Below are 57,671 nucleotides of genomic sequence, written 5' to 3' on the forward strand. Positions count from 1 at the left end.
TTCATAACCTACTGATTTACTGACGATTGCAAACTCGCTTTTCATACGTATTTTTCGCCTTTACCAGAGGAACTTTACCCGAAATATTGTAATGATTTTTCAAACCTATTTCAGCGTTTTCCCCCTTCTCTGAAGGGGGATGCGTGATGGATGATTGCTGCAGTTGGTTTGATGCCAGTCAGTTTCTGTCAGTCATTATATCTCTTTTTGCTTTCAAAAGGCATTTTCGTCTTTCTTTTTCAGTTGCACAGTGTGTTGTTTTCTATCAATAAGTAAAGAGAAAACGCTCATTTGAAAGACAGAAATCCATCAAGGGTTATTTTCAAGATTTACCTTAAGATGAGAATAAATACGCTAATGCTTCCTATTACTATTGGTTAAAAATTATTATTATCCGACATTCTTCATCCTTTAATAACTGTCATTGTTGTTTGGAAGGTGGTTTTAATGTGCTGTAAAACAATTTGTTGTTGGGTTAATGGTTTGTTTTTGATGCGAAAAAGACAGACATAAAAAATGTTTATAGTTTATGCAATCTTCTATAAAAAAAAATGTATCTTTGCAAAAGACAGTACTGTCCCTGAACAAAATAAAAGATCTTTTACTAAATTCGCTCTAACCCGTTATGACTATGCAGCATTATAAGCACAACCCAAATAAAACGTTGATATATAACCATAGTTATCATAGGAACTATGTACGTTGTCACTTGCCATCAGGTCTGCTGATAGTATTCATTACGTCTTTTTCCCTCCTTGTTTCGTGTGAAAAGAAATGCGTCACTTTTACTGCTGAAGAACGCAAGGCAGCAGACAGTGTCGTGAAATCTGTTGCTGGCGTTGACTCTCTTTCTCTGTTGCAGAAACGTCTGGAGAAGAAAGGGGACAAACTTGGAAGCATCGTTGCGCTTAGGGAATGGGGTAAGTTGCTGCGGGGTGAAAGCAGGTTTGAAGAAGCTCTGAGCGTGCACAGTAAGGGGCAGCAGCAGGCGGAAGCAATAGGCGATACGCTGGAATTGGTGATGGCACTGAACAATATCGGTACGGATTACCGGCGGATGGGTGTGCTTGACTTGGCACAGGATTATCATTACCGGGCATGGATGCTCTGTAAAGAATGTACTGATACGTCGTATGTTGCACGGAAAAACCGTGTCGTGTCGCTCAATGGATTGGGCAATGTCTATATGACATTAGGTAATTTTGAACGTGCTGACAGTGTGTTGCGTCTGGCTTTGGCTGGCGAGCAGCGTTTGAACAGTGCAGTGGGACAAGCCATCAACTATGCCAATCTCGGTTCTATCTTTGAGCGTCATGGAAAGACTGACTCTGCGTGGGCATATTATCGTAAGTCGATGGCACTCAACACAGAGGCTGAGAACGAACTCGGTATTGCACTCTGTCATACAAACTTTGGCTCGCTCTATGAGAAAGCACGGCAATACGACAAGGCAACCAAAGAGTATGAAGCAGCCTATCAGTTGATGAAAGCCTCTAAAGATGAATGGCATGCGCTGAATACACTTATAGCCCTTGCCGGCATCTATCATGTCACTGGGAACAATGCAAAGAAGATGGAATATCTCAGTAATGCGAAGGCTATGGCAGAGCGTATCAAGTCGCCGGAGCATCTGGCAGATATTCATACCTTGTATTATAAGCATTATATGCAGACTGGTGACTACCGTTCGGCACTGGCTTCCTATGAGAAAGCTACGGTGTTGCAGGATAGTGTGCTCAATATTGAGAAGGTGAACCGTATTCAGAATACGAGTCTGAACATCGAACGGAACCGCCAGATGAGGGAAATGGATGTGGCAAAGCAGACGTTAGAGGAAGAACGTGCGGCAAGAAATGTGGGCTTTGCAATCTTGGGCTTTGCCTTGCTGATTCTGATAGGAGCACTGGTAATCTTCCTTTACCTCCAGCGCATCCATCGTCGGAATCACTTGGAACTGAAGAAGATGGCTGCAATGCGTGAGAACTTCTTTACCAATATCACACATGAGTTCCGTACCCCGCTTACAGTGATACTCGGCTTGAGTCGTGATTTGCAGGAGGTTGATTCGGTTGAGACAAAGGAGAAGGCGCAGGTTATCGAACGGCAGGGAAAGGGCTTGCTGGCACTTATCAACCAGCTCTTGGATATATCAAAGGTTAAGTCGGCTGTGGGCAGGCCTGACTGGAAGAATGGAAACATTGTTGCTTTCCTCACAATGATAGTCGAAGGTTATCATGATTATGCCCGTAGTCATAACATCGACTTGCAGATGTTTGCGGAAGGTGAAATCGTGATGGACTTTATACCAGACTATGTGGTTAAGGTAATGAACAATCTTTTGTCCAATTCCTTTAAGTTTACACCAGCCTACGGAAAGATAAGAATATTGGTGAAACGTGTTGATGAGCAGCTTCACATTGCCGTGTCTGATACGGGTAAAGGTATCAGTAAGGAGACGCTTCTGCATGTTTTTGAACCTTTCTATCAGGATGAGAGTAATACACAGCATGTCGGGTCGGGTGTAGGTCTGGCACTTGTTGAGCAGATAATAAGAGCTGTTAACGGAAGTATTACCGTCGACAGTGAGCTTGGCAAGGGTACGACTTTCCACATCAGTCTGCCTGTCAGCAACCGTTGCCAGCAGAAGGTAAGCCTTGAAGCAGAGAAGAATACGCCAGTTCTGCCAGAGACAGCGGTAGAACTGACTGACAGTAGCAGTGAGGACAACGACTGCCGTCTGCTAATCATAGAGGACAATCGTGACATTGCCGCCTATATTGGTTCACAGTTTGCCGGCAGTTATGCTGTTTCCTATGCCGAGAATGGGAAAGATGGACTGGAGAAAGCCCTGGAGCTTGTGCCTGATCTTATCATCACGGACTTGATGATGCCGGGAATGGATGGCTTGGAAGTGTGCAGGCAGGTCCGTGCTAACGAAATCATCAACCATATCCCAATCATCATTGTTACGGCGAAGATTACTGAAGAAGAACGTATCAGAGGTATAGAAGCGGGTGCAGATGCCTATCTTTCCAAGCCTTTCAATGCAGACGAATTGCGTACGAGAGTAGAGAAACTGCTGGAAGGACGCAAGTTGTTGCAGGCAAAGTTCGCCACACTCCCTGCCGAACTCAAGAAGGCAGAAGAGCAGGAAGACAATGCTCCCAAGGATGTTGACCTGCGCTTCCTGGCAAGGCTTTCAAGTATAGTATATATGTTGCTCAGCAGTAACAAGGATGTGGATGTCACGAACATTGCATCACACATGTGCATGAGCTCGCGGCAGTTCTATCGTAAGGTCAATGCGCTGACGGGTTATACACCATCAGCCTATATCCTGCGGCTCAGAATCAAGAGAGCTAAGACCTTGCTTGCCAACAGTCCTCAGTTAAGTCTGGGTGAGGTGGCTGATAAGTGCGGTTTCACTGACTATTCCAACTTTGTGCGTGCCTTCAAGAATGTCTGCGGTGTAATACCTACGGATTATCGGAGGGAACATTGCCCATGATGTTGGGTGAGGAAATTGACATAATAAGTGAGTCCATTGTCTTGTAAGTCCAATCCGTTTGTCAGGCTATGGAATGAAGAATTATCAAAATGCAGTCCGTTTATTTATAACAGAAATGGTGAAGTAATATGTAGAATACAAGGAATATCATGACGTGTTTGTATGGAACTCAGTTTCAAATAACACGAAAGCAAATCCTCATACACTTCTCACCATGCCATAAAAATCTTGTGTTATGAGTATCTTAGGTAAGAAAATAGGGATTGCCCTATCAGGTGGAGGCTATAGAGCAGCTGCGTACCACATCGGAACATTGCGTGCTCTTCATCGTCTCGGAGTGTTAGACAAAGTAGATGTCATATCTTCAGTCTCAGGTGGTTCGATAACATCAGCATACTATGCGCTGAATAAAGACAACTACGAAGAGTTTGAGAAGGGCTTTATCAGCAGCCTTTCAAAAGGTGTTCTGTGGTCATCTTTCTTGTATCTTGGCATTGCAGGCATCGTCATGCTTGCCTTGTCGGTTGGGATGGGACATCTGGCGGGTTTTGTTTCGGCTGTATTTTTCCCTCATCATCCCATTGTTTCGGGTATTTGTGCAGCCTTGGGAGGTGTCATCATGCTTTTCCTCTTGCTCATTCTTTTTCTGAAGTATTCATTTGTCACGCTGCCGACAAGCAAGTTCATCTCTCGCTTATACGATAAGGTGTTCTTCAAGGAGAAGACGCTTGGTGACCTGCCCGACCGCCCTTCATTGTGTATCAATTCCACAAACATTGCTACACAGCTGCCTTTCTACTTCTCAAAATCGGCAATGGGAGAGTATGCCTACCGTGTTGAAAAGAAGTCTATCTTTAATGCAACCGACTTTCCTATATCAAGTGCGGTCATGGCATCATCATGCGTTCCTTATGGTTTCACGCCGATTACCATTGACAGGAAGTATTTGGTGGAGGAGTATGAGAACTGCCCGACTAAGCCTGAAGCTCCCAAACTGATAGACGGAGGAGTTTACGACAATCAGGGAGCGCATAAGCTCAGCCATGATAAGAGCCGTTTCCATACGGATTACATCATTGTGAGCGATGCCGGTAACAGTTCTGTCTCTGCAGCAAGGACAACAAACTTCTTCAATCTGGCTATGACAACTATCAGTCTTATGATGGACAGGGTGAAGAAGATGCAAAGAGCTGATAATCTGTATGAGACGTATGTCGGCAAAGAACATTTTGCGTATGTTCCATTAGAGTGGGAGTGCAGCGAACGACTTATCCATGGTTTTGCGAAGAACCTGAAAGAGGGAAATATCCATCCTGATGTATGGCAGGCTCACGCTATAACGGAAGAGGAGGTCTCCAGACTGAAAGGAGCGGATGAACAGTCTGCAACTAAAGCCATTATTGAGAAAGTAAAGAAGGCTATCAAATGGTCTGAGCTGGAAAAGAAAATACCCCGACAGGAAACAGAAAACATAGCACGAAGTGTTGGGACCAGTCTGACTTCCCTTTCCTTGCAGGAAATCGAGAGTCTGGCAGCGCATTCTGCCTGGCTGACAGAGATGCAAGTCCGCCTTTACTTGCCAATGCTGGTTGCAGAAAGGGAATGAAAGTTCCACGCAGGAACGTTCGTTTTGTGAACACTGTCAGTGCATTATGTCTTTTTGCTTTCTCTTTTGTCGCATAGTTACCGTGCTCTTTTGGTAGGAGAACAGCAACAGTTTGTCGAGAAGGTAATATGCTGAACCAGTCTGTAAGGAATGTCTTTTAGAACATAGAATAACATATCGCCCTTCCCTTGAAGGATAGGGGAGGGGTGATGTGAATTTGTTTTTAATGCTGTCGGGTAAACAGGTTTCGTATAAGTTAGTCATTGTTGTCTTTGTATTATAATGACCATAATGAACCACCTTTCCCATATTTTACCGATGTGCTGCAGCACATCACGTATGGTGTTGTTGGTAAACACCAATGGTGTTGTGCACTAAACACCTTGCAATATGTTGTCGGGATGCGAGTGGCTTGTTGTCAGGAAAGGCTTGCACTACCAATAATAAACAAGACTTGTCCGGTTAATGGGCTTATTTTTCCAAAGCTAATACAGTGTTATCTGTTAACCTCAAATCTCTTATCGGACAGTAATTGCTTATTTAGAATATGTTTCTGTAATTGGTAAGTGATCTCTGTTCTTTTGCCTCTTGTGGCTTATTCTCAGACGGCAAGGGGCAATATTCTCATTGTTTGAGAGGAAAAGTCTGATATTAATTAGTAACTTTGCATGGATTTTAAAGATTATTTAGATGTTTCATTTGCGCCTTGACAGGCGGAAGCTGTATGTGGGAGGCGGCATCTTGGCAGTTCTCCTATTGGTATATCTCATCTTTCGCAGTCTGCCTCCTTCACAGCAGGATGTGGACAAGAGTGCCGTAACCGTCAGTCAGGAGTCATATTACACGTTGGAAGCTGACGGAAAGCCTGTGGCTTACTTTGCTGATTATGCCGACTCGCTCTTTACAGGCGGATCGGTCAATAAGGATTCCATCCATACACGCCATGTTGGTCAGCATGGCTATTGGGTAAACCGTCTGCCAGTTGTTCCCTCTTGCTTCGGGCGTGTTGTCATAAAGTGGGATTGCAGACCGTCAACGGTTGTCAATCTCAAGACCAGCGGCGTGCAGAATCTTCTTCATCGCCTTTTCATTCAGATGGATGCGGAACTGGGCGGATTGCAGACCAAGCGCAACGAGCTGGGCTATTATCTTCGTGTACACAGTGTGCAGGACTACGGTTACAACAAGATTGCCGACTACCATGCAGAGGTGTTGCATCAGATGGATTCGCTCCGCAAAGTGATGAAGGTGGTGCACAAGGCGGCATTCTCTACCTCCCGGCTCCGCATCCGTCAGCAGAACCGCTATTCCATCGTGTCATCTTCCAACAAGAAAAAGCAGATTGTCTGCAACCGTCTGGCGATATATAAGGACAGTGGCGCAGTACTCCTGCAGACCGCAAGTGGCACTACTCCCCTGCGCGTTACCACCCGTCTGGGGACTGACAGGGCTATAGCTGAAGCGAACAAGTACTACCGTCAGCACCCTTCAGTCGTCAATGTGCAGCCGGCTGGCATCCGATTTGATGGCGGACGGTATGAGGGTGAAATGCGTAAAAGGGTCCCTAACGGCTACGGGAAGTATTATGGTGACAACGGTAGTTTCTACGACGGACACTGGAAGGACGGCAAGCGCAACGGATTTGGCATTTATGTTGCTCCGTATGAGTATCTGCAGGTGGGTGAATGGAAGGAGGATGTGTTCAAGGGAGAGCGTCTCACCTACACAGCTGACCGTATTTATGGCATCGACCTGTCAAGGCATCAGCACGAGAAGAACAACAAGGTCTATCACATCTACTGGGATAAGCTGCGCATCACCGACCTCGGTACGCTGAGCAGCAAGACCATCAAGGGCAAGGTGGACTATCCTGTATCGTTCGCTTATGTGAAGTCTACGGAAGGGTGTACGGTGTTGAATGCCTATTACCAGGCTGATTATGCCGCAGCACGGAGCCATGGCATCCGTACAGGAACTTACCATTTCTTCTCGACGACATCGGCTGGAGCGGCACAGGCTGACTACTTTCTCAAGTGCAGCAGGTTCAGCAAGGGCGACTTGCCGCCGGTTCTGGACGTTGAACCGACGGATGCGCAGATTGCAGCGATGGGCGGTGCTGAGGTGATGTTCCGCCATATTCGTGCCTGGATGAGCCGTGTGCAGAAGCAGACGGGTAGGCGTCCCATCCTCTATATAAGTCAGATGTTTGCCAATACCTATATGCCACTGGCACCCGATTTAGGCGATAACTACCACGTATGGATAGCCCGCTACGGCGAGTATAAGCCCAACTTCAAGCTGGCTTACTGGCAGTTGAGCCCCGACGGTAAGGTGCGTGGCATCCACGGAGATGTTGATATCAACGTTTTCAACGGCTATCGCAACCAATATGAGGATTTCCTGAAGCGTCATTGTTTCTGAATGGGGAGTAAATAATCGGTAGGAGAGTGGTTGATGATTGAAGTATAAACAACATAAAAAAAGATTCATCCGTTAAATGCGTGGACACTTTTCGTATAGCTTTAACGGATGAACCGAAGTTATTTGTTAAATAAAAACATAGCCAAGACCGCCTTGTCTACCTGTTTTATTATCATCTTCTGATGCAGAAAACCTTTCCATATCAAGACTTTGAAAATCGCAGGCAACAGTTTGAAAAATCATGACATAATTTCGGATAAAATACCTACAGATAAAGGCAAAAACACGTGTAAAAAGCAAGTTTGCAACCAGCAGTAAATCAGTTGGTTATAAAGCAGTGCAAGAAAAGGTGCTTAATTGGACTTCAAAAGGGCGTTAGTTAGACCTCAAAAGGGCATCTATTGCAAGTCAATTGGGCGTCTTTTGGAAGCCAAGAGACCATGTATTGGTTTTGAATAGTATGAAAATAGTTTACAAGCGTTGGGTGATATGGGAATAAGTTGTTTGTAGAAGACGGAAAGACATAGTATCTGTTTACCTTTTCTGCATTTATTATCTTGTGCTTTATCCTTTTTGTAAGACCATCTGATTTTGGACAGTCATACCATGCAGGTGTATAAGCCTTTATTCTGTTTCCAATCTACGCATTTAACGGAAGAGCCATAAAAGCAGGTGCTGGAGGGTGCTTTTGGCAGACTCTCTCTCTTTCAGTGTGTTCTTAGCACCTGCTGTAATTGATTTGTGATGCTGTTCTCTCTTAACCCTTGCAACCCACTGACACTTGCTTCCTGTCCCATTACCACCTGTATTCAATCTTATTACCGCTTACTCCCTCTCCTGTCAGCACCTACTTTCAATTCAATTAACGCCCTTTTGCAATGCAATCAGGCACCTTTTCCTGCATGGGTTTATAATCATTTGATAATCTGCAGGATATAAACCTGTTGGGGAAGCGTTGTTTTTGATGTCTTATTGTCCGGGAAAACTTAAACAGCATACGCTCCTATGCGGAACTATTGTTGTTGTCAGAATAGTCCTGAAAGCCCCTGTGATAGTGGACTTCGAGGCTGTTAAGGAGAGTATAGTATGCTGATGGTGATTGATTCTGACAAATGTTTGGTTAATAGATGCAGTGTTGTAATTTTTATATAATTATTGTATAATTCTGTTGTTTTGTAAATAAATGAGATGAATATATGAAAAAAAGTAAGAAAAAGGTTGTTCTTTTGTGAATTATACTTATCTTTGCACATGTGTCTGAAAACTGAAATATTCGGTGGAGTGTTTGCCGCGGGGACTGTCTCGTGGTATGGTTGATGGAGTAGGGCACTGTCAATGAAGGGAAGTTTTTGTATTCAATATATGGTAATCAATAAACAGGTATATATATGAAGCAGGTTTACTACTTTCTTTTCTTAGTGCTGCTGACGTTGTCGTCAGTAAGTGCAAAGGCTGATACACCAGTAAAAATCAAGGTGGATGATGTCAGCAGAGTTACTGTAAAGGTCAATTATGCCCCTGTTGCCGGTCTTGTCAACGGTGTGAACACGGTGAACGTTCCCCAATATGGGTCTTTGATGGTTGAGGCAAAGCAGGGATTCTATCTGAAGAGCGTCATGAAGACGACAGCTTCGGGCGACAACGTGGCGCAGAGCATTACGAATCTTACCAGTTGCAACATCTATGTCTCAGAGTCGGACAAGAATGTACTTTACACCGTTAAGAGTGGCGACCTTGCCGCTGTCCGCACGGGTTCGTGCACGGTGAAGGTCGACAATGCTGTGAAGGTGAAGTTAGTACGCTATGAGTCGCAGTCTGTAGTTGACCTGCAAAACGGTGAGAATACTGTGAAATGGATTCCTAATACTGAGAAAACACTTGTTATCAGCAATGCTAATTATGGTGATGCACCTATTTACAAGGTGACACTTGACGGTCAGGAGGTGGCTGCTTCAGGCGGTCAGTACTTCGTTATGCCTGTAGAGGGCAGCATGGTTGTTGTTGCAGCCGATTATCCTGATGTGTCCTGTGCGGTGAAGTTCAACTTCTCTGATGAGGCGGCAAAGGGTGTTCTGTCGAAGGTGATGGCTGACGGAGTGGAGGTGCAGGGCTACAGCGATGCCGGTTTCACGCTGAAGGCAGGGGCGAAGTTGTCGTTGAAGTTCGACCAGACCAACTATTCCTTAGACGCTTTCAAGGTCAATGGCGATGCTGTAAGCATCTATGGTACTTATGAATGTTATGTGAAAGGCGAGACAGTCTTTGATATCCAGGCGCATAAGTATGCCACGGTGAAAGGCTTGCTGACGGTTGACAAGGCAGCAAATATCACCGTTTATGAGGGGCAGAGCTATAATAATAAGGTGATAACACTGCATGATGGCGAGAATAGCATTGAAGTGGGTGAGAAGAACAATCTCATCCAGGTGAAGCCTAACAGCGGTTGCAAGATTGAGTCGTTGAAGGTCAACGGCAATGGCTTGTCTGCCAATTACGAAGGTGCTTACGAGGTAAGACTGGCTGAGGGAATGAAGATAGAGATTACTACTTCTGCCATTGTGCGCGACCAGAAGACAACGGTTTTCATTGATGATATAAGCCTTGCCAACTATGGATTTAACTTCTATCGTTCCGACCGTTCCACAGTACAGATGCAGACAGGTGAAAATACGCTTATGTTCTCAGCGGATGATAATCACTTCATGCTTGGTGCATACGGGAATGATATGAGTAAGATGGTGGTGAAGCTGAATGGAAAGAAGCTCGAGCCTGCTTACCCCGGCGGTACAAGTTTTGAGTTCGAATTGCGGAATAATGACCGTCTGGATGTTCTGCTCAAGGGAGAAACGGATGGTATAGGCACTGTGCAACAGGCAAGGAATGGCAAGACTGTGGTCTATCGTCTTGACGGAACACGTGTGGAAGGAACCAGTCTGCCTGATGGAATGTATATTATTAATGGTAAAAAGGTTATAGTAAACAAGCGATGAGAAAGATTCTACTCACGGTATTTGGTTCATGTATGATAGGAATGGCTTTCGGTCAGACAAAGCTCGACTTGCAAAGTCAGATGGAACTGTTCAAGCTCCGCAACACGTCCATTCCTACCTACAACAGTCGTACACGTTCGTTTGAGCGTCCTAAGAATGTCCCGGAGAACACGATGGCAATGATTGAATTCAAGGATGGTGACGGTCGTGCCGAGTTGGAGGAACAGGGAGTAAAGGTTCTTCGGGTGCGTGGCAATATTGCTTTTGTCGTTGTTCCTCTGGCTGATGTTGAGCGTGTTGCAGCACTGAAATGCGTCCGTCGTATGGAACTTCCGCGTCGTATGTACCAGAAGATGGATGTCGTACGCAAGGAAATCGGTGTCGACAAAATTCATCAGGGTATCGACCTTCCTCAGGCTTACACAGGGAAAGGCGTTGTGACGGGTATCGTTGACGGTGGTATTGACCCTAACCACATCAACTTCCTCAAGCCCGATGGTACGACCCGTTTCGGTTATATCAGTAAGATTACGGTTGACCAGAGCAACAAGGACGGCTATCTTTATAACAACTATTATCCCCGTGCCGTGCTTGATACGATGTCCCAGCGTGACAACACCTATGCCATAGAGGACTTTACGACCGACAGTTACACCACCTTTCACGGTACACATACGACGGGAATCATGGCTGGCGGCTATAAGGGAAACATCACTTACGGCAAGAGCGATGATGACGATACGTCTTATCCTGTGTCGGCTTCCAATCCGTTCTATGGTTGCGCCACAGAGTCGGAGCTTGTTGCTTCATGCGGTGATTTGCGTGATATGTATATTGCCTTCGGTGTCGATGATGTTGTCCAGTATGCGCTGAAGTCGGGGAAGTCGCCCAAGCCGTGTGTCATAAACCTTTCCTTGGGAAGCAATATCGGGGTACACGACTCGACGAGTGTGATGAATAAGTTTCTTGCTGAGGAAGGTAAGCATGCCATCATCTGTGTGGCAGCAGGCAATGAGGCGGATATGGCGGTCGCACTGAAGAAGACCTTTGACAACGCCGATGAGACAGTCAAGACCTTTATCACACCGATGCAGCCTGGTGCATTGAAGTCGGGCACGAAGACTTACTTCAATCTCCGCAACGGACAGATAGCAGTTTACAGTAATGACTCTACTGAGTTCGAGTTCCAGGTTGTTGTTACCAATACGAAGCGTGAGAACCGTGCCGCTGTGCGTATTCCTGTTTTGAAGAATACAAACGGACAGGCTGTCACCTATGCTTCGGGCGGTGACTATTCCATGAGCGGTGCGGTCATCAATCAGACCTTTGCCAAGGCTTTCGACGGTTACGTCACTGTGGCTTCTGCCATAGATGCCGAGACAGGTCGCTATTATGCCATGGCTGAGATTATGACCAGCGATAACCAGAAGACCAACCAAGATGGCAACTATAAGCTGTCGTTGGAGATAAAGAGCAAGAAAGCCGGACAGCGTGTGGAAGTCTATGGTGATGCACAGCATGTCTACTTTGATGACAATAAACAGACTGGCTTCGTGAGCGGTTCCCGTAATGGTTCTATCAGCGATATGGCTTGTGCTGCAAATATCGTTACTGTCGGCAGCTACAATGTGCGTAATCACTGGGCATCGCTTGACGGCTATGTCTATGGTTATAACAAGAAAGGTGATGGGGACGACTACCCGACAGGTGAAGTCTCACGTTTCTCGTCTTTCGGCACGCTGGCTGATGGTAGAGACCTGCCGACTGTCTGTGCACCAGGCGCATCCATTATCTCTTCGGTGAATACTTATGCTGTGGAGAATCCTGATTTAGGCTATTCGGACATGGCATTGCAGGGTAAACTGAAGAAAGACAAGAAGACTTATTACTGGCACCAGTCGCTTGGTACGTCAATGGCTACACCTGTAGTAGCAGGATCTATCGCTTTATGGCTGGAAGCTAACCCTGCTTTGACCTGCAAGGATGTTGTGCGTATTATCAAGGAGACTGCCCGTAAGGATGATTTTGTGAAGAATACGGGTGACCCTGTACAGTGGGGCGCGGGCAAGTTTGATGCCTATGCCGGTCTGAAGCAGGTGTTGCGTGAGAAACAGACCGATGGAATCAACGGCGTGCGAACGACCGAAAACAAGGAAGTCCCTGTCATTACGATGACGGGTGAGCGTTCGTTTACAGCCTTCCTTGCTGGTGCAAAGCAGCTCGCGGTACGTGTCTATTCGCTTGGTGGTCAGCTGGTTCATTCCCTTTCGGCACAGGGTGACGAGCTTAATGTCAATGCATCGTCCTGGGGAAAGGGTGTCTACCTTATCCAGGTGAATGGAAGCAAGGCACAGCGTATTGTCATTTACTAAGTTATTTGTCTCTGTCAGCAAAGTTACTAACGGTAGGTAACAGTATTACAAACCGTTAGTAACAGCTTTACAAAGGCTTTGTAACCCGATTACTAAGCACAAGGAGCAGAATGGAGACAAACGATAGGATGCACACTTTGTGTGTTCTTCGATAACACTTGATGACAGGATGTATCAGAATGGAACGTATCAACAATGTAGGACAGTATAGTCTATGCATCCGTAAACGATGTCAGTTAGTGTCTGCGCTGGGTTTGTGTCTTTTGCAGACTATTGTTGAAAGTCGTTCCAAGACGGTTTCCTATGTTTTTCTTCTGGTACTCCTTTCTCTTAACCAGCTGCTTGCAGGATGCCTGTCGGCAGATTGTACTCAAAAAATAAGTTAGTGTTGTCTCGTAAACATTTCATGCATAAGTAAGTCTTTTGGGTCTTGTTAAGTATAATACGTTATAATGATGGCTCTCTCTTTCCATCTTCAACCGATGTGTTGTTGCCCATCACATGTTGTGTTGTTGGTAAACACCAATGGTGTTGAGGGCTAACCACGTTGGAATATGTAGCTGTGTTGGAAGCAACTTGTCGTTAGAGGAGAGTTGTACTACCAAAGGCAAACAAAACATATTTGATTAAAAGGAACTAATTTTCCCCTCCCCCCATACGATATTAACCATTTAAATCAGACTCCGCATTGGAGCGCATGCTATTTAAGTTTTATCGGACAGCAATTAAAAGAATACAGTACTCATTTTTATTTACTATTTAATATGAAGCATAAGTTTACTTTCCTGCCATCCTTTCTTCTGTTGATGATGGCTATGTTGTGGAGCTCGCTCGCTGTTCATGCACAGGAAGAGCAGATTATCAGGTTCCATACCAATGTTCCTGCAAAAGCAAAGAACAGTGGTACAGCTGCACAGGTCTCCTTTGTGCTGGGTGCAGCGGATGAGGACATGACGGTCAGCATTGACTGTGGCGCAGGTGATACCGAGTTCGATGTGAAGAAAGCCAAGGTGGAGAACGACAATGGCGAACAGACCATCAAAGGCTCGCTTTTCACGGGTGTCGTGTCTGACGAAGGCTGGGTGACGATTACCGGCGACCCGGACAATCTCTATTTCTTCAATGCTTCAGGCAATGAAATCGACCAGATTGAGTTCAGTGAGAACCTGAAACTCAGAGTTCTGAACCTGGAACATAATGTGCTGAACGCCTTGAATATTGACAAGCTACAGCATCTGAATGTCATCTATCTGCAGGATAATCCGTTCACAGCAGCCACACCGCTGATGATTGGCAGTATGCCTGAACTCGTAGTTCTGGAGGTGCCACAGATAGGACATATCTCACAGAACTTCACCCTTCGCAACTTTCCTAAGCTCCGTTCGTTCGATGCTTATCATACATTGGGACTGAAGTCCGTTGATCCGACGGGCTGTCCTAACCTGCAGCGTCTGAGTCTTGACATGACAAATGTTGAGTCAGTTGACCTCTCACAGAATCCCTTGCTGCAGATTCTGAATGTCAGCGACTCTCGTGTGAAGAGTCTCGACCTCAGTCATAATCCGAAAATCGTACAGCTTTATATCTCGCATTCTTCCGGCACAGTGAATACGGATGTGAAGTTCGACAATATCGACATAACGAATTGTCCGGAACTTTACTACTTCTATTGTGGCGGCAATAACCTGTATACGCTCGATTTGAGCAAGAACCCGAAACTCTTTACTCTCTCATGCGACCGCAACCTACTGAAAAGTCTTGACGTTAGCAACAACCCCGACCTCTATAGTGTCAACGTGCGTTACAACTACATGGACTTCGCTACGTTGCCTTGGCCGGGCAACTGGTTCGAGTATTACCATGAGCAGAATCCGTTGGAGCTGGATGATACCTATAAGGTAGGGGATGTCATCGACCTCGGCAGACGTGTGCTCCGTGCAAAGACTACCACCCAGGCGAAGCTCTATCGTGTGCCTAAGGCTGATCCGACAAAGCCTGTTGAGCTGGACGAGTCGTACTATTCCTATGCAGACGGTAAGGTAACATTGAAGAAGGCATTGGATGAAGAGGTGTTTGTTCAGTTCACTAACAGTGTTCTCAAGGACTATCCCATCCGCACCGAGAACTTCCGTGTGAAGACTGTTGCCGAGTTCGGTAAGGATGTGAAGGCTATCGAACTGGCAAGTCTCGGTTCTGAAGGTTCGCCTGTTAAGATGTCTGTGGGCATTCTCGATGCTACGGAGGCTAACCCCGTAACGGTGAAGGTTGACCTTGGTGATGGAAATACTACCCCGTTCCAGGTTACATCTGACCGTCCTGCAACAGCCAACATCAATACCGTCCGCACGGGTTCAGGCAATATAATTGTCTATGTTCCGCAGGACAGGTATGTGACAACTTTGGAGTCTGATGGTCAGTATATTGACAATATTGACCTCTCCGCACTCACCGAACTCCGTACACTCTCGCTGAAGAATGCAGGTCTGACAATCATCGATCTTGCCTACAACAACAAGCTCGAGAAACTTGATCTTTCCGGCAACAGTCTCAAGCGTGTCGACCTCCGTGGTCCGTCGACTTACTTCTACAAGAGTAAACTTTCCGACATCAACGTAAGCAGAAACCAGTTGGATTCACTTCTCTTCAATGACCTCTATGCTGTCCGCAAGCTCAATGTCAGCCATAACAATCTGAACAATCTGGATGTTTCTGACGCTGACAACCTGCGTGTACTTGATATTTCTTACAACAAGTTCACACGCCTTTTGCTTAATCACAGTGAACTCGTTGAGGAAATCAATGCTTCAAACAATGCACTCACCGAGGTGAAGATACCGCCAGTTGCACCTGTTGCCAAGCTGAACGTCAGCGGAAACTACTTCACTTTGGCGAATATGCCTGATGACTTCGGACTGGCACAAGGCAAGTTCATCTATGCACCACAGCATGTGCTGCAGATTTCAACATCTTCCCCCGGAATTGACCTTTCTGAACAGTATATCACAAGGAACGGTGCGACGACACAGTTTGTATGGAAGAAGAAGGACGGTCAGCCGCTGAAGCTGGGAACTGACTACACCATCAGCAATGGCTCGGCAAAGTTCCTTAACCTCGGTCTTGACTCTATTTATTGTGAGATGACACATGCAGGCTACCCGGATTTCCAAGGTGCTGACGTCTTTAAGACAACCTGCGTTCATCCTATAAGTATGCCACAGTACGAGCTGGCTTCGTTCACTACCGTCAACCAGACGGACAGTGTGGCACTCTCTTTGGCAAGCTACGAGCCGGGTAAGTCGGTTTATTTCGAATGGAATGGTGACGGTAACGTTACCCAGTACGCTCTTGACACCACCTACAAGCTCTTCCGTGCCAAGTCAAAGGAGAATGCAAAGGTGCGTGTGCTTGTTGCTGAGGCTGATGACAAACTCAAGATATTCAGCGTGTCCAATGTCAAGATGAGCCAGGCTGACCTCTCTGGTCTGAAGGATGCAAAGGTAATTGCAGTTGCTGGGGCTGGTCTGTCGGCTGTCAAACTTCCTGCTTCAGCTCCTGGTCTGACCGACCTGAACCTTGACGATAATGCACTGAGCGATATAGACCTGTCACATTTCCCGAAGCTCTTTTCAGTCTCTCTGATTGGCAATAAGTTCAAGACATTCGACCTTTCGCAGGCTCAGAGCCTTGGAGTGGCTTACCTCTCAAGTAATAAGATGAAAGATATCAAGCTCGATAATCCTAACCTCTGGAACCTCGACTTGAGTAACAATGATCTTGAAAGCGTATCCCTTGACAAACTGCCAGCACTGGAGCAGCTGTGGCTGAACGCCAATAAGCTGACAAAGGTTGACGTATCAAAGAATCCGAAACTTGCCGTACTAAATATCGTTGGCAACCGTCTGAAGTTCTCTACCATGCCTTTGCCAATAAATAATGGCAAGCCTTTCAATAAGTATTCATACAATCTTCAGGCACCGATTGATGTCAAGTGCGTTAATGGTAAGGTTGACCTCAGTTCTGAGGCTGTAGTAGGCGGTGAGCCAACGACCTATCGTTGGTTTGACGGTAATGTCAAGTATATTGACGGTGAGTTGCAAGGTGAGGAGTTGGACAAGAATGAGGAATATACGGTTGAGAACGGTGTTACTACGCTGAAACTCACCCAGTCGTTCACGAAACTTGTCTGTGTCATGGCAAACGACAACTTCCCTAATGCTCTCATTTATACGAACTATATTGAGTTTACCCCTGATCCGACAGGTATTGATGCTGTCAGTGCCGATAAGGATGTGAAGATTCAGTTTGTTGAAGGCGGTATCAACGTCCTTGGGGCAAAGAACAATATAGTTGCTGTCTATACCATTGATGGTAAGCTGGCTTATCAGAGCAAGGTTGTTGACGATGCGGCCCGCATCTCCTTGGCTCGTGGTACCTATATTGTACGTGTAGGCACCAAGGCGGCAAAAGTGAGTATCAGGTAAGTAAACAATGTTTTTGCTTGTCATGTGTGCAGTATCTGCTTTCTTCTTGCAAGAGCATAGCAGGCTATGCAACTGAACGAGAAAGCAGAGAGTGCGCACAAAAGCAAGAGAAGACAAAGAACTTACCGTATTCATAGGATGAACATTTCAGCATGGATATTGTAGAACCTACATATATCTGTTTGGTTCTGAACACCTACTTGACTTTTATTTCCTAAGCTGTAGGGTGTGTCAAAACTCAAACTCAGAAGAAAGTGACTTCTGATCTGGAAGCCAATCATCCTAAACAACACTTAAAAGAGCCATATCTGAACTTATGATTAAAGCCAGATATGGCTCTTCTTATTTCAATTATGTCAGGAAGCAATACTATTAACAAGAAATGATAGAAGTTGTTATCTAAGGGCTGATAGGGGATAAAGCAGAAGAACAGTAAGTTTTGTCGTATTGATTTCTTTTCTGTATTTTCCATAAAAATGTGTGCTGTTTCTTTTATGGTGACAGGTCTGAAATATATTTACAAAAAATCTATCAGCCTTCCTTAAAATTCCTATAAATGGCTTTCTTTTTTCATGTTTGTAACTAACAGTAATTCAGCATATTGCAAACTTGTACAGGAAAAGGTGCTTGATTGGGCTTCAATTAAGCCTTAGTTAGGCTTCAATTAACGCCCTTTTGAACGTCAATTTGGGCTTAATTCAAGTGCAGGAAAGCATAGATTGAAAACAAGGTGAGGAAATAATAGGACAAAACAGTGCCGCCCCTACCTCTCCGCAGGAGGAAAAGGGAGTGAAGATAATGATGCTCCTATGTGTTTGGATGATATTATTCTGAGGCTGTTCCAGTATCCTTAATCTCAATTTGCACATTAGATTTGTTGAAATCAGATGGTTATAAACCCTCTATGCTGCTGTTTGATATATAACTTCTGAACAAGTGAAGATGATTCTTCTGACGACTGATTGGGATTAAAGCACCCTTGTTAATCATAATTATGAGTTCCTTATTTCCTGTTTGAGAAAAGTTTTGTATATTTGCCTTTGATTTTATAGATGACAAGTAGCAAAGGCTATACAAGATAGATGAATAAAAGAAGGCTATACAGAATGACGGAAGGGTGGGTAGCTTGCCTGCTCTTTCTGTTGTTTGCTGCATGCAGCGTTCCGCATGAACAGGAAGTTGATGATTACAATGACAAGGCTTATGCCTTCCATTACCGTAATCTCGACTCAGTCAGCCTGTATGCCGGTAAGGCTCTCAAGATGGCAAAGCGATATGATGCCGGGAGGGCGGAAGCACTGAATAACCTTGCCTTTGTTGACTTGATAAAGATGCGTTTCACGGCAGCCTATGCCAAACTTGATTCTGTGCTCAAGATTACTGACAACCAGGTGGAGCTGCTGGTGGCTGACATCCAGCTGATGCGTCTCTGCCAGCGTGAGTCGCTCAACAAGGAGTTCTACGATTACTATGAGAAGGCACAGAAACGGATCCACCGCATTGAGGAAGATGAGAAGCTGCTTTCCGACCGCCAGCGTCGCCGTATGGTCTATGCACGGTCAGAATTCGCCATCGTCACTTCCACCTATTATTATTATGTAGGACTGGAAGAACCCTCCATCAAGGCTATCCGTCAGATTAACCCTGATGGTGAGATACAGACGGATATGGCTCAGCTGCTGGCTTATTACTATAATATCGGGGCGGGTGGAATCATCATTACAGGTACACAGAAGGCGATTGAGCAGGAGGAATTCGACTATCTCATGCGCTGCTACATGCTCTCCCGGCAACACAACTACCCTTACTGGGAGGCGAATTCGCTGCAGACACTGAGCGAGCACCTTATGAACGAGAAAAGTCGTGAAACCTTGCTGCGTAACAATCTGCCGTCGTTCCGGTTCCTTAATATTGAGCACATGCCCGATGAGCTCCTTGCAGGTAATCTGGCACAGCGTTCGTTAAATATCTTCCAGCGTTACGGCGATGTTTATCAGATAGCCGGCTCTTACCGCACACTGGCTTCCTGCTACTGGCAGATAAAAGACTATCGGTCGGCTATCATCTGTCTGCAGAAGTCTTTGACCAATAATCCTGCCATCAGACAGGCACCTGACCTTGTTGCTTCTATCCGTGAGCAGTTGAGTGTGGCTTATTCGGCTATCAACAACAAGCAGCAGAGCGATTATAACAGGAATATATATCTTGATCTGCAGGATGAGACCCGACAGGACCGATACCTTGCTTCACGAGCTGAACAGTTGGACCGTACTTCCCAGCAGCTTAATGTTATCATCATTGCAGTGGGATTTTCCATCTTCATGGTGCTTGCTTCGTTGGTTCTCTTCCATTATCTCCGCCGTCGGAAAGACAACCACAGTTCGTTGGACGACCTTCTGCTTCCGCTTGAGCAATGGCGGCAGCATAATGAACAGCGCATGGCTGAACTGGCTGAACAGTATGAGGAAGTCTCGGAGCAGCTCAGTATCAACAGGCTTCATCTCATAGACAATAAGCGCAAAAATCTTGAACAGCGTGCAAAAGTATCGCTTGTCAACAGCGTCATCCCACTTATTGACCGTATGCTGCATGAGATAGAGAAACTGAAGAAAGGTGGGGAATGTGATGCGCTGAAAGCAGAACGTTACACCTATATCCGTGAGTTGACTGACAAGATAAATGAATTGAACACGGTGCTTACGGAGTGGATTCAGCTTCGTCAGGGACGTTTGTCACTGCATATCGAGAGTTTCCCCGTGCAGCAGGTGTTCGATATTGTGAAGAAAGGGCGCATGGGCTTCCAGATGAAAGGACTCAGTCTGCGGGTTGTTGACACAAGGGCTGTCGTCAAGGCTGACCGTGTGCTGACGCTTTTCATGGTGAATACATTGGCTGACAATGCCCGGAAGTTCACTGAATCGGGTGGTGAAGTGACGATCACTTCAGTTGAAGAAGGGGACTATGTTGAGATTTCCGTTGCTGATACTGGCCATGGGCTTACCGATGAACAGCAACTCCATATTTTCGACCATAAGCCCATCCACGACCAGAGGGATAGTGCGTCGCATGGATTCGGACTGATGAACTGTAACGGTATTATCAATAAGTACAGGAAGATAAGCCAGATATTCTCTGTCTGCACGATTGGTGTGGAGAGCCAGAAGGGAAAAGGAAGCCGCTTCTACTTCCGTCTGCCGAAGGGAATCGGCCGTATGTTGCTTGTGTTTTTCCTCTCAGTCGGCTCTTTGCTGACTGCACAGGCACGTCCAAGTAGGGGAATTGACAAGGCAACGGCGCTGGCAAAGCATGACTATAACACGCTTGCCGGCATCTATGCCGACTCGGCTTACTTCTCAAATATCAATGGTTCTTACGGTCAGACACTGGCTTATGCCGATACCTGTAGGTACTATCTTAATAAACTTTATCAGCAATTGCGACCGAATGGTAAGGAGCTGATGAAAAGGGTGGGAAGCCTTCCTAATGTCCCCGCAGAAATCAAATGGTTCCAGGACAGCATACCAATGAACTACGGTATCATCCTTGATATACGCAATGAGAGTGCTGTGGCGGCACTTGCCCTGCATGAATGGGAGCTTTATAAATATAATAACTCGGTTTATACGCACCTCTTCAAGGAGCGTTATTCTGACAGTTCCTTAGGCGAATACTGCCGGATGATGATGAAGTCAGAAACGAACAAGAACGTGGCTGTAGCCCTGCTTGTCCTCTTTCTTCTCTCCATTTTCCCTGTGTATTACGTGATGTATTACCGTCATCGCCTGTCTTACCAGTTCTGTCTGGAGCGTGTGAAGCGCATCAATGCCATTCTTCTCAGTGATGTGAGCGAGGAAGAGAAACTCAAGGAGGTGGAACGGGGCGTGAGCGACAGGTTCCCCAAGCGTCTGCTTGATATCGTCTCGCAAATCAAGGAGGCACTCATTACATCGGTTGAAGAGAAGCAGAAGAGTGAATCGAGTATTGAAATGCTGGAGGATGAGGTGCGTTGTGTGGGATATGAGAACGAACGGTTGCACATCAGCAACAGTATTCTCGACAACTGTCTTTCAACCCTCAAGCACGAGACGATGTACTACCCTTCGCGTATCCGACAGCTTGTCGATGAATCCGACCGCCAGCTTAGTGCCATTGATGAACTTGCTGTGTATTACAAGGAACTCTATCAGATTCTGAGCCAGCAGGCAATGCACCAGGTAGAGTCGGTGAAACTCATCTCACGGGCGGTTGATATTACGACGGTTGTGAGCCCGGCAAAGCTCACCATGCCCTTCACTGCACCGTTCATCAGCGGTGACCCCGTCTTTCTGGGTTATTTGTTTGATATTCTGTATTTAAATAATAAGAATCAACCGCTCACCGTCACTGTTGAAGAACGGCAGACGGGTTATGTCGTATTGCATGTCCTGATGTCGGCATTGCATCTGTCAGACGAAGTGTGCCGAGACCTTTTCCAGCCTTCTGCTGACCGTCTGATGTTCTTTATCTGCCGACAGATAGCACGCGACAATGGTGAGGCTACCAACCGTCGTGGCTGTGGCATATCGGCAACTGAGACACCCGATGGCATAATGGTAGATGTGGTTCTGTCAAAAGCAAATTAAGAAATAAAACAAAATATACGTATGGAGAAATTTAGAGTCATCATAGTTGAGGATGTTCCCTTGGAACTGAAGGGGACGGAGGGTATCTTCAGAAACGAAATTCCTGAGGCTGAGATTATCGGAACGGCTGAAAGTGAGATTGCTTACTGGAAACAGATTAAACAGCAGCTGCCCGACCTTGTGCTGCTCGACCTTGGCTTGGGTGGTTCGACGACAGTCGGTGTTGAAATCTGCCGTCAGACCAAGCAGACCTATCCCAACGTGAAGGTGCTTATCTTCACAGGTGAGATCCTGAACGAGAAACTGTGGGTTGACGTGCTTGATGCAGGTGCTGATGGAATCTGTCTGAAGAGTGGTGAACTGCTGACACGGGGCGACGTGGCAAGTGTCATGTCGGGTAAGCGCATGGTGTTCAACCAGCCTATCCTCGAAAAGATCGTGGGTAGGTTCAAGCTGAGCGTAAGCGGACAGCTGATGCATCAGGAAGCGATGGTGAGCTATGAGATTGACGAGTATGACGAACGTTTCCTCCGCCACCTTGCTCTCGGCTATACGAAGGAGCAGATAACAAACCTGCGTGGTATGCCTTTCGGTGTGAAGAGTTTGGAGAAACGCCAGAATGAACTCGTGCAGAAACTCTTTCCCGATGGCAACAACGGTATGAGCGTCAACGCAACACGCCTCGTGGTGCGTGCATTGGAGCTGCGTATCATCGATATTGACAACCTTCATGCCGATGAAGAATAAGTTAGGCTATATTGTCCTGATGCTTTTCATAGCCCAGCTGGCAGTCATCCTGCTTTCATGGCTTCTGACGGCAGCTTTCCCCGAGCTGCCCATGCACTCCCTGTTAAGCAGTGAAGGCATCCGGTGGTACTTCGGTTCTTTCGTCAGCAACCAGCTTTCGCCGCTGCTTATCTATTTCATCATGGCGGTGATGGCAGGCGGTGCATGTGTCCGCAGCCGACTTTATGCTGCGTTCCGTGCGCAGATGGCTGCGCTGTGCCACCGTCTGACGGGTTCGTCGGCTTGTCGGTATGAGTTCCATTATCGTGAGAGAATAGGCTTACGGCTGGCACTTGTTGAGTTCATCGTCTATGTAGTTATGATGCTTCTTCTTACGGTTGTTCCCCATGCCATTCTCCTTAGTGTCACAGGACAGCTCTTCCCCAGCTCGTTTTCATCCAGTTTTATCCCCTCGCTGTCATTCATCATCATCATCATGTCGCTGTCGTATGGCGTGGCAAGTGGTACGATAGACAGCGTTTCCAAGATGCATAAAGTCCTTGTAGGCGGTCTTGAAGTCGGTGCAAGGCTGGTTCCCACATACGTTATCGGCATCCAGTTGTATATGTCGGTGATGTATGTGTTTGTCCTGTAAGCCCACGGGGTATGAGATGATTTTGTAAACAGACGCTGATCACAACCCAGCAAACAGCCCAGCCAGCCTCACCCCCCCAACCCCCTCTCCTGCAGAGAGGGGGAGTGTAGTGTACAGTTCGCTGAAAAAGGGGCATCTCGGTGTTTACCCCCCCGTACGGGGAAGGGGGCTGTTTTCTCTTCCTCTTCTTCTTTTTTATAGGGTAAGCGAAAAATATAGGGAAAACCTTTGGTTAATCAGTTGGAAAATAGTAACTTTGCACGCGTTTAGCAAATTTAGACCCTTTAAAATAGTTGAATGAAGAATGACAGAATGAAAATGAAGTACCGCGTGAACGAGCAGATTCGCGTTCGGGAAGTACGTGTGGTAAGTGATGATGGAGCTGAGGTTATGCCGACGCGCAAGGCGTTGGAACTGGCTCAGAAAGAAGGAGTTGACCTTGTGGAGATTTCTCCTAATGCACAGCCGCCCGTTTGTCGTATCATCGACTATTCTAAGTTCCTCTACCAGCAGAAGAAGCATCAGAAGGAGATGAAGCAGAAGCAGGTGAAGCAGGAGGTAAAGGAGATCCGTTTCGGTCCGCAGACGGATGAGCATGACTATAAGTTCAAGCTCAAGCATGCGCAGGAGTTCCTCAATGCAGGAAACAAGGTGCGCGCATACGTATTCTTCCGTGGTCGTTCGATTCTGTTCAAGGAGCAAGGCGAGGTGCTGCTGCTTCGTTTCGCCAACGACCTTGAGGAGCTTGCAAAGGTTGAGCAGCTTCCGAAGCTGGAGGGCAAGAAGATGTTTCTCTATCTTGCACCTAAGAAGGCTGGCGTCGTCAAGAAGAGCCAGCAGAAGCGTGACCGTGAAGAGGCAGAGGCTGGCATGAAGGCTGCTGCCGAGACTGTCAGCGAGGAGCCAACAACGGATGGCGGGCTGTTTGCCAACGCCAAGAACGGTGCTGACGCATTGAAGAAACTGAATATTGACTAACGCCCGTCGGGCTGCTTCCTGCAAAGGGAATGGCGGAAATGGGCAGCCTGTGCGTAACGTCCTGGTATATACGTTGCCACAGATGAATATAAATAACAATTTTAAATTTTACAAAAATGCCAAAACAGAAGACAAATTCCGGCGCGAAGAAGAGATTCACGTTCACCGGTACTGGTAAGATCAAACGTCATCATGCTTACCACAGTCACATTCTGACTAAGAAGACAAAGAAACAGAAGAGAAATCTTGTTCACCAGACGCTCGTGGATGGTACTAACTTGAAGCAGGTACGCGATCTGCTCAATCTGCGTTAATTCATTAGTCAAACAACATTAAAAGGAAAGAAAAACTATGCCAAGATCAGTCAATCATGTTGCTTCAAAAGCAAAGAGAACAAGAATTCTGAAGCAGACCAAGGGTTACTATGGTGCCCGTAAAAATGTCTGGACGGTAGCAAAGAACACCTATGAGAAGGGTTTGACTTATGCTTATCGTGACCGCCGTAACAAGAAGCGTAACTTCCGCGCATTGTGGATTCAGCGTATCAACGCTGCTGCTCGTCTCTATGATATGAGCTACAGCCAGTTGATGGGTGCATTGCACAAGGCAGGTATCGAGATCAACCGTAAGGTGCTCGCTGACCTCGCTGTTAACAATCAGGAGGCTTTCAAGGCTATTGTTGACAAGGTAAAGTAAATTAATGACGCTCACGGACGTGGGCACTCGTTATAACGGAATGGAGCTGTCGCCCGAAAGGGTGGCAGCTTTTTTTATAGCTTCACCACCAGCCAGCCTCACCCCCAACCCCTCTCCGAGTGGAGAGGGGAGTGAACACCGTGTTATCCCTACAACTTAGGCTTAGACATAGGGGTTTCTCGCATTCTACTCCCCTCTCCATTCGGAGAGGGGCTGGGGGTGAGGCTTCATACTCAACCCAATCCGGTTACGGCGCATATCGACTTCGACGACACGGACACGGACGTGCTGATGGAGGCGGACGACCTGCGTGGGGTCGGTGACGAAGCGGTCGGAGAGCTGGGAGATGTGGACAAGACCGTCTTGATGGACACCGATGTCGACGAAAGCACCGAAGTTGGTGATGTTCGTCACGATGCCAGTGAGTTCCATTCCTACGATGAGGTCGTTGAGGGTGTGGACATTCTTGTCGAACTCGAAGACTTCAACCTCTCCACGTGGGTCACGTCCAGGCTTCTCAAGCTCGGTGAGGATGTCACGTAGGGTTGCCTCACCCAAAGCCCCTACAGCCCCCTCCGGCTTCCCCGAAGGGAGGAGAGCCTTATTTGCTGAGTGTGCGCTATTGTTCTTATGCTCGTTTTCTTTGCTGTATGGTGTTTATCTATTCATTTGCAGATATAGGTTTATGTTTTGTCTTAATCACGATTGTTGGATGTTTTTCTTTTCGTGGATCGTTTGTGTAAGTAAGGATGTTGGCAGAGACTATGTCCGTGGGCTTAATTCGCCTTGGCAATGCTTCCATTATACATTGGGGTGATAGCTTATAATCGATGATGGTCAACTTTTTCCGGGATTTCTTCAGTTTTCCGTTTATTACCCATTGTAGTTCAGCAAAGGAGTTGGTTCTTATAATGATAATATCTTTGGGTGGTTTACAGAATGTGATGTTTTCAGCTTGTTTTATCTGTTCTTCTGCCGAGAATGTCTGTATGGATTCGATGGCTTGGGGCGGAATAAATCCCAGCCTATGTGATACAATCTGTTTGGCCGAATCCGAGCGCATCTCGTCAATGGTGACGTGCAGGAGGGAGTCGGGTAGGGGAGTGCCGTCAATGACGCATAAGGTCTGGGCACGTGTGGTGAGACTGGCGAGTACAGTCAGGATTATACAGGTCAGGATTCTTTTCAGTCTCTTCATAATCTTTTATTCATCAAGATGATTTATAAGCATAAAGAAGGATGGGCTTCTTGCTCTTGTCGCAGATGGATTCGATTTTCTTGAGCATAGCAGGGCTTGTGGTAAAGCATCCCCACGAAGCATCGGAGAGTGGGAGATAGGAGGTGAGATGGTGCATAATGCCCACGTATCGGGAACTATGTATGAGGATATTTCTTCGGCGTGCATTGCAGTTTGAGTCATCAAGACCATCAAGGGCAAAACGCAGCCCGACAGTAGCGGAATAGCTTTTCTCTGCAATCTTGAAATGTCCGAGGCTCGAGCATCTGCTTCCCTCTTTGTTTGAGAAACTTGGTTTCCACGCACTGTTACCCTTTCCTCTACCGTGTGCGCAAGGACCAGTGTCGAGCACGGATGACGTATTCAGGTCGATGATAGCTATTCGGTCCTCACCCGATGGGCGTGAGAAGTCTACGAGGATACAATAGTCTTCGCTAAATCCCTTTTCGTGACAGGTCTCCCAAACCTCTTTGAGCTGACTATCGAATGAATAGGACTTCATCTTCCAATAGCCCTTTATGCCGAAATTAATGAGAAGGAGGAAGATCAAAAGAAACCTCACCCCCAACCAGCTTCTCTCCCAGCCCCTCCCCCGTAGGGAGGGGAGGGAACAGCGAGATACCCCAACAGTTTGAATATCTTTTGATTTATCATTTCCCATCACTTATCTGGTATATTAGGATTTTATTTGACTTATCATTTTCCTATAATGTTGTCTACCATATAAGGGTGTCACGCTATCTACTCCCCTCTCCACTTGGAGAGGGGCTGAGGGTGAGGCTGGGTTGGCTTTCTTACATTCCCCTCGCCTTCAGCAATCCTTTAGTGTCAGGCGCTTTGAGACCAGTGAAGTCAGAGAAGATGGTCATGAGGTCACGAGTGTTACCACGTGAGAGAATCTTCTGGCGGAAGTCATCACCCACCTTGCGTGTCAGTGCACCATGTGCCTCGAAGTAGTCGGCAATGTTCACGGCAAGCACCTCACTCCACAGATAGCTGTAATAACCAGCAGCATATCCTCCACCCCAAATGTGGTTGAAGTAAGATGTAGAGTAGCGTGGAGGAATCTGATTGTTCAGCAGACCCATATCCGCCAATACTTTCTTCTCGAATGCTGGTGCTTCTTCCGCTGTTGGAACCTCAGATGGTGAGAGGCAATGCCAAGCCAAGTCTACGCTTGTAGCAGCAAGGTTCTCTCCTAATGAATAAGCTGAAAGGAAGTTGAGCGAACCGAGCATCTTCTCACGGAGGGCATCTGGCATAGGCTCATTGGTCTTGTAATGGCGCGCATAGTTGTTGAACACCTCTGGTATGCTTGCGAACGACTCATTAAACTGTGATGGCATCTCCACGAAGTCACGTGATACAGCAGTACCACTCAACGTGTTGTACTTACAGTTAGAAAGCATACCATGCAGAGCATGTCCGAACTCGTGGAACATCGTCTGTGTCTCATCCCAAGTAAGGAGAGTTGGCTGACCTTCTGGAGCCTTAGCATAGTTACAGACGTTGAAAATCAGCGGCTTCTGCTGACGGTCACCACTCTGCTTGAGGAAGGCACTCATCCACGCACCACCACGCTTTGTAGGACGGCGGAAGTAATCGCAATAGAAGAGAGCCAGCTGCTTGCCGTCAGCATCGAGTACGTCAAACACCTTCATATCCTTATGATAGGTAGGAATATCCTTGCGCTCGCGGAAGCTAAGTCCGTAGGCACGGTGAGCAGCATAGAAGATACCGTTCACGAGCACAGAGTCAAGATTGAAGTAAGGCTTTACATCATCATCCGAGAAGCTATACTGATCCTTCTTCATCTTTGCCGAATAATAGAAACGATCGTAAGGCTGGAGGCGGAAGTCTGCACCCTCTGTCTTTTGTGCATACTCTTCAATAGACTTTGTCTGCGCTTCAGACTTTGGCTTATATGCCTCTATCATCTGGCGCAGGAAGGCATAGACGTTGTCCGTATTCTTTGCCATAGCCCTCTCGAGCGAGTAAGAAGCATAGTTCTTGTATCCCATCAGCTGCGCCTTCTCCGCACGCAGGCGGGCAATTTTCACAATGATGGGGAAGGTGTTGTAAGCCCCCGTGCCGTCCGTACGGTGGATAGAAGCGTTGTAAACCTTCTCACGCAGAGCACGGTTCTCAAGACTTGCGAGGATAGGCTGCTGGGTGGTATTCGTAATCACGATGCAGTAAGGCGCCTTGTCACCACGGCTTTCAGCATCCTTCTTGCACTGGGCGATATCGGTTTCGCTAAGACCTGCCAATTCCTTTACATCATTGACCCATACGGTTGCCTCATTAGCAGCCTTTGGAAGCATATTGCCAAAATCCTGCTGAAGTTTCGCCAGTTCCTTGTTGATTTCCTGCATGCGAGCCATCTTCTCCTTCGGGAGCAGTGCGCCAGCATGGGTAAAGTCCTTGTAGACAACCTCCAGCAGTTTCTTGTCCTCACCCTTGAGTGTCTTGTATTCGTGGTCGTAGACATACTTGATGCGCTGGAAGAACTTCTGATTGAACTTTATCTCGTTCTCAAACTCAGTCATCAGCGGAACGATACTTCCCTGAGCCTTTTCAATCTCAGGAGTCTTGTCGGCAGATACCAGTGCATAGAAGATATTTGATACACGCTCCAGTGTCTTGCCGCTACGTTCGTAGGCCAAGATCGTATTTACGAAGGTAGGCTTCTGCTTATTGTCCGTAATCTTCTTTATCTCCGCTCTCTGCTCAGCGATAGCCGCCTTGACGGCAGGGAGGTAGTCCTCACCCTTGATGCAGCTGAAGTCAGGAGCGTTAAAAGGTAATGTACTCTGTTTCATAAGCGAATTAGTGACCGTCTGTGTGGTCTTAGGTCTTGCGTTCTGTGCCTGACTTGTAAGTGCTGTGCAGGCAAGTCCTGCGGCAAGCACAACATTTTTAAGGTTCTGTTTCATGTTCGTAATGTTGGTGGGTGTTGGGTGTTGAATGTTGGGTGTTGAATGTTGATGAATTGTTATGTAGTTGTGTTTTTACTAAACTAAGTTCATTAACACCTAACATTTATCCATCATTCACAAACCTTTATCACCTGCCATTCATCACCCATCACCCAACATTCTTGATGGAGTCTCTATAGATTTATAATAATATCATTACCAGAGTTTAAGACGCTCATTCTCAGGGATGAAGAGTTTGTCGCCCTCCTTTACACCGAATGCCTTATACCATGCGTTGATGTGTGGCAGAGCGCCATTCACACGCCATTCGCCAAGAGAGTGGGGATCGCTCTTAACACGGTTGCGGATTTCAGCCTCGGTGATATTGTTTGCCCATACACCTGCATAAGCGATGAAGAAACGCTGTTCTGGTGTAAAGCCCATAATGCTCTTGCCCTTCTTCGCCTCTGCTGTCTTCTCGAAAGCATTGAAAGCCACCTCAAGTCCACCGTGGTCAGCAAGGTTTTCACCTAATGTGAGCTTACCGTTTGCATTGAGGTCAGGCAATACCTTGATAGCACTGAAGAAGTCAGCATACTTACCTGTACGAGCCTCAAAGTTCTTAGCATCCTCCTCTGTCCACCAGTCTGTCATATTACCATCCTTGTCATAATGACGTCCCTGATCATCGAATCCGTGTGTCATCTCGTGTCCGATAACCACACCAATAGCACCATAATTAAAGGCATCATCAGCCTTAGGGTCGAAGAATGGATATTGAAGGATACCTGCAGGGAAGCAGATTTCATTCGTCGTAGGATTATAATAAGCATTCACGGTCTGTGGAGTCATCAACCACTTATCCTTGTCAACTGGCTTACCAGCCTTCTCCTCAATAGCATCCTTTGCCCAAAACATCTGGCAAGCCTGCACGTTCTCATAATATGACTTTGATGGATCAATCGTAAGCTGGCTCAAATCCTTCCACTTGTTAGGATACCCCACCTTCACATAGAAGGTTGAGAGTTTCTCAAGTGCAGCCTTCTTAGTAGCCTCACTCATCCAGTCCTGTGCCTTGATACGCTCAGCAAGACTCACCTCAAGATTCTTGATGAGGTCTTCCATACGTTTCTTGCTTGTGGCTGGGAAGTAACGCTCGCAATAGATGCGGCCCAAAGCCTCACCCATCTGCTTCTCCACCTGCTGTGTAGCACGCTTCCAACGAGGATAATCCTCCTTTGTACCACGCATCGTCTTACTGAAGAAGTTGAAGTATTCTGCACGAACATCATCGCTCAGATAGTTAGCCGAAGCAAGGATAGCACTCCACTCCATACGTGCACGGAGTTCCTCAGCAGTCTCTGTAGATGTCAGCTTGTCAACTCCTGCAAGGAAAGCAGGCTGGCATACGACCATCGTCTGGATATACTCGCTCTTAATGCCATCAGCATTTGCTAACTGCTCAAGCGGAATATTAGGATACTTCTCCTTGAACTCGCTGAGTGTCATCTTATTATAGTTCGCCTCAACATCACGCAGTTCAGTACGGCTCTTTGAAATCAAAGCCAGCATCGTTTCATAACGCATAACGGCATCACGCTTAGCTGCAGCCTGTGCATCAGTGAATCCATAAAGACGGAACATATTAGCGATGAACTGGCGGAAGGCATTACGGATGTCAGTCGTAGCCTTATCATTGTCAAGATAGTATTCCTTCTGTCCGAGGCTCAATCCGTCCTGATAGATAAGAAGAATATTCATCTTTGCATTCTTCTCGTCAGCCTCAAAGGAATAACCCATTGGCACACCATAACCAAAGCTCGCATACTTCAACTGAAGGGCACGAAGGTCTGACAAGCTCTTTGCACCTTCCATCTCGTTGAGCAATGGCTTAACAGGGCTTACCCCCTCCTTGTTACGACGAACCGAGTCCATAGCGAGCTTATAGAAGTCGCCTAATTTCTTCTCAACCGCACTTTGCTTACCCTGCTTCTTGAGCAAGTCTGTAAGAATGGTGTTGACACGCTTGTTATTGTTCTCCTGCAATTGGTCGAACGAACCAAAGCGTGAGAAGGCTCCAGGAAGTGGATTAAGTTTCTGCCATCCACCTGTAGCAAACATAAAGAAATCATCAGCCGGACGTACCGACTTGTCGAGATTCTCAGCCTTGATACCAGCCTGGCTCTGTGCCATACCAGTAATCGGGGCAGATGCAAGGAGCATCATTGGTAAAAGTGTTTTAATACGCATAGTAAATATGTTTTAGTTTAATTCAGAATTCAGAATTCACAATTTATAATTATGATTACCGACGTGAGAAAAGTTCAAGCATCAAAGCTCAAGGTTTAAACTTTCCACCTCTTCCGAAAGCACCATCCATCTATCGTTTTCCTCATCGAGTTCACGCTGGAGGTTGGTATATTCTGTTACGAGTTCCATATTCGAGGCATTTTCAGATGCCATAAGGAGTTCATCGAGTTCACTCTTGCGTGCCTCGAGTTTCGCAATTTTAGCTTCAGATTCTTCCACGGCACGTTGTGCCTTACGAATCTTCTTCTGTTGCTCCTTGCGTTCAGCGTAAGATAGAGAGGCCTCACCTCCCGCCCTCTCCTGCAGAGAGGGAGCTGCACTTTTGCTATCAGAAGATGATGACTTACTATTATTCCCACCTCTCAGCGGATTGTTTCCAGCACTCCCCCTCTCTGCAGGAGAGGGGGTAAGGGGGGTGAGGCTTGCGTGGAGGGGGCTTTTCAACCAATCATAGATTCCACCTAAATGCTCTCTCACCTTACCACCACCGAACTCATATACCTTGCTCACCAATCCATCGAGAAACTCACGGTCGTGACTCACGATGATTGCCGTTCCGTCAAAGGCTTTAATAGCCTCCTTCAACACTTCTTTTGAAGCAATGTCGAGGTGGTTGGTTGGCTCATCGAGGATAAGGAGGTTTACTGGTTCAAGTAGGAGTTTGATCATCGCCAAACGCGAACGCTCACCACCTGAAAGCACCTTGACATACTTCTCCGACGTCTCGCCACCGAACATAAATGCTCCGAGTAAGTCGTTTATCCTCAAGCGCATATCGCCCGTAGCAACTCTATCAATAGTTTCGTAAATTGTGAGGTTCTCATCTAACAGCTGAGCTTGGTTCTGTGCAAAATAACCTATCTGCACGTTATGACCAACCTTCAGCATACCATCAAAAGGAATCTCACCCATGATACACTTCACGAAGGTAGACTTACCCTCACCATTCTTACCTACAAAGGCCACTTTCTCGCCTCGTTTGATAATCAGGTCTACACCCTCAAACACCGTCTGTCCAGGTCTATCACTATGCAATCTGCTTGGATAAGTCTTACCCAATCCCTCTGCAATAACAGGGTAATCACCACTTCGCAAACATGGAGGGAATTTCAAACGCATAGCCGAATTGTCAACCTCATCTACCTCGATTGGCACAATCTTCTCCAACTGACGAATACGTTGCTGTACCTGTACGGCCTTTGTGGCTTGATAACGAAAACGCTCAATGAATGCCTTTGTTTCTGCAATCTCCTTCTGCTGGTTCTCATATGCACGGAGCTGTTGTTCACGACGCTCTTTCCGAAGAACGAGATACTCGTCATACTTCACACGATAATCTTCCACGTGTCCGCAGGTAATCTCCAGCGTACGGTTCGTTACATTGTTGACGAATGCACGGTCGTGACTCACAAGCACAACGGCCTTGGCACTCTGAGAGAGGAATTGCTCAAGCCATTGGATTGACTCGATATCAAGATGGTTTGTTGGCTCATCAAGCAGAAGGACATCAGGTCGGCGGAGAAGAATCTTTGCCAACTCAATACGCATACGCCATCCACCAGAGAACTCACGTGTAGGGCGTTCAAAATCCTCTCGCATAAAGCCAAGACCTGTCAGCGTACGCTCAATCTCTGCCTCATAATTCTCACCTCCCATCATCATATAGCGTTCGTGTTCAGTGGTGAAACGCTCTACGAGTTCAGCATACCCCTCACTCTCATAATCAGTACGCTCAGCCATCTCCTGCTCCATCTTCTTGAGCTTAGCCTCCATCTTCGTCTTATCAGAGAAAGCCTTGCGTGTCTCCTCCTTTACGGTCGTATCGTCAGAAAGTTTCATCACCTGCGGGAGATAGCCTACAGTCGTATCGTTCGGTATAGAAACAAAGCCACTCGTAGGTTTCTGCATTCCACAGAGTATCTTCAGCATCGTTGACTTTCCTGCTCCGTTCTTTCCCACTAAGGCTATCCTGTCCCGTTCATTGATGACGAATGAAACATCCTTAAACAATGGCTTCACGCCAAATTCCACCGTCAGTCCGTCTATTGATATCATTTCTTTCTTCTTCTGTTTCTGAGCATTAAAGTTTGGATTTGATGATTCCCTGCAAAGGGTTCCCTCTACAGACATTATTAAACTTCTACGTTCAAACCTCAATGTCCATTTTTCCTGCAAAGATAATATTTTTATTTTGAATAGAAAAGTTCCCTTGTGACGTTAGCTCTTTGTTTTAAGGACATTTGAGATACTTTCCCATGAGAAGATACACCATGGGCTTGTTTTCTTTTTCAACAAAAGTTGTATGTTCTTTTTTAGAAACAGTCTTCCAATAGCATTATTGATACACTCACCTTTCATGAACAACTCTCCAAACTGCTGCCATGAATCAACATGCGAACTGATAAAACTTACTTCCTCATTACAAAAATCTTCAATCTCTTCAAAAGTTATATATCCGACTTCTACAGCGGAGGTTAGGATATAAAGATTCAGTCCCGATAAAAATATAGAACGAGCAAGATTGTCTTCTTCGTCATGCGCATCTTCCAACTCTTCCAAGACGTTAGACACATCAGCGGCATCTTTTATTCCAAAGTCTCTTTTAAGGAGTTTTTTCAAACTTTCTACTTCTTTCTCCTCCAAATGCCCAAACTCCATCAGACGTATTGGCTCACCCAAAGTCAGGACTGAACGGAATGGACAGCTTAATGCCAAGAAAAGGTTTTCAAGCGTTGGATTTCCCTGCTCCTTAAACTTGGAAATTAATCCCTCAACGGCTTCGTACTCTGCCTGTTCTTCAGCTTTAAGTTCGGCTTTGCCTTCTTCTATTCCTTCCTTGAAACTCTCTATCAGTTCCTTGATAAATTTAAACATAACGTTTTCTTTTATAGTGTTTTTTCTTCGGATTAAATATCTGCGGAAGTTATTGTCACATACCAATATAACAGACATCATACCTACACATATCATCCATGCTCTTTGTGATGGACAAAGATAGCAAAAATAACTCGAAAAGCAATGAAGTAGAGAATTTATCAGCAATATTATGGTTCTTCCGTTAAATGGGTAGATTGGAACAGAATGAAGGATTATACACCTGCATGGTATGACCATGCAAAATCAGTTGGTCTCATAAAAAGGGATAAAGCACAAGATAAAAATGCAGAAAAGACAAATAAATACCATGTCTTTCCGTCTTCTACAAACAACTTATCCCCATGCCAACCAACGTTTGTAAACTATTTTCATACAGTTCAAAGCTAACACATGGTCTTTTGGCTTTGAAAAGACGCCCGATTGACTTGCAATAGATGCCTTTTTGAGACCTTACTAACGCCCTTTTGAAGTCCAATTAAGCACCTTTTTTAGCACCATCTTATAACTAACTGATTTCCTGTTGGTTGCGAACTTGCTTTTTACACGTTTTTTTGCCTTTATTTGTAGGTGTTTTACCCGAAATTGTGTCATGATTTTTCAAACTGTTCTCTACATTTTCAAAGTATTAACATGAAAAGGTTTTCTGTATCAGAGGATGATAATAAAGTAGGTAGCCAAGGCTGTCTTGGCTATGTTTTTATTTAATGAATAACTTTGGTTCTTCTGTTAAAGCTATACGAAAAGTGTCCACGCATTTAACCCATATCTCATTAGACCACAATGTTCATAATTCCTACTTTTGTTGCCTAACATCTTTTATTTTCTTGTCGGCATCTTGTCAGTCTTTGTAACTTGACGTCGCCCGCTACGCCTGCGTTGCAAAAACAGACAATCTGTTCGACAATAAAACAAAATCTGTTCAGGCTATAATGATATGGGTTTAACGGATGAACCAATATTATTTCTCAAAGAAATCATCATTCCCAAATTATTTTTATGAAAAGAAATATTCATTTTCATGAAAATGAATCGAACGCAATGGTCTGGCGCAATGGAATGTCAGGCTTTCAGCAACCTTGCAAACTGATAGTCAGACTGCAGAAAAGGACTTCTGACTCATGAAGAGAATGCAAGCCCTTAGAGTGCATTATATCCTGTGATTGACACACAAATCTTTTACTCTTGTTTGTGAAAGATAAATAGCTTTTGTAGTGAATAAAATATAATTTTTATACATTATTCTTGCTGTATTCACAAACTTTATATAGCTTTGCATCGATTTATCACTATAAAAGCTGTGTGTAGACAGGGAATTTATATTCATATGGCATTGTCATGTGCAGGTTACAAGGGAATGGATGCTTCTTTGGAACCTATTAATGTTGTATGTCAAGCGGAATCAAATATTTTGTTTACACACAGATTCTACGGACATAGTTTTATCAAAAAAATATTGCATACATGTGATTCAGTTGGTGCATACGTAAAACAGGCAGGGGTTTTTATCAGGAATTCTCTGCCTGATTTCGTAGTCTTTCTACGGTATGTATAAGGACGTAATGATATGTTTCAAAGTAATCTGGTCTGGGGATAAATATAATTTGAAGATTTAAGACAGTATAGAAACTTTATGCCACTCTTGAACGAGAAGTTGTTTTATAAGATGAACACCCATTTTTAGACACTCTTATTGACGGAGACATCACTCTACTGGTGATGATGAGATGTAAAAACAAGAAAGTAGATATGAACCATATTGAAAATTATGTGGCTACAATTTAAGAAGTATAGGATGTTTAAATTATTAAAGTTAAAAACAAAGAAATGAGAAAACAACATTTATGTATTTTGTCTGCTATGGCTTTGTTATCATTGGGAAGTTGTTCCAATGACAACACGACGCTGGATAGCAATGAACAATCAAACGGAACAACTTCCGGAATGATGGAGTTTGAATTAGTGGACAGTGCTAGTTCGGGACAAACCCGTACGGTAGGTGTTTATAATGGGCACAGTATAAACTTTTACTGGAGTAATGGTGACAGACTTTGGCTTAATACAGGTTCTGGCGCTTCACCATTGGTTCAAAGTTCAAAGGATGATATCAATTCTTCAATGCCATCTTTTGATGACGCCAAGGTCGCTAATGCCAGGTTCTACTTTGCTGGTTTATATACAGCTGACAGTTATCCTCTCCGTTATACAGGTAATGGCAATACGAGAGGTGACAGGGTTACTATAAAGTCTGTACAAAATCAGAAGTACCCTAATAGGGGCACTCACCTTGGTGCGGATGGTGATTGTGGTACGGCTACTGCTGTCAGAGATGGTGGAAAGTATAAGTTTACTCTCTCTCACAAGGCGGCTTATATGACATTTACTCCTTATTACAGCCATGTCTTTGCTGAAGATGTAAAGGTTACCAAGATTAAGGTCACAGCTGACGAGGCACTTACTGGAGAGTATGCTTTCGATGATAACGGTATCGACCTCAGGACACGTCCTGCAGCAAATGCATCGAACCGCAGTGTTACGCTTGAACTGAATGGCGGTCATCCAAATGGTTTTGCTATTCCTACCAGAACAAATCATCGGAAGAATGCTGCAATTATGGTTTTTGCACCAGGTACTTATCATAATTTCACAATAGAATATTTCCTTTATGATAGTAAGACTTTGGTATATGGCTCTGTAAAGCAGAACTATGGTACTATGACATTTACCCCAGGAAAGAACAGAAGAGTCTCTGTTGACCTTGCAGTTCCTCACTACAATCAGAATATCTATTATATGTGGGATGCTGCAGCGAACAAGTACGCATGGTCAGGCTTCGAAAAGTATCAGCCAATCCTTAGAGGAGAGCGCAGTTACCGTCATTATCCGCAGACTAAGTCTGATTCTCGATGGTACAATGAAGCTAACTTCCCAACTTCTGCTTCACGTTCGGCAAAGAACAATCCTAATGCCAATGAGCTCCGCTGGTATGCAGAGAAGGGTGACCCACATTGGGATCCATCTCTCTGGTGTATTATGACCCACTTGTATGATGGCAGCATGTGGCTGAAGAAGCGCAATGTCATTGCAAGGGAAAACGGAAAGAGCTTGGCAGATCTTAAGAGAAATGCTCCTGATGGAACAGACTATACTACAAATGCTTCTTTTAAGATATATTCGAAGTATGTGTATAGTAATAGGAATATCAAGTTAGGCAAGCCTGTTAATTCGAATGACTATATCCTCTTGCCAACCTATGGTTACTATCTTTCAGGTCTGTTTACCGGACCAAGTAATCGCCCCAGTGAGTTTATGCACGTAGGACAAAGAGGTTACTTCTGGTCAAGCACGCCTCGCCCTGATAGAAATCTCTGTGCTTACAATCTGTACGTTGCAAGGGGAGAGGTTCATACAGGATATGGCGACCGTGAGAATGCACATTGTAGCTGGCCTGAATAAGAATAAGGGTTACAGTTTTCTGCGAAAAGGTATAGAGAATGCATGATGAGCTTTTAGGACTTTTCTAAGATGTAGAAGGAATTTAGTTAAGGCATTCTTTGAGTATATGCAGGTCTGGGCAATGGGCTCAGACCTGCTTTTTTGTTGAGCTTCATCCGATGTGGAATTGCTTTTTGTTTTGTATAAAGTCATAAGAAAATTGACAATTCTATATCACTCGTCAGGGGGATTGTGGGAGTGTAGCTATGCTTAAAATAGGATGTAAACAGTTCTTTGAGAGTCCTATTTTGATGAATCGATAGGGGATAGTATTGTTAATGTTATCATTTGGAAGTTCAGATCACAGTCGTATAAACTTCCAGCTTGGTTTGATGTTGCTTTATGGTCGCAGTTTGACAGTTGTATGAAAGCCTTTAATAAAGTATGCCTGCACTGAGTTTTGTGTGGATTGGATTTGTCTAATTTATTATTAATTATTATCTTTGTGTCATATTATAGAGAACAGGCAAGAGAATGTTTCAGACTGTAGGGGCGGATGTTAGCGCATCGTCAGGTGTTTTGATATATTTCTTCAGCAATAGAAAGAGAACAGGATATGTCATTAAGATTACCCAGCGGACTTCCCGCTATTGAGATATTAAAACGTGAGAACATCTTTGTAGGAGATGGGCAGCAAGAGGAAGAGACGGTAAACCGACGACTTCGTATTGTCTTGCTCAATCTCATGCCATTGAAAGTAATTACGGAAACAGACTTTGTACGCCTGCTTTCCAATAGTCCTTTGCAGTTGGAAATAAGTTTCATGAAACTAAAAAGCCATGTGTCAAAGCATACTGCAGCGGAACACATGGAACGTTTCTATCATGATTTTGAAAAACTCAGCAAGGAGAAGTTCGATGGGATGATTGTCACTGGTGCGCCTGTTGAGGGTATGCCTTTTGAGGAGGTGGATTACTGGACAGAACTACAGGAAATATTCAATTGGGCTCGTGAGAACGTGGGCTCAACGCTTTACATCTGTTGGGCGGCACAGGCAGGACTCTATCATTTCTATGGTGTTCCGAAGTTCCCATTGGAAAAAAAGATGTTTGGTATCTTCCCGACAGTTTCATTGAAACCTGAACTGCCACTCTTCCGGGGCTTTGACGATGTCTTCCGTATGCCTCAGAGCCGTCATACGGAGATACGGCGTGGGGACATAGAACGGGTAGATGACCTTGAAGTCATCGCTGAGTCAGAGGAAAGCGGAGTGTCTGTCGTGAGGTCACGCAGCAGGCGTGAGTTCTTTATCACAGGTCATCTGGAGTATGCTCCCGACACACTTGACACAGAATACCACCGTGATCTTGGCAAGCGTGATGATGTGGAGGTTCCGAAGTATTATTATCGTGAGGACGACCCATCTAAAGGTCCGCTTGTCACTTGGCGTGCACATGCCAACTTGCTGTTCACAAATTGGCTGAGCTGGGTGGTGGATATTGAATGATGGGAGTTAATGAGTTGTGGCTTTTGCTTAGCATCATCTTTTATTATGGTTCTGCTGGATTTAGTGTGAATTAACATGCCGTTTCTTGCATAAAACAGTGCGGATTTCGTATCTTTGTGGTCATTATGAAGAGACCAGAAGACATCTTAGCCAAGCTGCTCCTCCAAAACAATGATGACAGGGAAATCGATCGTGTGACATGTGATGACTCCGCTGATGAGATACACATCACCCTCAAATATCGCCATGACACCATCCATGTTAATGGGAAGGAATTCCCTATATTTGACTTCCGTCACGAACGGAGTTGGAGGCACTTGGACATGTGGCAGTACAAGACGATTCTTGAAGCCCGAGTCCCCCGATACCGGGATGGAGATGGGATCAAGAGCGTCCCCGTTCCGTGGGCAATGCCGAACTCCCGGCTGTCTTGGTTGATGGAAAAAAAACGGTAGAAACGCTACTGTCCACCAAGAATCAGACAAAGACTGCACGTCTTCTTCGCCTGTCCTTTGACCAAGTGCATGGAGTGATGCAACGGGCTGTTGAACGGGGATTGAATCGGCGTGACGACAGGCACATCCATGAGCATGTCTGTATGGATGAGAAGTCAATCCGACGGGGGCATGAGTATGTGAGTATGCTCTATGACGGAGATACAGGAAATGTCATCGAAGTAGAGGGCGGGCGCACCAGGAAAAGTGTTGAGAATCTGTGCTCCAAGGCTCTCACTGAAGAGCAAAGGGCAGGTGTGAAGACCGTATGCACGGACATGTGGGACGCCTTCATTGACGGAGCGAAGAAGTACTTCCCTAACGCCAGCCACTGCCACGACATGTACCACTGTGTCACCTATCTGAACGACGCCGTTGACAAAGTTCGCAAACGTGAGGTCAGGCACTTCCCGGAACTGAGACACACCAAATATTTGTGGTTAAAGGACCAGTCCAAATATACCACCAACGACCAGGCTCGTTTCAACAAGCTTGAAGATGCGGAATATGAGGTTTCGCAGGCTTGGAAAGTCAAAGAACTCTTTCGTGACCTCCTACATCTCAAGTACCATGGTGACATGGAAGCTTACGGAATGTTGCTGCGCCGGATGGATGATGCATTGCAGTACAACATAGAGGAAATCAACGGGGTGGTCTTCATATTCAAGAGACACCTTAAAGGCATTGTCAGAGCCATGGTCACAGGTGCAAATAACGGCAAAGCCGAAAGAACCAACGGCTCCATTCAAGAGATAAAGACCATCGGCAGAGGATATGGAACTGCCGAGAGGTACAGGATTGCTATTCTATTTTTCTACGGTGGGCTAGACATAAGTTAATTCACACTAAATCCAGCAGAACCTTTATTATAAATAGCTGATGCCCATTGTTAGATTTCTTCATCACCCAACAATAGTGACCATCATCACCCAACATCCAACGCCCATCACCCAACAATAGTGACCATCATCACCCAACATCCAACACCCATCACCCAGCAATAGTGACCATCATCACCCAACATTCAACACCCATCACCCACAATAGTGACCATCATCCCCCAACATCCAACACCCATCATCCAACAATAGTGACCATCATCACCCAATATTCACCACCCATCACTCAATATCCAACACCCATCACCCAACAATATGTATTCATCATCACCCAATATCCAACACCCATCACCTTTCCCCCAACATCCATCACCCACCACAATCGAACTCCTTGCACCAGCAAAGAACTTGGAATGCGGAATAGCTGCCATTGAACACGGTGCAGATGCCGTGTACATCGGTGCTTCCCGCTTTGGTGCGCGTCAGTCTGCAGGCAATAGTGTGGAGGATATTGGCAAGCTATGCGAATATGCTCACCGCTATGGTGCCACGGTTCACGTTACCATCAATACGATTATCTATAACGATGAGTTTGAAGATACACTTGCTTTGGTTCGTGAACTGGTGGCGGTTGGCGTTGATGCCTTCCTCCTGCAGGACATGGGATTGATGAGCAAGGTGAGGGAAATAGTGCCCGATACGGTAGCACTTCATGCCAGTACACAGTGCGATACACGGACATGGGAGAAGGCAGAATGGCTGAGCCAGCAGGGCTTTGACCGTGTCGTACTTGCCCGTGAATTGTCAGCTGAGGAGATAAACGGTATCCACAGCCGACTGCCGGAGCTTGAACTGGAAGCCTTCGTGCACGGTGCATTGTGCGTGAGTTACAGTGGTGTATGTTATGTGTCACAGTATAGTTTCGGTCGTTCAGCCAATCGTGGTGCGTGTGCACAGTTCTGTCGACTGGCGTTTGACTTGAAAGATTCTGACGGTAAGACCATCGAACACCAGCGTCATCTTCTCTCACTGAAGGATATGAGTCAGATAGATAACCTTGAGACGCTTATGCGTTCAGGGGCTTGCGCCTTCAAGATTGAAGGAAGATTGAAGGATATAAACTATGTGAAGAATGTCGTTTCGGCTTATAGCAAGCGCATTGACGAGATTATCCGTAAGCACCCGGACGAGTTCCGTCGCGCCTCTTTGGGACGTGTTCGCTATTCGTTTACACCCGATTTGAAAAAGACTTTCAACCGTGGTTATACCAATTACTTCCTCAAGGGAAGACAGGCTGACATCTTCTCACCTGATACTCCAAAGGCTTTGGGCGAGTTTGTTGGTCGGGTAAAGGAGATAAGACGTGACAGTTTCAATGTGTCCAGCACTGCGAACTTTGCGAATGGTGACGGTCTGTGTTTCCTTTCACGTGATGCAGAAGGTCAGCCAACACGCTTGGAAGGATTCCGTGTGAACCGTGCCGTGGGTAATAGGCTCTATCCTTTCAAGATGCCGAGAGGCTTAAAGCCCGGTATGGGGTTGTATCGAAATCAGGACCAAGCGTTTGACAAAGAGTTGAGTGGAAAGACCGCTGAACGTAAGATTGCGATTAAGATGCGGTTCGGGACTTCCTCTAAAACCTTCCCCAACCCCTCCGAAGAAGGGGAGTGCCTGGCGGATAGTCGTGGGGGAATATGGGCAAAAGCAGAGGTGATAGGAAGTTCTGCTCCAAATCAAACATCCAACGAACGAATATCTAACGTACGAACATGTAGCGAACGAACATCCGACGAGAACCCCGTTAGGCTCTCCCCTCCTATTACTTCCCTTCGGTCAGTGACTGATGGTTCGGAGAGGGTCGGGGGAGGTCTTTGGGGAGTCTCCTCCCTTTCTCTTTCTCTTGAACTTGCACAGAAACCACAACATGATAATATCATTCGCCAGTTAACCAAGTTGGGCAATACCGTTTATGAATGTACGGAGGTTGAGATAGCTGAGGGAGCAGATATGTACTTCGTTCCAAGTAGTATCCTTGCCGAACTTCGTCGTATGGTGATAGAGAATCTCGACGAACAGGTGAAGGGAATGCAGCGTATGGCTATTCATCGGAAGTCAGTGGTGGAGGTGTCTGCCCGCAAGCCCCAGATTACAATGGTAAATCCTTCTCAATATCAAGATTTGCCCTATTTGTATAATATCTCCAATGATGCTGCCCGTAAATTCTATGAACAGCAGGGATTGGCAAAGGTTGATTCTGCCTTTGAGCTGCAGTATCCAAAAAGTTCTTCCACACCCTCGGCTTCAATGTTTACTGGCAGGAAAGGAAGTGACAGGAAGGGTGTACATGTAGAACCTCTCTCTGACAAGGCATCGGCAAACGGGCTTTCCTCCTCTTCGGAGAAGTCAGAGGGAACTTCCCCTCTGCTTATGCAGTGTCGTCATTGCATCCGTTACTCCCTTGGTTATTGTGTCAAGCGAGGAGGAAAGAAACCCACATGGCGTGAACCTCTTTTCCTTGAGTTGCCCGATAAGCGCCGGTTCCGTTTAGAGTTCGACTGCAAGGATTGTCAGATGAATATTTATCCAGTATGAAATTCAAGATTTGATGCTAATATGAAAAGATATTGTTCTGTTTTGTTTGTCCTGTTGATAGGGTTGAATTTATTGCTGACGGGTTGTTATCATAAGAAGACACCGTCTTCATTCCGTCTGTCAGACAGTATTCAGGAAGCACAGATATCCCGTAAGATAGAGGCTGGAGGCGACTCTATCTTGAAGCAAAAGGACAGTGCGGAGGATGAATGGCAAGGTATGACAAGCAAGGTTGACTCATTGTCTTTCCGGATAAAGCACCATTACTCGCAGGGATTCAATTTTGTCGTAGTATCAGATTCGCTGATGCTTCTTCGCCAGCAACCTGAGGAAGCGGTCAACGGTATGACGACAGATTCCTTTGCCGTGAAGAAAGGAAAGGAGGTTGTTGTGGCTGACATCCGTATTCTTCCGAATGATAAACAGGACTCGGTGTGGGTGCAGATAGCCACGGAAGATTATGCTTTTGGCTGGACTCATGAAGGTCGTCTGTTGAAAAAGGTTGACCCTGCTGACCCTATTTCGCAGTTCATCTCAACCTTTTCCAATATTCACCTCCTTATCTTTCTGATTATCATATCAGTTATAGGCGTAGGCTATCTGGCTCGTAAGATATTGAAGAAGAATGCACATATTGTACATTTTAACGACATCAGCTCGTTCTATCCCACGCTGTTAGCCGTCATCGTGGCACTCTCTGCCGCCTTTTATGCCAGCATACAGCTCTTTGCACCCGAGACGTGGCGTGAGTTTTACTTCCATCCCTCGCTCAACCCCTTCTCACAACCCTTATTGCTCAACATCTTCCTGGTGCTTGTGTGGGCAATGCTTATTATCGGTATTGCAACTATTGATGACGTGCGGAGACTGTTGAGGTCGGGCGACACCTTACTTTATCTTAGTGGTTTAGGTGCGGTATGTGCAGTGAATTACATTGTTTTCTCCGTGCTTACCTTATATTATATAGGTTATCCGCTTCTCATCGCCTACATCTATTATGCTTTCCGTGTCTATCTGCGTAAGAGCAGCGAGACTTATTATTGTGGTAACTGTGGTGTACGCCTTCACAGGAAAGGGAGATGTCCACAATGTGGGGCTGTGAATGAATAGCTAAAGAACGCAGAAAAAAGGAGAAATAGTAGGTTTTCTATCTGCAAATAATCATCTGTTGGTTTAGAAATATATTTACAATTTGATGACTGTTTTTTACTCGGTTCTAAGGGTAAAAACGGTCATTTTTGTGTTCTCGTAATTATCATGTAGTCAAATAGTTACAAAGTGCTGCAAGAAAAGGTGCTTAATTGGACTTCAAAAGGGCGTTAGTAACACGCCAAAAGGGCATCTATTAGAAGCCAAAAGGGCGTTAATTCAAGTCCAATTCATCATGTATTGGTTTTTAGTCTTTGATTATTATGTTACAATTTAGAGTGAGTGGGCAGATGAATCGGGTTTCCCCTTTTTTCATTTCTTATCCCTTTTATGTGTTTGCTCTTTAATGTCCGAATCGCTATATTCCTAATAAATAAGGATTGCGTGTTATATATTTTCTTCTTACCTTTGCCAACGTTAACATTTGCATAAGAACATTAGGACAAGATTGTATGATTAAATCAAAACTTGGTATCGTTCTCTTGTTGGTGTCATTTTTGCCCATAGGAGTACATGCTGATAATATTGATGAAAGAGGAGATTCCTCCCGAGTGTATGACATTGACGAAGTTGTGGTTGTAGAACAGCCCAAGGAGGCATTTCGTCTTCGGCAGCAGCCATTGAGCAGTACGTCTTTCAATGGCGACCAGCTTCACGGACTCAATGTGCAGGACGCACGCCAGCTCTCGACGTTTGTTCCTTCATTCGTCATGCCAGAACATGGCAGCCGTTACACCTCTTCTATATATATGCGTGGCATCGGCTCCCGTGTTTATTCGCCAGCCGTAGGTATCTATGTGGACGGTATGCCGATATTGAGCAAGAGTGCTTTCAACTTTCATGCGTATGATATTGACCGTGTCGATGTTCTACATGGTCCACAGGGGACACTCTATGGTATGAATACTGAAGGCGGACTGATTCGTCTTTATAGTCGTAATCCCTTCCGTTATCAGGGAACAGACGTTAAGGTTTCTGTCGGTACGAAATTCCTTCGCAAGATAGAAGCGAGCCATTATGAGAAGCTGAATGACAAGACTGCTTTCTCATTGGCTGGATTCTATGGAGGACAGAATGGCTTTTTCCGTAACCAGTTTGATGGGACACGTGCCGACCTTATTAATGAATTTGGTGGAAAAGGTCGCTTCTTGTGGAATCCATCGGGCAGGCTGACCTTTGATTTCATGGCTGATTATCAGTTTACCCGACAGAATGGTTTTCCATACGGTCAGATTGTGACCGAGAATGAGATAGCATCTGCACCAATCACTTCACCTCTTTATGGGCTGAAGGCCGGAACACAGATGCCCAACCAGAACCGGCAGAGCAATTACCGTCGGAATATCCTCAACACAGGAGTGGGAATCAAGTATATGGGCAATGGTTTTGACATCAATTCTATGACCTCGTGGCAATATCTCCATGACTATATGCTCATGGATATTGATTATCGTCCACAGGATTTTATACATCTTGTTCAACGGCAGCATGGAAATGCTCTGGTTGAGGAACTTTCTGTCAAGAGCCGTAATAACAGCAGATGGCACTGGACATTCGGTGCTTTCGGTTCTTATCAGTGGTTGAAAATCACAGCTCCTGTTTACTTCGGTCAGGATATGAACACCTATCTTTCAAAAAAGATAACGAGTTATGCCTATAATGGTATGCTTAATGCCATGGCACGCCGTATAGCACAAGGTTTGATAGCAGGTGGTATGTCGGAGGAACTTGCCAATAAAACCGCCCGTGCAAGTGCTGCAGCGGCGATTGCCGGGGCAGGCGGTGTCAACATAAACATGACGATGGAGCCTGTGCCGGGTGTGTTCCGCACCCCGACACTCAATTTCGGTGTCTATCATGAGAGCAATGTAGAATTCTCGGAACGCCTCACCGCAACTTTGGGCTTGCGTTATGATTACTCCCGAGTAGGTATCGATTATGAAACGTCATCTCGTTTGGCGTTGCAGGAGAATGTGATGGGTATAAAGTTAAACCCTGTCATCACTTCCATGTTGAAGCATCGTGAGCATAACCACTTCAAGCAGTTTCTGCCAAAGATGGGACTGACCTATCGCCTTCAGAATGGTAGCAATGTCTATGCAACATGGTCAAAGGGCTATCGTGCAGGTGGTTATAACTTTGAGATGTTCTCTGATGTACTTCAGGCTGAGACGTCACAAGCGGCAAATAAGGCACGTGGGGATGTTGATATTGCACATGATGAGGCTTATTATGAGCGTATTGCAAAGACCATAGAGTATAAGCCGGAGACAAGCTGGAACTATGAAGCTGGGGCACATCTTAATCTCTTCAACAACCAGCTTCATCTTGACCTTGCAGCTTACTATATGCAGATACATAACCAGCAGCTCTCTGTTATGGCTGGCAATTATGGTTTCGGACGAGTGATGACGAATGCGGGTCGCAGTCATTCCTGCGGTCTGGAGACAACTCTCCGTGGTGGTGCGCTGGATAACAGGCTCACATACGCTCTCAGCTATGGATTTACAAGTGCCCGCTTTGATGAGTATAGGGATTCGATTCCTGGAGTCGGAACAGTTGATTACAAGAATAAGCGTGTGCCGTTTGTACCCCAGCATACCCTCGGGGCAAGTGCAGACTATCGTATAGATGTAGACCCGGCAGCTTTGCTTGATCCTACAAACCGCTTCCATCTGCGTAGTGTTACAGTAGGTTTGAACCTTGCTTCGCAGGGAAAGATCTATTGGGATGAGCAGAATACCATCGGTCAGAACTTCTATGCTGTCTTAGGTGCTCATGCTGATGCTGACTTCGGACCATTACATGTCAATCTATGGGTTCGTAATCTGACGGATACAAAGTATAACACCTTTGCCGTACAGAGTGCTGCTACTGGTACTCGATACACATTTGCACAGATGGGCAATCCTTTCCAGATGGGTATCGACTTCAGAATACATTTCTAATAGATAGGTTCTAAGACCTCTTCCTATTTCTCCGAAATAGTGGAGTGCCTGGCAGGATACATGTTGGCGGTTAATAGCTTGTCAAAATGGAATAGACCTGCAAATGTTTAGTAAGAGGATGTGTTAAAACTATAATGAACCTTCTGAAAAAGTAACGTTTTATAATCTACAAATCCCAAGAGCCATGTCGCAACTCCTTATTAGAGTTGGACATGGCTCTTTTTTTGATTCTTCCGTTAAATGCATAGATGCCTGTCATGCAATGTATATAGTCTCAATGTGAAATATTCATCATTTCTGAGTCCATATATCTGTCTTTTAAGAACCTTTGTTTTTACCTCTGTTCTTCTTTTCCGAACAGTGTCTATTTCATTTTCTTGTGCAGTTTACGCAAAGCCTTGTCGCGAATCTGGCGCACACGCTCACGCTTCAGTCCCATGTGTTCAGCAATCTCAGACATGGTGTAATGGGCTCCTGTCAGACCATAGATATATGTGATGACGCTTTTCTCACGTTCGTCAAGAACATCCAGCCCCTTTTGAATTTCAGCACTGAGAATTTCCTGGTTGAGATGTTCGTCGGCATGTTGTGCGTTGTCATTCTCCAATACATGCTGCAGTGTGAAGTTGTTATTGCTTCCTACAGGTACGGGCTGGTCGATTGAGATGGGATGTGAGCGTTTCTGCTCAAACTTACTCTTCTCAGTCTTAGGCAGTTTGTAGAGTGCAGCCTGTTCTTTTATCGCCTCTTCCATGGCGGAACGGATATAGGGAGCTGCAAAAACTACAAAGCGTACACCCTTTGAACCGTCAAATTTCTGTGCCGCATGCATCATACCTATGTTTCCCTCGCTGATGAGGTCATCTTCTCCTAATCCCCGGTTGCGGTACTGATGTGCCAGAGAAACAACGAATTTCAAGTTGGATTTGGTCAGTTTCTCCAGAGCTTTTGCATCTCCAACCTTTATTCTTTCAGCCAATGTGCGCTCTTCCTCGTCAGAAAGAAGCTGTCCGTTGGCAATTTCTTCGATGTATTTTTCGTTTGAAATCATAATAAGGGATTTTAAAAGTTGAATACCAGCAGGCAGCGTTATGCCCTTTCTGTCTGGTTATTATTGTTTCTGTTTTTTCTGATATACCATTTAACGATGAAGTAGATGCAGGTAATGATGACCAGGACTATCAAGCCGATTTTGATGTATTCACCATATTCTAAAATCTTATCGTGAAGTTGATTCTCTGGAACAAAAGAGTGCATGTAGTGTCCCAGAAAAGCAAGAATGCTGTGCCATGCACCTGCACCAAGCGTGGTATATAGCAGGAACTTCCAATAGTTCATCTTAGCCAGTCCTGCAGGGATGGAAATAAGATGGCGTATGCCTGGCAGGAGACGTCCTGTGATAGTGGCAATCATACCATGCTTGTCAAAATATCTCTCGCTCTTTTCAACTTTTTCCTGATTCAACAGGCAGGCACGTCCCCATTTGCTGTTGGCAAACTTGTAGATGATAGGACGGCCAAGATACCATCCTGCAAGATAGTTTATAGTTGCACCAACGTCGGCTCCCAATGTTGAAAAGAGAATTACCAACCATATGTTAAGGTTTCCTGCAGCTGCATGATAGGCTGCAGGTGCGACAACCAGCTCTGATGGTACAGGGATAACCGTACTTTCAAGAAGCATCAGGAAAAAGATGGTGCCATAATTAAGCTGTGAGAGCAAGGCTGTTATAAAGCTCATAATGATGTGTTGTTAATTAATTTTCTTGTTTATTTGTTCTGTTATAGTACGTTGGCGGTGAGGTAGTCCTGTGGATTTGCACCTTCCGGATAAAGGTCGGAAAGTACTTCAATACATTCCTCAGGGTTTCGTTCAACGGCTTTCTGCAGATATGTCCTGTATTCTTTCTCCTTCTTAAGTTCGTAGCAACAGCGTGCAAGATAAGCAAATCCTATGTCCCAGTCATCGTCCATTTCTGGCAACAGACTGATGAAGATGCGGTAGGCATACTCGACATATCCGTTGTCGAAAGCCGATATGCCAATGTGAATGAGGGTCAGTGATTTGTCTTTTGACTCGGATAAAGCCTGCTGATAGCACTGCTGTGCTTCGGCTGCATGTCCCTGCATGAGGTGAATATGTCCGATGGTAACATCTATGACGCTGGTATCCTGGTTATGACAGAGCTGCTTGTAACGCTCGTAATACTTCAGTGATTCCTCGTAATTGCCAAGTGTGAAGAGTCCGTTAGCCTTGTTGAGGATGGCTTCATCATCATCTGGATTGATGGCAATGGAGTATTCGCTTGACGTGATTGAATCCTGGATGTCATTTCTAAGAAACTGATTCTGTGCCAGCTGGTTCCAGTAAGGACCAGAGTAGGGGTTGGAATCAAGTAGTTCATTGAAGATGGATTCGCTCTCTTCATATCTGCCGTGGCTCTTGAGAATACGTGCATGAAGTTCCTTATAGTCGTTGTCATCAGTCATCGTCGAGCGTTTCAGCCATTTCTCAGCGTAATCCGTCTCTTCGTAATCTGCGAATAGGACTGCAACATCAAGGATGTAATCCTCACGGTCTTCTGTGGCTATGGTTTCATCATACTGGGTTTGAAGGAAGATGTCTGCAGCACTGACCTTGTTCTCGGCAATCATGATTTCTGCCTTCAGATAGAGGTAGTCGAGGTCGCTTTTGTCAATAATTGTCTCGGCAATCTCGTCGGCAAGCTGTGGATTGTTGTCAATAAGCAATGCCATTCGTGACTTGAAAGCGAGTGGGGCAGTGGCAGTCGGGTACATTCTGACAGCATAGTCGGCAGCTTCTATGGCTTTGTTTTCCTCACCGACAGAGTGATAATACTCAGCAACATCAGTCAGTTCCTCTGGGTCGAGGAACTCGCTGATGTTGCCTTCCTGCAGTGCTTCGTATCTGCGGAGCAGCTGCTTGAACTTATCGCTGTGATAGTATATGTCCAAATCTTGCTTTTTTGTTATGCTTTGGCTTTCTTAGCCCAGGTATCCTTCAGACCGACAGTCTTGTTGAATACAAGGTGATTATCGGTTGTGTCTGGGTCAAGCATGAAGTAGCCCGTACGCTGGAACTGTAGATAATCGCCGGGCTTTTTCTCGGAGAGATACTGCTCAACGTAGCACTCCGTGCGTACGGTTAGGCTCTCTGGGTTGAGAAGTTCACGGAAATCACGTTCGTCAGCAGCAGGATTCTCAACATTGAACAAACGGTCGTACTCACGTACTTCAGCCTTTAAGCAATGGTCTGCGCTAACCCAGTGGAGAGTTTTTCCCTTGATTTTCCTATCTGATCCAGAAGTTCCACTACGTGTTTCTGAATCGTATTCTGCATAGATTTCTATAATATTTCCTTCTGTATCTTTTTTGCAATAGTCAACTTCTGGACATTTAATAATGTATGCATTATTCAAACGTACTTCTTTCCCAGGACGTAATCGTTGGAATTTTCGTGGTGCATCCTCCATAAAGTCTGCACGTTCAATCCAAAGGTTCTTTGAGAAGGTTATGGTATGTGTGCCATCAGCCTCATTCTCTGGATTGTTGATAGCTTCCATCTCCTCAGTCTTGCCCTCTGGATAGTTCGTAATAACCAGTTTCACAGGGTCGAGTACAGCACTCACACGTGTTGCTTTCTTGTTCAGGTCATCACGTACAGCAGCCTCCAACAAGGCTACGTCATTAAGTGCATCGAACTTGGTATAGCCAATTGAGTCAATGAAGTTGCGGATAGACTCTGGAGAATAGCCACGACGGCGCATACCGCAGAGTGTCGGCATACGTGGGTCATCCCATCCCTTCACGAGGTTTTCATCGACAAGTGTATGGAGTTTACGCTTTGACATTACTGTATAGGTAAGGTTCAAGCGGTTGAACTCAATCTGTCGTGGGCGGTTGTCTTTGAGGTTATCCGCTGTGCCGTCACTTTCCTTCAGGAAGTCTACTAACTTATCATAGAGCGGATGGTGAGGAACAAATTCAAGTGTACAGATAGAGTGGGTGACTCCCTCAAAGTAATCACTCTGTCCGTGTGCAAAGTCATACATCGGATAACAATGCCATTTTGTGCCTGTACGATGATGTGGAATCTGAATGATCCGGTACATAATTGGGTCACGGAAGTGCATGTTAGGATTAGCCATATCGAGCTTTGCACGTAGTACCATACTTCCTTCGACAGCCTCGGCTGTGTTCATCTTCTCAAACAGTGCGAGGTTCTCCTCAACAGGGCGGTCACGGTAAGGTGATGGGATGCCTGGTGTGGTCGGTGTTCCTTTCTGTGCTGCAATTTCTTCCGAAGTCTGCTCGTCAACATAAGCCAGTCCTTTCTTTATCATCCATAGAGCAAATTCCCACAGTTTCTCAAAGTAGTCACTGGCATAATAGATGTTGCCCCACTTGAAGCCAAGCCAGCTGATGTCATGAAGGATATTCTCTACATATTCTGTATTCTCCTTGCTTGGGTTGGTGTCATCAAAGCGAAGATTACAGATGCCATTATAATGTTCAGCTACACCGAAGTCCATGCAGATAGCCTTTGCATGTCCAATGTGGAGATAGCCGTTTGGCTCTGGCGGGAAACGTGTCTGGATACGTCCTCCGTTCTTACCTTCTGCGAGGTCTTCCTCAACCAGTTGCTCAACGAAGCTCAAGCTACGCTTCTCCTCATTGGTGTTGTTCTCTATTGTAGTCATATTTTCTTGTTTGTTATTATGCTGCAAAGTTACTTATTTTTTCTCGTTTATGACAGACTTTACTATATAAATAATGGTTCTTCCGTTAAATGCATGGATACTTTTCGTATAGCTTTAACAAAAGAACCGAAGTTATGCATTATACAAAAAGACAGGCAAGACTGTCTTGGCTGTCTTTTCTATTGTCATCCTCCGACACAGAAAATCTTTTCATGTTGATACTTTGAGAAACGTAGATAAGGATTTGAAAAATCATGACATAATTTCGGGTAAAATACCTGCAGATAAAGGCTAAAACACGTGTAAAAAGCAAGTTTGCAACCAACAGTAAATCAGTTAGTTATAAAGTCGTGCAAGAAAAGGTGCTTAATTGGACTTCAAAAGGGCGTCAGTTAGACCTCAAAAGGGCATCTATTGCAAGTCAATTGGGCGTCTTTTCAAAGCCAAAAGACCATGTGTTAGCTTTAGGGTGTATGAAAATAGTTTACAAATGTTGGGTAACATGGGGATAAGCCGTTTGTAGAAGGCGGAAAGACATAGTAACGGGTAGACATCGTGTTTATTTGCCTTTTCTGCATTTTATCTTGTAGTTTATTCCCCCTTTGTAAAACCATCTGATTTTGGATAGTCATACCATTCAAGCGTATAAGCCTTTATTCTGTTTCCAATCTACGTATTTAACGGAAGAACCTAAATAATGGTGAATATTCTTACATATATTCTGAACGACACTTTGTGCAAAGCGTCTTTACGTGTTGTTCTGATATGTTTGCAGGCGGTTTTGTAACAGAATGAAACATGCTTTCCGTTCCCTTTCGCAAGTATGTCACAAAAGACGTGAAACAGCGAGGTGGAAGGCGGATTCTGTAATATAATAATTGCTTTGTTTTGAACAAAAAAGTTGCATAAAAGTTTGCTCGTATAAAAATATTCTCTTATCTTTGCAATCGTTATCCTGAATACAATCTTTTTACCTTAAAGAAACTAATACCTATTGAGATTGAATGCCCGTCGCTGTGAAGCGTTGGGCATTTCTCATTTCCAGCACTTATGGCTTCTGTCATTTTATATGACAATCTGCATTTTTTCTATGCTCTTTTTAAATAAAAATCTTTTATGTTTTCTCCAGTGTTCTTAGGAATTATATTATAATTTGCAACTTGTTTGTACATATAAGTATTTATGGCTTTTCCTGTTTTACGGTTTGTACTGTTTTGTTGTCTAAATGGATGGAAAACAAGGTGTTACTATACGGCAGAAAGTAGAACTCAATTATTATTCTTTCTTTCTCCTGCTGTTTTTCATATAGATATTGTAACTTTGCATAAAACTTGAGAAAAATGAAGAATATATTTAAAGAACTACGACGCAAGGATCATCCACGGGTTTTGGGTGCCTTGGATATTTTTAAGTTTATCGGTCCCGGCCTGCTTGTGACCGTCGGCTTCATCGACCCGGGCAACTGGGCAAGCAACTTTGCCGCAGGCTCAGAGTATGGTTATGCGCTGTTGTGGGTTGTGACACTTTCAACGATTATGCTCATTGCCTTGCAGCACAATGTAGCGCACTTGGGAATTGTGACAGGTCTCTGTCTGAGCGAGGCTGCTGTGAAGTATGCACCAAAGTGGGTGGGGCGTCCGATTATTGTAAGTGCGATCCTTGCCAGTATATCCACCTCGTTGGCAGAGATACTCGGTGGTGCTATTGCCTTGCAGATGCTTTTTGGAATAAGTATCCCGACAGGCTCTGTGCTGACGACAGTGGCTGTACTTATCATGCTGTTCACCAACAGTTACAAGAAGATGGAGCGTGCCATCATTGGTTTTGTGTCCATGATAGGCCTTTCGTTTATCTATGAGCTTTTCCTTGTCGATATTCACTGGCCCGCAGCAATTGAGGGAGCATTTGTGCCGACAGTGCCGCAAGGCTCACTTTTGATTATCATGAGTGTATTGGGAGCTGTTGTAATGCCCCATAACCTGTTTCTCCATTCAGAGATTGTACAGAGCCGTCAGATTCACTTGAAGGGAGACGAGCGCATCCGCCACATGCTGAAGTACGAGTTTATTGATACGCTTTTCTCCATGATTGTGGGGTGGGCTATCAATTCTGCCATGATTCTTCTGGCAGCAAGTACGTTCTTCTCGCATGGTCAGCATGTTGATGAACTTTCACAGGCACAGGCTATGTTACAGCCTTTGCTGGGTGACAATGCCGCAAACATCTTCGCAATAGCCTTGCTGCTGGCAGGTATTTCAAGTACGATTACAAGTGGAATGGCGGCTGGTAGTATCTTCTCGGGGCTGTTTGGCGAGTCGTATAATGCAAAAGACACGCACTCCATCGTGGGTATAGTCCTTTCGTTGGGTATTGCGCTTCTGATGATATTCTTTATCGGTGACCCGTTCAAGGGGCTCATTATCTCACAGATGTTCCTCTCTGTCCAGCTTCCTTTCACTGTTTTCCTGCAGGTTGGACTGACCTCGTCAAAGCGTGTAATGGGACAGTATGCCAACAGCAGGTTGAATATGGTATTTCTTTATTCACTGGCAGGCATAGTCACCTTATTAAATATATGGCTTTTGATAGAAAGTATAGCATAGTCTTTAGGTTCTGAAACTTGAATGTTCTATGCTGGTTATGTAATAAAAAAGTTATGTTGGGAAAATCAACAGATGACCTGTTACGTTCAAATTAAGCACTGATTGATGTCCGATAGGTGCTTAGTTGGAGTCCAACTAAGCACCTTTTCTTGTACTGTTTTGAAATGCTTTGATTATCTGTTGGTTGTGAATCTGAGAATGAAGGAGCTTCTGGCAGCTTTTCAGATACGGAAACGCTATATGTTTTGTAAGGTTATTTCAAACCCTTTCCTTGCTTTTGCTTTTTCCTTTCCAGCATCTTCTGATTAGTTGATGCCGCGTTTGTTCAGAGCCTTGGCATATTTCTCAGCATTCACCTGATGTTCTTCGTAAGTCTTGGCAAAGTTGTGCGTGCCGCTGAAATCCTCCTTTGCACACATATAGATATAGTCATGATGAACATAGTTCAGAACAGCATCAATGGCTGCAACTGACGGGATGCGGATAGGTCCGGGAGGAAGCCCACGATACTTATAGGTGTTGTAAGGATTGTCAACCGTGAGCCACTTCTGGTAGATGCGGCGGGCTGTGAAGTTTCTGGTTGCAAACTTTACCGTCGGGTCAGCCTGCAGCGGCATGTTGATGTGCAGACGGTTGATGTACATACCTGCAATGTCAGGCATTTCAGCTTCGTTGTCGGTTTCTTCGTCTACAATACTTGCAAGCGTTACGACCTCACTTTGTGTTAGTCCAACCTTCTTTGTCTTCTCTTTCCGTTCAGAATTCCAGAACTTCTTGTTTTCCTCGCTCATCTTGTCGAGGAACTTATCGACTGTTGTGTTCCAGTAGAAGTCGTATGTGTTAGGGATGAACATTGCCGGGATGGTCTCAGGCGTGAAGCCGTATTTCTTGCAGGTCTCTTTTGACTTGAGTCTTGAAAGGAGTTCGGCGCGTGTGAACATCATCTTTCCGCTAACGTCTGTAGCAAGGTCGTCAATGGTTCTTACCGATTTGATTGTGATCTTGACAGGTGCCTGCAGTCCGTTGATAATGTGGCGGGATGTCTGCAGTGAGCCTGATGAACCTACGGCAAATCTGCCGACCCGGATGTTGTCAGCATACCCCATGACGCCTGCAAGCTGTTTGAATACCCAGAAGCCATGAGGCGTAGAGAGTGGCTGTAGTTTGGCGTAGACAGAGTCTATATTGTCATCCTCGTCTATGAGAAGGTAATATTCCTTCCCAGTGCGGGACATTCCCGAGAAGAAAAGAAAGTAAGCCACACCTGCCAGTACGGCAAGGATGGCAACAATGATCCGTCGGGAGGTTGATCCCTTGCTCTTTCCTTTAGTTTTTGTCATCGTCTTTACTTTATATCTTAGGGCTGCAAAGTTACAACTTTAATGTATTAAACATGCAATGACAGGCAACTTTGATGGGTTCTTTTTTGAAATTTAAGAGAAAAGATAGTTTGTTGTCTGTATTATTGTGTAATTTTGTCTGCAGTAAATAAAGGGATAATGAAAGAATTTGATACATATATCTTTGATTTAGACGGGACGTTGCTGAGTACGTTAGGCGATTTGGCCGCAAGTACAAACTATGCGCTTCGTTGGGCTGGTATGCCGGAACGTACTGTGGAAGAGGTGCGTATGTTCGTGGGAAATGGGGTCAGACTGCTTATGGAGCGTGCTGTTCCCGGTGGTGTTGAGAATCCTAAGTTTGAGGAAACATACGCCAGGTTTCGCGAACATTACATGGAACATAACCTTGATACTACCTGTCCCTACGATGGTATTCCTGAGTTGCTTTGCGAGTTGAAGCGGCGTGGCAAGAAACTGGCCATCGTGAGCAACAAGTTCTATGCAGCAACACAGGAACTTGCATGCCATTTTTTCCCTGATATGATAGATGTGGCAATAGGCGAGCGTGAGACAATCAGGAAGAAGCCTGCTCCCGATACAGTGCTGGAGGCACTTCGCCAGTTGGATGCTCCGAAGGAAGGTGCGGTATATATCGGTGACAGTGATGTGGATGTAATGACGGCAAAGAACTGCGGATTGCCTTGTATCAGCGTACTTTGGGGGTTTCGTGACAAGGATTTCCTGTTAGAACACGGTGCAAGTCTGTTTGTAGAGAAACCTGAAGAAATCCTTGGAGATTAAACAGCACCGTGATTTCAGGCATTAGTTGGAAAACAGTTTGTTAGATACTGCTTTTCACAGTGTTACATCTTGGTAACACCTTAGTGTAACCTGTTTCCCAACTAATGCCTGCTTGTAATATTTCTATAGCTTCTTGCCAGATACGATTACGAACACAATGAGTAGTCCTGCCATGAAGATGAAGAGGAAAGAACCTAATGCACCAGCATAGACCCTGCCCGTGTGTATCTCTAAGGCAAGGTTCCAAAGTGAGATAGGCTTGTTTTCCAGTTCCTCGGGCTGGTTTGCAAATGGTGTTCCGCTGAAGTAGCTCACGACACATTCCTTATTTGTAAAGTCTGAACTATAGCCCGAAATGGTTTGTCCGTCTGGTGCTGTACCCGGTATGCGGGGTGAGGATGTCATGTAGTTCTCGTATGGAATGATTGTACAACTGTTCCTGTCCCAGGAATAAAGCCCGTCAAAAGAACCAATCAGCCATCTTCCATAACAGTCACGCTGCCACACTGTCTGTCCCATCACACTGACTGGAGGCGGCGATGACACTTTGTGTGGCTTACTGTCGAAGGAACGTAAGGAGAAGAATCCCTCAGAAGTTGAGAGAAGCCAGTCGTGTAGCTGTTCGTCATAACGAATCATTCTCAGTTTGTCAAACCAGGCGTTGTCATTGTCCAAGGATGTTCCCGGCAATGGGCGTGTGCTGTTCGTAGCGAGAGCTATCATGACAGGAGGACGCAATGCCCATCCGGTCAATGCGATAAAAAGCGTGAGGAAGAATGTATAAATCCCTGTTTTTGTGTGCCATCGCAGAATGCGGACACTCCTTGGGCGTAGCCAGAACCATAT

34 protein-coding genes and 1 pseudogene (1 of these 35 running past the window's edge) are annotated in these 57,671 nt (G+C 45.4%); 22 read left to right on the forward strand and 13 right to left on the reverse strand.

The window, feature by feature from the left end; all coding sequences use genetic code 11:
- Positions 1 to 631 precede the first annotated feature (631 nt).
- From ADJ77_RS07450 to ADJ77_RS14020, 13 genes are all read left to right on the forward strand, one after another.
- Positions 632 to 3,508, forward strand: a complete 2,877-nt coding sequence (locus ADJ77_RS07450) for a hybrid sensor histidine kinase/response regulator transcription factor (protein WP_025078069.1) — start codon at positions 632 to 634, stop codon at positions 3,506 to 3,508.
- Positions 3,509 to 3,743: 235 nt separating this feature from the next.
- A complete protein-coding gene (locus ADJ77_RS07455) occupies positions 3,744 to 5,114 on the forward strand; it encodes a patatin-like phospholipase family protein (RefSeq protein WP_050696234.1) in 1,371 nt (456 codons plus the stop codon).
- Between the two features lie 690 nt (positions 5,115 to 5,804).
- Complete coding sequence (locus tag ADJ77_RS07460; RefSeq protein WP_050696235.1) at positions 5,805 to 7,535, forward strand: GH25 family lysozyme; 1,731 nt, start codon at positions 5,805 to 5,807, stop codon at positions 7,533 to 7,535.
- Positions 7,536 to 8,923: 1,388 nt separating this feature from the next.
- On the forward strand, positions 8,924 to 10,525 hold the full coding sequence (locus tag ADJ77_RS07465; RefSeq protein ID WP_050696236.1) for a hypothetical protein: 1,602 nt from the start codon (positions 8,924 to 8,926) through the stop codon (positions 10,523 to 10,525).
- Positions 10,522 to 12,897 carry a S8 family serine peptidase gene (locus tag ADJ77_RS07470; protein WP_025078068.1) on the forward strand — a complete coding sequence of 792 codons (2,376 nt, stop codon included), beginning with the start codon at positions 10,522 to 10,524 and terminating at the stop codon, positions 12,895 to 12,897. The genes ADJ77_RS07465 and ADJ77_RS07470 overlap by 4 nt, the downstream gene beginning before the upstream one ends.
- Positions 12,898 to 13,661: 764 nt before the next feature.
- Positions 13,662 to 17,378: a hypothetical protein gene (locus tag ADJ77_RS07475; protein WP_050696237.1), complete on the forward strand. Its 3,717-nt coding sequence runs from the start codon at positions 13,662 to 13,664 to the stop codon at positions 17,376 to 17,378.
- 1,082 nt (positions 17,379 to 18,460) lie between these two features.
- Positions 18,461 to 22,000: a sensor histidine kinase gene (locus ADJ77_RS07480; protein WP_025078067.1), complete on the forward strand. Its 3,540-nt coding sequence runs from the start codon at positions 18,461 to 18,463 to the stop codon at positions 21,998 to 22,000.
- A 21-nt stretch (positions 22,001 to 22,021) separates the two neighbouring features.
- A complete protein-coding gene (locus ADJ77_RS07485) occupies positions 22,022 to 22,747 on the forward strand; it encodes a DUF5932 domain-containing protein (protein WP_050696238.1) in 726 nt (241 codons plus the stop codon).
- Positions 22,737 to 23,381, forward strand: a complete 645-nt coding sequence (locus ADJ77_RS07490; protein WP_025078066.1) for a hypothetical protein — start codon at positions 22,737 to 22,739, stop codon at positions 23,379 to 23,381. The genes ADJ77_RS07485 and ADJ77_RS07490 overlap by 11 nt, the downstream gene beginning before the upstream one ends.
- A gap of 297 nt (positions 23,382 to 23,678) precedes the next feature.
- Positions 23,679 to 24,359: a translation initiation factor IF-3 gene (gene infC / locus ADJ77_RS07495; protein WP_050696239.1), complete on the forward strand. Its 681-nt coding sequence runs from the start codon at positions 23,679 to 23,681 to the stop codon at positions 24,357 to 24,359.
- Positions 24,360 to 24,475: 116 nt separating this feature from the next.
- On the forward strand, positions 24,476 to 24,673 hold the full coding sequence (gene rpmI / locus ADJ77_RS07500; RefSeq protein WP_004360280.1) for a 50S ribosomal protein L35: 198 nt from the start codon (positions 24,476 to 24,478) through the stop codon (positions 24,671 to 24,673).
- 37 nt (positions 24,674 to 24,710) lie between these two features.
- Positions 24,711 to 25,055 (forward strand): 50S ribosomal protein L20, encoded by a 345-nt coding sequence (rplT, locus tag ADJ77_RS07505; RefSeq protein WP_004383393.1) that lies wholly within the window; start codon positions 24,711 to 24,713, stop codon positions 25,053 to 25,055.
- A 4-nt stretch (positions 25,056 to 25,059) separates the two neighbouring features.
- Positions 25,060 to 25,215, forward strand: coding sequence for a hypothetical protein (locus ADJ77_RS14020; RefSeq protein ID WP_159103745.1), 156 nt, complete (start codon positions 25,060 to 25,062; stop codon positions 25,213 to 25,215).
- Between the two features lie 26 nt (positions 25,216 to 25,241).
- Here ADJ77_RS14020 and ADJ77_RS13300 read toward each other — a convergent pair.
- From ADJ77_RS13300 to ADJ77_RS07540, 7 genes and pseudogenes are all read right to left on the reverse strand, one after another.
- Positions 25,242 to 25,613, reverse strand: a pseudogene (locus ADJ77_RS13300) (S1 RNA-binding domain-containing protein); the annotation flags it as partial.
- Between the two features lie 103 nt (positions 25,614 to 25,716).
- Entirely contained in the window at positions 25,717 to 26,253 is a 537-nt protein-coding gene (locus ADJ77_RS07515) for a hypothetical protein (RefSeq protein ID WP_025078064.1), read from the reverse strand.
- Positions 26,254 to 26,266: 13 nt separating this feature from the next.
- Positions 26,267 to 26,794: a murein L,D-transpeptidase catalytic domain-containing protein gene (locus ADJ77_RS07520; protein WP_244148569.1), complete on the reverse strand. Its 528-nt coding sequence runs from the start codon at positions 26,792 to 26,794 to the stop codon at positions 26,267 to 26,269.
- A gap of 292 nt (positions 26,795 to 27,086) precedes the next feature.
- A complete protein-coding gene (locus ADJ77_RS07525) occupies positions 27,087 to 29,228 on the reverse strand; it encodes a M3 family metallopeptidase (protein ID WP_050696240.1) in 2,142 nt (713 codons plus the stop codon).
- Between the two features lie 198 nt (positions 29,229 to 29,426).
- The gene (locus ADJ77_RS07530; RefSeq protein ID WP_025078062.1) at positions 29,427 to 31,460 is read right to left on the reverse strand and encodes a M13 family metallopeptidase; all 2,034 of its coding nucleotides are present in this window, start codon (positions 31,458 to 31,460) and stop codon (positions 29,427 to 29,429) included.
- 81 nt (positions 31,461 to 31,541) lie between these two features.
- The gene (locus ADJ77_RS07535) at positions 31,542 to 33,575 is read right to left on the reverse strand and encodes an ABC-F family ATP-binding cassette domain-containing protein (protein WP_025078061.1); all 2,034 of its coding nucleotides are present in this window, start codon (positions 33,573 to 33,575) and stop codon (positions 31,542 to 31,544) included.
- Between the two features lie 162 nt (positions 33,576 to 33,737).
- Positions 33,738 to 34,475, reverse strand: a complete 738-nt coding sequence (locus ADJ77_RS07540; protein WP_244148570.1) for a DUF1266 domain-containing protein — start codon at positions 34,473 to 34,475, stop codon at positions 33,738 to 33,740.
- A 1,746-nt stretch (positions 34,476 to 36,221) separates the two neighbouring features.
- Here ADJ77_RS07540 and ADJ77_RS07545 point away from each other — a divergent pair.
- The 7 genes from ADJ77_RS07545 to ADJ77_RS07575 all read left to right on the forward strand — a co-directional run bounded on the left by ADJ77_RS07545 (position 36,222) and on the right by ADJ77_RS07575 (position 47,358).
- Positions 36,222 to 37,850: a hypothetical protein gene (locus ADJ77_RS07545; RefSeq protein WP_050696241.1), complete on the forward strand. Its 1,629-nt coding sequence runs from the start codon at positions 36,222 to 36,224 to the stop codon at positions 37,848 to 37,850.
- A 595-nt stretch (positions 37,851 to 38,445) separates the two neighbouring features.
- The gene (locus ADJ77_RS07550; RefSeq protein ID WP_050696242.1) at positions 38,446 to 39,336 is read left to right on the forward strand and encodes a homoserine O-succinyltransferase; all 891 of its coding nucleotides are present in this window, start codon (positions 38,446 to 38,448) and stop codon (positions 39,334 to 39,336) included.
- A 125-nt stretch (positions 39,337 to 39,461) separates the two neighbouring features.
- Entirely contained in the window at positions 39,462 to 39,791 is a 330-nt protein-coding gene (locus tag ADJ77_RS07555; protein WP_154663376.1) for a transposase family protein, read from the forward strand.
- Positions 39,740 to 40,669 (forward strand): ISL3 family transposase, encoded by a 930-nt coding sequence (locus ADJ77_RS07560; protein WP_167336706.1) that lies wholly within the window; start codon positions 39,740 to 39,742, stop codon positions 40,667 to 40,669. The genes ADJ77_RS07555 and ADJ77_RS07560 overlap by 52 nt, the downstream gene beginning before the upstream one ends.
- Before the next feature lie 315 nt (positions 40,670 to 40,984).
- Positions 40,985 to 43,261 carry a peptidase U32 family protein gene (locus ADJ77_RS07565; protein WP_025077363.1) on the forward strand — a complete coding sequence of 759 codons (2,277 nt, stop codon included), beginning with the start codon at positions 40,985 to 40,987 and terminating at the stop codon, positions 43,259 to 43,261.
- Positions 43,262 to 43,282: 21 nt separating this feature from the next.
- The gene (locus ADJ77_RS07570) at positions 43,283 to 44,371 is read left to right on the forward strand and encodes a zinc ribbon domain-containing protein (RefSeq protein WP_025077364.1); all 1,089 of its coding nucleotides are present in this window, start codon (positions 43,283 to 43,285) and stop codon (positions 44,369 to 44,371) included.
- A gap of 491 nt (positions 44,372 to 44,862) precedes the next feature.
- A complete protein-coding gene (locus ADJ77_RS07575) occupies positions 44,863 to 47,358 on the forward strand; it encodes a TonB-dependent receptor (protein WP_050696243.1) in 2,496 nt (831 codons plus the stop codon).
- 364 nt (positions 47,359 to 47,722) lie between these two features.
- Here the strand turns inward: ADJ77_RS07575 and ADJ77_RS07580 are convergent, their stop codons facing one another.
- The 4 genes from ADJ77_RS07580 to ADJ77_RS07595 are packed head-to-tail and all read right to left on the reverse strand — an operon-like array spanning position 47,723 to position 52,078.
- Positions 47,723 to 48,409 (reverse strand): sigma-70 family RNA polymerase sigma factor, encoded by a 687-nt coding sequence (locus ADJ77_RS07580; protein WP_025077365.1) that lies wholly within the window; start codon positions 48,407 to 48,409, stop codon positions 47,723 to 47,725.
- Positions 48,410 to 48,447: 38 nt separating this feature from the next.
- A complete protein-coding gene (locus tag ADJ77_RS07585; protein WP_025077366.1) occupies positions 48,448 to 49,098 on the reverse strand; it encodes a DedA family protein in 651 nt (216 codons plus the stop codon).
- A 41-nt stretch (positions 49,099 to 49,139) separates the two neighbouring features.
- On the reverse strand, positions 49,140 to 50,333 hold the full coding sequence (locus ADJ77_RS07590; protein WP_042740766.1) for a tetratricopeptide repeat protein: 1,194 nt from the start codon (positions 50,331 to 50,333) through the stop codon (positions 49,140 to 49,142).
- Between the two features lie 14 nt (positions 50,334 to 50,347).
- The gene (locus ADJ77_RS07595; RefSeq protein WP_025077367.1) at positions 50,348 to 52,078 is read right to left on the reverse strand and encodes a glutamine--tRNA ligase/YqeY domain fusion protein; all 1,731 of its coding nucleotides are present in this window, start codon (positions 52,076 to 52,078) and stop codon (positions 50,348 to 50,350) included.
- Between the two features lie 1,340 nt (positions 52,079 to 53,418).
- Here ADJ77_RS07595 and ADJ77_RS07600 point away from each other — a divergent pair.
- Positions 53,419 to 54,681 carry an Nramp family divalent metal transporter gene (locus ADJ77_RS07600; RefSeq protein WP_025077368.1) on the forward strand — a complete coding sequence of 421 codons (1,263 nt, stop codon included), beginning with the start codon at positions 53,419 to 53,421 and terminating at the stop codon, positions 54,679 to 54,681.
- 305 nt (positions 54,682 to 54,986) lie between these two features.
- On the opposite strand, the gene mltG is transcribed toward ADJ77_RS07600, so the two are convergent.
- Entirely contained in the window at positions 54,987 to 56,021 is a 1,035-nt protein-coding gene (gene mltG / locus ADJ77_RS07605; protein WP_025077369.1) for an endolytic transglycosylase MltG, read from the reverse strand.
- Positions 56,022 to 56,180: 159 nt separating this feature from the next.
- Here mltG and ADJ77_RS07610 point away from each other — a divergent pair, with 159 nt between their 5' ends.
- Positions 56,181 to 56,825 carry an HAD family hydrolase gene (locus ADJ77_RS07610; protein WP_025077370.1) on the forward strand — a complete coding sequence of 215 codons (645 nt, stop codon included), beginning with the start codon at positions 56,181 to 56,183 and terminating at the stop codon, positions 56,823 to 56,825.
- Between the two features lie 123 nt (positions 56,826 to 56,948).
- On the opposite strand, the gene ADJ77_RS07615 is transcribed toward ADJ77_RS07610, so the two are convergent.
- Positions 56,949 to 57,671, reverse strand: the 3' portion of a protein-coding gene (locus tag ADJ77_RS07615; protein ID WP_025077371.1) for a PepSY-associated TM helix domain-containing protein. Its footprint extends 696 nt past the window's final position; the window shows 723 of its 1,419 coding nt (coding positions 697–1,419); its start codon lies off the right edge, out of view; its stop codon occupies positions 56,949 to 56,951.

The sequence above is a fragment of the Prevotella fusca JCM 17724 genome, assembly GCF_001262015.1.
GTDB lineage: Bacteria > Bacteroidota > Bacteroidia > Bacteroidales > Bacteroidaceae > Prevotella > Prevotella fusca.

Excerpts from the sequence above, each read along its gene's own strand:
- ADJ77_RS07540 (WP_244148570.1), bottom strand. The coding sequence starts at position 34,475 with ATGATGTCTGTTATATTGGTATGTGACAATAACTTCCGCAGATATTTA.
- ADJ77_RS07485 (WP_050696238.1), top strand. The coding sequence starts at position 22,022 with ATGGAGAAATTTAGAGTCATCATAGTTGAGGATGTTCCCTTGGAACTG.
- ADJ77_RS07515 (WP_025078064.1), bottom strand. The coding sequence starts at position 26,253 with ATGAAGAGACTGAAAAGAATCCTGACCTGTATAATCCTGACTGTACTC.
- ADJ77_RS07545 (WP_050696241.1), top strand. The coding sequence starts at position 36,222 with ATGAGAAAACAACATTTATGTATTTTGTCTGCTATGGCTTTGTTATCA.
- rpmI (WP_004360280.1), top strand. The coding sequence starts at position 24,476 with ATGCCAAAACAGAAGACAAATTCCGGCGCGAAGAAGAGATTCACGTTC.
- ADJ77_RS14020 (WP_159103745.1), top strand. The coding sequence starts at position 25,060 with ATGACGCTCACGGACGTGGGCACTCGTTATAACGGAATGGAGCTGTCG.
- ADJ77_RS07555 (WP_154663376.1), top strand. The coding sequence starts at position 39,462 with ATGAAGAGACCAGAAGACATCTTAGCCAAGCTGCTCCTCCAAAACAAT.
- ADJ77_RS07455 (WP_050696234.1), top strand. The coding sequence starts at position 3,744 with ATGAGTATCTTAGGTAAGAAAATAGGGATTGCCCTATCAGGTGGAGGC.
- ADJ77_RS07600 (WP_025077368.1), top strand. The coding sequence starts at position 53,419 with ATGAAGAATATATTTAAAGAACTACGACGCAAGGATCATCCACGGGTT.
- ADJ77_RS07465 (WP_050696236.1), top strand. The coding sequence starts at position 8,924 with ATGAAGCAGGTTTACTACTTTCTTTTCTTAGTGCTGCTGACGTTGTCG.
- rplT (WP_004383393.1), top strand. The coding sequence starts at position 24,711 with ATGCCAAGATCAGTCAATCATGTTGCTTCAAAAGCAAAGAGAACAAGA.
- ADJ77_RS07460 (WP_050696235.1), top strand. The coding sequence starts at position 5,805 with ATGTTTCATTTGCGCCTTGACAGGCGGAAGCTGTATGTGGGAGGCGGC.
- ADJ77_RS07450 (WP_025078069.1), top strand. The coding sequence starts at position 632 with ATGCAGCATTATAAGCACAACCCAAATAAAACGTTGATATATAACCAT.
- ADJ77_RS07585 (WP_025077366.1), bottom strand. The coding sequence starts at position 49,098 with ATGAGCTTTATAACAGCCTTGCTCTCACAGCTTAATTATGGCACCATC.
- ADJ77_RS07470 (WP_025078068.1), top strand. The coding sequence starts at position 10,522 with ATGAGAAAGATTCTACTCACGGTATTTGGTTCATGTATGATAGGAATG.
- ADJ77_RS07520 (WP_244148569.1), bottom strand. The coding sequence starts at position 26,794 with ATGAAGTCCTATTCATTCGATAGTCAGCTCAAAGAGGTTTGGGAGACC.
- infC (WP_050696239.1), top strand. The coding sequence starts at position 23,679 with ATGAAGAATGACAGAATGAAAATGAAGTACCGCGTGAACGAGCAGATT.
- ADJ77_RS07535 (WP_025078061.1), bottom strand. The coding sequence starts at position 33,575 with ATGATATCAATAGACGGACTGACGGTGGAATTTGGCGTGAAGCCATTG.
- ADJ77_RS07550 (WP_050696242.1), top strand. The coding sequence starts at position 38,446 with ATGTCATTAAGATTACCCAGCGGACTTCCCGCTATTGAGATATTAAAA.
- ADJ77_RS07490 (WP_025078066.1), top strand. The coding sequence starts at position 22,737 with ATGAAGAATAAGTTAGGCTATATTGTCCTGATGCTTTTCATAGCCCAG.
- mltG (WP_025077369.1), bottom strand. The coding sequence starts at position 56,021 with ATGACAAAAACTAAAGGAAAGAGCAAGGGATCAACCTCCCGACGGATC.
- ADJ77_RS07575 (WP_050696243.1), top strand. The coding sequence starts at position 44,863 with ATGATTAAATCAAAACTTGGTATCGTTCTCTTGTTGGTGTCATTTTTG.
- ADJ77_RS07480 (WP_025078067.1), top strand. The coding sequence starts at position 18,461 with ATGAATAAAAGAAGGCTATACAGAATGACGGAAGGGTGGGTAGCTTGC.
- ADJ77_RS07570 (WP_025077364.1), top strand. The coding sequence starts at position 43,283 with ATGAAAAGATATTGTTCTGTTTTGTTTGTCCTGTTGATAGGGTTGAAT.
- ADJ77_RS07610 (WP_025077370.1), top strand. The coding sequence starts at position 56,181 with ATGAAAGAATTTGATACATATATCTTTGATTTAGACGGGACGTTGCTG.
- ADJ77_RS07595 (WP_025077367.1), bottom strand. The coding sequence starts at position 52,078 with ATGACTACAATAGAGAACAACACCAATGAGGAGAAGCGTAGCTTGAGC.
- ADJ77_RS07525 (WP_050696240.1), bottom strand. The coding sequence starts at position 29,228 with ATGAAACAGAACCTTAAAAATGTTGTGCTTGCCGCAGGACTTGCCTGC.
- ADJ77_RS07565 (WP_025077363.1), top strand. The coding sequence starts at position 40,985 with ATGTATTCATCATCACCCAATATCCAACACCCATCACCTTTCCCCCAA.
- ADJ77_RS07580 (WP_025077365.1), bottom strand. The coding sequence starts at position 48,409 with ATGATTTCAAACGAAAAATACATCGAAGAAATTGCCAACGGACAGCTT.
- ADJ77_RS07530 (WP_025078062.1), bottom strand. The coding sequence starts at position 31,460 with ATGCGTATTAAAACACTTTTACCAATGATGCTCCTTGCATCTGCCCCG.
- ADJ77_RS07475 (WP_050696237.1), top strand. The coding sequence starts at position 13,662 with ATGAAGCATAAGTTTACTTTCCTGCCATCCTTTCTTCTGTTGATGATG.